The organism is Micromonospora sp. NPDC050397, from assembly GCF_044901685.1.
Taxonomy (GTDB): Bacteria; Actinomycetota; Actinomycetes; order Mycobacteriales; family Micromonosporaceae; genus Micromonospora_G.
In genome coordinates this window covers 230334-279319 of sequence record NZ_JBJDPS010000004.1, presented here as the reverse complement: position 1 = coordinate 279319, position 48986 = coordinate 230334, and the positions used below count along the sequence as shown (strand labels likewise).

45 protein-coding genes and 1 pseudogene (1 of these 46 only partly in view) are annotated in these 48986 nt (G+C 71.7%); 21 read left to right on the top strand and 25 right to left on the bottom strand.

Annotated elements, in window-relative coordinates; all coding sequences use genetic code 11:
• Window positions 1-319: 319 nt before the first annotated feature.
• Window positions 320-511 carry a hypothetical protein gene (locus tag ACI2K4_RS16985; RefSeq protein ID WP_404512307.1) on the bottom strand — a complete coding sequence of 64 codons (192 nt, stop codon included), beginning with the start codon at window positions 509-511 and terminating at the stop codon, window positions 320-322.
• A 309-nt stretch (window positions 512-820) separates the two neighbouring features.
• Between ACI2K4_RS16985 and ACI2K4_RS16980 the strand changes: the two genes are divergently transcribed.
• Window positions 821-4444 (top strand): ATP-binding protein, encoded by a 3624-nt coding sequence (locus ACI2K4_RS16980; RefSeq protein ID WP_404512962.1) that lies wholly within the window; start codon window positions 821-823, stop codon window positions 4442-4444.
• 50 nt (window positions 4445-4494) lie between these two features.
• On the opposite strand, the gene ACI2K4_RS16975 is transcribed toward ACI2K4_RS16980, so the two are convergent.
• A complete protein-coding gene (locus tag ACI2K4_RS16975; RefSeq protein ID WP_404512305.1) occupies window positions 4495-5223 on the bottom strand; it encodes a lysophospholipid acyltransferase family protein in 729 nt (242 codons plus the stop codon).
• A 212-nt stretch (window positions 5224-5435) separates the two neighbouring features.
• Here ACI2K4_RS16975 and ACI2K4_RS16970 point away from each other — a divergent pair, with 212 nt between their 5' ends.
• Entirely contained in the window at window positions 5436-6284 is an 849-nt protein-coding gene (locus tag ACI2K4_RS16970) for a DUF308 domain-containing protein (RefSeq protein WP_404512303.1), read from the top strand.
• A gap of 195 nt (window positions 6285-6479) precedes the next feature.
• Complete coding sequence (locus tag ACI2K4_RS16965; RefSeq protein ID WP_404512301.1) at window positions 6480-7895, top strand: trehalose-6-phosphate synthase; 1416 nt, start codon at window positions 6480-6482, stop codon at window positions 7893-7895.
• Between the two features lie 344 nt (window positions 7896-8239).
• On the opposite strand, the gene ACI2K4_RS16960 is transcribed toward ACI2K4_RS16965, so the two are convergent.
• The 6 genes from ACI2K4_RS16960 to ACI2K4_RS16935 form a co-directional block, all read right to left on the bottom strand.
• Window positions 8240-9055 (bottom strand): alpha/beta hydrolase, encoded by an 816-nt coding sequence (locus ACI2K4_RS16960; protein WP_404512299.1) that lies wholly within the window; start codon window positions 9053-9055, stop codon window positions 8240-8242.
• On the bottom strand, window positions 9052-10446 hold the full coding sequence (locus tag ACI2K4_RS16955) for a flavin-containing monooxygenase (protein WP_404512297.1): 1395 nt from the start codon (window positions 10444-10446) through the stop codon (window positions 9052-9054). The genes ACI2K4_RS16960 and ACI2K4_RS16955 overlap by 4 nt, the downstream gene beginning before the upstream one ends.
• Window positions 10447-10651: 205 nt before the next feature.
• Window positions 10652-11395: an endonuclease/exonuclease/phosphatase family protein gene (locus ACI2K4_RS16950; protein WP_404512295.1), complete on the bottom strand. Its 744-nt coding sequence runs from the start codon at window positions 11393-11395 to the stop codon at window positions 10652-10654.
• 9 nt (window positions 11396-11404) lie between these two features.
• Window positions 11405-12352, bottom strand: coding sequence for an ROK family glucokinase (locus ACI2K4_RS16945; protein ID WP_404512293.1), 948 nt, complete (start codon window positions 12350-12352; stop codon window positions 11405-11407).
• 137 nt (window positions 12353-12489) lie between these two features.
• On the bottom strand, window positions 12490-13374 hold the full coding sequence (locus ACI2K4_RS16940) for a hypothetical protein (RefSeq protein WP_404512291.1): 885 nt from the start codon (window positions 13372-13374) through the stop codon (window positions 12490-12492).
• A 40-nt stretch (window positions 13375-13414) separates the two neighbouring features.
• Entirely contained in the window at window positions 13415-13870 is a 456-nt protein-coding gene (locus ACI2K4_RS16935; RefSeq protein WP_404512289.1) for an SRPBCC family protein, read from the bottom strand.
• A 260-nt stretch (window positions 13871-14130) separates the two neighbouring features.
• Between ACI2K4_RS16935 and ACI2K4_RS16930 the strand changes: the two genes are divergently transcribed.
• The 3 genes from ACI2K4_RS16930 to ACI2K4_RS16920 are packed head-to-tail and all read left to right on the top strand — an operon-like array spanning window position 14131 to window position 18339.
• Window positions 14131-15957 carry an AMP-dependent synthetase/ligase gene (locus ACI2K4_RS16930; protein ID WP_404512287.1) on the top strand — a complete coding sequence of 609 codons (1827 nt, stop codon included), beginning with the start codon at window positions 14131-14133 and terminating at the stop codon, window positions 15955-15957.
• A gap of 5 nt (window positions 15958-15962) precedes the next feature.
• Window positions 15963-17663 (top strand): GAF domain-containing sensor histidine kinase, encoded by a 1701-nt coding sequence (locus tag ACI2K4_RS16925; protein WP_404512961.1) that lies wholly within the window; start codon window positions 15963-15965, stop codon window positions 17661-17663.
• Window positions 17664-17670: 7 nt separating this feature from the next.
• On the top strand, window positions 17671-18339 hold the full coding sequence (locus tag ACI2K4_RS16920) for a response regulator transcription factor (RefSeq protein ID WP_121155899.1): 669 nt from the start codon (window positions 17671-17673) through the stop codon (window positions 18337-18339).
• Between the two features lie 112 nt (window positions 18340-18451).
• Here ACI2K4_RS16920 and ACI2K4_RS16915 read toward each other — a convergent pair whose 3' ends face one another.
• On the bottom strand, window positions 18452-18892 hold the full coding sequence (locus ACI2K4_RS16915; RefSeq protein WP_404512284.1) for a DUF4395 domain-containing protein: 441 nt from the start codon (window positions 18890-18892) through the stop codon (window positions 18452-18454).
• 136 nt (window positions 18893-19028) lie between these two features.
• A complete protein-coding gene (locus tag ACI2K4_RS16910; protein WP_404512282.1) occupies window positions 19029-19667 on the bottom strand; it encodes a TlpA family protein disulfide reductase in 639 nt (212 codons plus the stop codon).
• Between the two features lie 358 nt (window positions 19668-20025).
• On the opposite strand from ACI2K4_RS16910, the gene ACI2K4_RS16905 reads away from it, so the two are divergent.
• The gene (locus ACI2K4_RS16905) at window positions 20026-20835 is read left to right on the top strand and encodes an SAM-dependent methyltransferase (RefSeq protein WP_404512280.1); all 810 of its coding nucleotides are present in this window, start codon (window positions 20026-20028) and stop codon (window positions 20833-20835) included.
• A complete protein-coding gene (locus ACI2K4_RS16900) occupies window positions 20810-22612 on the top strand; it encodes a putative bifunctional diguanylate cyclase/phosphodiesterase (protein WP_404512278.1) in 1803 nt (600 codons plus the stop codon). Before ACI2K4_RS16905 ends, ACI2K4_RS16900 begins: the two co-directional genes overlap by 26 nt.
• A 125-nt stretch (window positions 22613-22737) precedes the next feature.
• On the opposite strand, the gene ACI2K4_RS16895 is transcribed toward ACI2K4_RS16900, so the two are convergent.
• The 4 genes from ACI2K4_RS16895 to ACI2K4_RS16880 all read right to left on the bottom strand — a co-directional run bounded on the left by ACI2K4_RS16895 (window position 22738) and on the right by ACI2K4_RS16880 (window position 27064).
• Entirely contained in the window at window positions 22738-23883 is a 1146-nt protein-coding gene (locus ACI2K4_RS16895; protein WP_404512277.1) for a glycosyltransferase family 4 protein, read from the bottom strand.
• Complete coding sequence (locus ACI2K4_RS16890; RefSeq protein WP_404512275.1) at window positions 23880-25139, bottom strand: M48 family metallopeptidase; 1260 nt, start codon at window positions 25137-25139, stop codon at window positions 23880-23882. Before ACI2K4_RS16890 ends, ACI2K4_RS16895 begins: the two co-directional genes overlap by 4 nt.
• A gap of 56 nt (window positions 25140-25195) precedes the next feature.
• On the bottom strand, window positions 25196-25516 hold the full coding sequence (locus ACI2K4_RS16885) for a hypothetical protein (protein WP_404512992.1): 321 nt from the start codon (window positions 25514-25516) through the stop codon (window positions 25196-25198).
• A 147-nt stretch (window positions 25517-25663) separates the two neighbouring features.
• Window positions 25664-27064 carry an NYN domain-containing protein gene (locus ACI2K4_RS16880; protein WP_404512273.1) on the bottom strand — a complete coding sequence of 467 codons (1401 nt, stop codon included), beginning with the start codon at window positions 27062-27064 and terminating at the stop codon, window positions 25664-25666.
• 126 nt (window positions 27065-27190) lie between these two features.
• Here ACI2K4_RS16880 and ACI2K4_RS16875 point away from each other — a divergent pair, with 126 nt between their 5' ends.
• The 5 genes from ACI2K4_RS16875 to ACI2K4_RS16855 all read left to right on the top strand — a co-directional run bounded on the left by ACI2K4_RS16875 (window position 27191) and on the right by ACI2K4_RS16855 (window position 32916).
• The gene (locus ACI2K4_RS16875; RefSeq protein WP_404512271.1) at window positions 27191-29035 is read left to right on the top strand and encodes a DEDD exonuclease domain-containing protein; all 1845 of its coding nucleotides are present in this window, start codon (window positions 27191-27193) and stop codon (window positions 29033-29035) included.
• A gap of 129 nt (window positions 29036-29164) precedes the next feature.
• Window positions 29165-30958: a RelA/SpoT family protein gene (locus ACI2K4_RS16870; protein WP_404512269.1), complete on the top strand. Its 1794-nt coding sequence runs from the start codon at window positions 29165-29167 to the stop codon at window positions 30956-30958.
• 53 nt (window positions 30959-31011) lie between these two features.
• On the top strand, window positions 31012-31569 hold the full coding sequence (locus ACI2K4_RS16865; protein ID WP_404512267.1) for an NUDIX hydrolase: 558 nt from the start codon (window positions 31012-31014) through the stop codon (window positions 31567-31569).
• On the top strand, window positions 31566-32600 hold the full coding sequence (locus ACI2K4_RS16860) for an NDP-sugar synthase (protein WP_404512265.1): 1035 nt from the start codon (window positions 31566-31568) through the stop codon (window positions 32598-32600). Before ACI2K4_RS16865 ends, ACI2K4_RS16860 begins: the two co-directional genes overlap by 4 nt.
• Window positions 32601-32628: 28 nt before the next feature.
• Window positions 32629-32916, top strand: coding sequence for an Lrp/AsnC ligand binding domain-containing protein (locus tag ACI2K4_RS16855; protein WP_329102623.1), 288 nt, complete (start codon window positions 32629-32631; stop codon window positions 32914-32916).
• 89 nt (window positions 32917-33005) lie between these two features.
• Here the strand turns inward: ACI2K4_RS16855 and ACI2K4_RS16850 are convergent, their stop codons facing one another.
• The 5 genes from ACI2K4_RS16850 to ACI2K4_RS16830 all read right to left on the bottom strand — a co-directional run bounded on the left by ACI2K4_RS16850 (window position 33006) and on the right by ACI2K4_RS16830 (window position 38290).
• Window positions 33006-33689 (bottom strand): DUF4142 domain-containing protein, encoded by a 684-nt coding sequence (locus ACI2K4_RS16850; protein ID WP_404512262.1) that lies wholly within the window; start codon window positions 33687-33689, stop codon window positions 33006-33008.
• 264 nt (window positions 33690-33953) lie between these two features.
• Window positions 33954-35579, bottom strand: a complete 1626-nt coding sequence (locus ACI2K4_RS16845; RefSeq protein WP_404512260.1) for a cytochrome bc complex cytochrome b subunit — start codon at window positions 35577-35579, stop codon at window positions 33954-33956.
• Window positions 35576-36661, bottom strand: coding sequence for a ubiquinol-cytochrome c reductase iron-sulfur subunit (locus tag ACI2K4_RS16840; RefSeq protein WP_404512258.1), 1086 nt, complete (start codon window positions 36659-36661; stop codon window positions 35576-35578). The genes ACI2K4_RS16845 and ACI2K4_RS16840 overlap by 4 nt, the downstream gene beginning before the upstream one ends.
• A gap of 70 nt (window positions 36662-36731) precedes the next feature.
• Window positions 36732-37616, bottom strand: a complete 885-nt coding sequence (locus ACI2K4_RS16835; RefSeq protein WP_404512256.1) for a cytochrome c — start codon at window positions 37614-37616, stop codon at window positions 36732-36734.
• Between the two features lie 74 nt (window positions 37617-37690).
• The gene (locus ACI2K4_RS16830) at window positions 37691-38290 is read right to left on the bottom strand and encodes a heme-copper oxidase subunit III (protein ID WP_404512254.1); all 600 of its coding nucleotides are present in this window, start codon (window positions 38288-38290) and stop codon (window positions 37691-37693) included.
• Window positions 38291-38399: 109 nt separating this feature from the next.
• Between ACI2K4_RS16830 and ACI2K4_RS16825 the strand changes: the two are divergent.
• From ACI2K4_RS16825 to trpD, 3 genes and pseudogenes are all read left to right on the top strand, one after another.
• Window positions 38400-39350 (top strand): annotated as a pseudogene (locus tag ACI2K4_RS16825) (cytochrome c oxidase assembly protein); the annotation flags it as partial.
• Window positions 39351-39645: 295 nt separating this feature from the next.
• Window positions 39646-40056, top strand: a complete 411-nt coding sequence (locus ACI2K4_RS16820; RefSeq protein WP_404512252.1) for a hypothetical protein — start codon at window positions 39646-39648, stop codon at window positions 40054-40056.
• A gap of 97 nt (window positions 40057-40153) precedes the next feature.
• Window positions 40154-41218 carry an anthranilate phosphoribosyltransferase gene (trpD, locus tag ACI2K4_RS16815; RefSeq protein ID WP_404512250.1) on the top strand — a complete coding sequence of 355 codons (1065 nt, stop codon included), beginning with the start codon at window positions 40154-40156 and terminating at the stop codon, window positions 41216-41218.
• Between the two features lie 193 nt (window positions 41219-41411).
• Here the strand turns inward: trpD and ACI2K4_RS16810 are convergent, their stop codons facing one another.
• Together ACI2K4_RS16810 and coxB are read right to left on the bottom strand one after the other, a co-directional pair.
• A complete protein-coding gene (locus tag ACI2K4_RS16810) occupies window positions 41412-41837 on the bottom strand; it encodes a cytochrome c oxidase subunit 4 (RefSeq protein WP_404512248.1) in 426 nt (141 codons plus the stop codon).
• Window positions 41838-41845: 8 nt separating this feature from the next.
• A complete protein-coding gene (gene coxB, locus ACI2K4_RS16805; protein WP_404512246.1) occupies window positions 41846-42790 on the bottom strand; it encodes a cytochrome c oxidase subunit II in 945 nt (314 codons plus the stop codon).
• Window positions 42791-42956: 166 nt separating this feature from the next.
• On the opposite strand from coxB, the gene ACI2K4_RS16800 reads away from it, so the two are divergent.
• Together ACI2K4_RS16800 and ACI2K4_RS16795 are read left to right on the top strand one after the other, a co-directional pair.
• A complete protein-coding gene (locus ACI2K4_RS16800) occupies window positions 42957-44129 on the top strand; it encodes a cysteine desulfurase family protein (RefSeq protein WP_404512244.1) in 1173 nt (390 codons plus the stop codon).
• A 71-nt stretch (window positions 44130-44200) separates the two neighbouring features.
• Complete coding sequence (locus ACI2K4_RS16795) at window positions 44201-44440, top strand: sulfurtransferase TusA family protein (protein ID WP_404512960.1); 240 nt, start codon at window positions 44201-44203, stop codon at window positions 44438-44440.
• On the opposite strand, the gene ACI2K4_RS16790 is transcribed toward ACI2K4_RS16795, so the two are convergent.
• Window positions 44416-44796: a hypothetical protein gene (locus tag ACI2K4_RS16790; protein ID WP_404512242.1), complete on the bottom strand. Its 381-nt coding sequence runs from the start codon at window positions 44794-44796 to the stop codon at window positions 44416-44418. The genes ACI2K4_RS16795 and ACI2K4_RS16790 overlap by 25 nt on opposite strands.
• A 111-nt stretch (window positions 44797-44907) precedes the next feature.
• On the opposite strand from ACI2K4_RS16790, the gene ACI2K4_RS16785 reads away from it, so the two are divergent.
• On the top strand, window positions 44908-45756 hold the full coding sequence (locus ACI2K4_RS16785) for a helix-turn-helix domain-containing protein (RefSeq protein WP_404512240.1): 849 nt from the start codon (window positions 44908-44910) through the stop codon (window positions 45754-45756).
• Window positions 45757-45774: 18 nt separating this feature from the next.
• Entirely contained in the window at window positions 45775-45987 is a 213-nt protein-coding gene (locus tag ACI2K4_RS16780) for a DUF397 domain-containing protein (protein WP_404512238.1), read from the top strand.
• A 58-nt stretch (window positions 45988-46045) separates the two neighbouring features.
• On the opposite strand, the gene ACI2K4_RS16775 is transcribed toward ACI2K4_RS16780, so the two are convergent.
• The 3 genes from ACI2K4_RS16775 to ACI2K4_RS16765 form a co-directional block, all read right to left on the bottom strand.
• The gene (locus tag ACI2K4_RS16775) at window positions 46046-47020 is read right to left on the bottom strand and encodes a carbohydrate kinase family protein (protein WP_404512236.1); all 975 of its coding nucleotides are present in this window, start codon (window positions 47018-47020) and stop codon (window positions 46046-46048) included.
• A gap of 245 nt (window positions 47021-47265) precedes the next feature.
• On the bottom strand, window positions 47266-47643 hold the full coding sequence (gene erpA / locus ACI2K4_RS16770; protein WP_404512234.1) for an iron-sulfur cluster insertion protein ErpA: 378 nt from the start codon (window positions 47641-47643) through the stop codon (window positions 47266-47268).
• 111 nt (window positions 47644-47754) lie between these two features.
• Window positions 47755-48150 (bottom strand): MarR family winged helix-turn-helix transcriptional regulator, encoded by a 396-nt coding sequence (locus tag ACI2K4_RS16765; RefSeq protein WP_404512232.1) that lies wholly within the window; start codon window positions 48148-48150, stop codon window positions 47755-47757.
• An 88-nt stretch (window positions 48151-48238) separates the two neighbouring features.
• Here ACI2K4_RS16765 and ACI2K4_RS16760 point away from each other — a divergent pair, with 88 nt between their 5' ends.
• Window positions 48239-48986: the 5' end (the start) of an MFS transporter gene (locus tag ACI2K4_RS16760; RefSeq protein WP_404512231.1), read on the top strand. It continues 818 nt past the right edge of the window; the window shows 748 of its 1566 coding nt (coding positions 1-748); its start codon is at window positions 48239-48241; its stop codon lies beyond the right edge, outside the window.

The following is a 48986-nucleotide window of genomic DNA, read 5'->3' as shown; positions in this document are numbered from 1 at the left end:
TGGGGCGGCCCCGGGGGGTTTTGGGGGGGGGGGGGGGGGGGGGGGGGGGGGGGCCCCCGCGGGGGGGGGGGGGGGGGCCCCCCGCCGCGCCCCCCCCCCCCCCCCCACGGCTCGGTGGGCGGGCTCGCGGGTCGGGCACGGTGGAGCTGGTGGCGCTTTCTGTGGGCCCGACCACTTGAGTCGAGTTGGGCTCGGTGCGTCCAGGACTTCTGGCTGAGCGCTCAGGTGGTGGTGGGCCGGACGCGACGCGGGGTCCACGGTCACCGTCGGCGACCTGTGGACCCCACGTTCACTCGTTGCTCAGGGGCGGACCGGATGGTCAGGGGTTGGTGCTGGTCGGGCCGACCCACTCCTTGCCGTCGCCACCCCCGGCGCCGCCGCCGGACTCGCCGACGATCCCCTCGGCCTGCAGTTGCGCCAGGGTGACGGCGTCCACATCGACCATCTCGCCCGCGGCGTGGTTGACGCCCGCGCCGTCGGTCCATCCCTGTACGAGCTGTACCAGCACCATCGAGAAATCTCCCTAATATCGCTGATCACTTGGCTGACCGACTGTAGCCGGCTGATGCTTGCCTCAGCCGGCCGAACGAGTGTCTGCTAGCCAACAGCCCGGTTCCCGACATTGGCGCAGACCCGCGATACTCGGCGTTGGCGACCAACACGGCCAGCACCGCGCAACACGGCCAGCTTGCCGCAACCCGGCCAGCACACCGCAGACCGGGCAGCGGCAGGATGGGTTTACGCGTACCGGGGTGCTCGGCCGAGGCCGACAGCCGGCGGCAGCCCGACCATCCAGACCCGACTGCGCTAGGAGGACACGATCTCCGCTCCGTGCGCGAAGTGTGGCCGGATCGCCGCAGCCGAGGACCGCTTCTGTGGTGGCTGCGGCAACGAACTCGTACCCGCCTGCCCGCACTGCGACCGGCCGCTCGCGGCCAACGCGGCGTTCTGCACCTCGTGCGGCAAGCCCCGGCCGGGTGGCAGCGTGCCCCGGGCCGCCGTGCCGTTGCAGGAGGACCGGCGGCGGGTGAGTGTCCTCTTTGTCGACCTGATCGATTTCACCCCGTACGTGGAGCGGGCCGACCCGGAGTTGGTCCGGGGCATGCAGACCAGCTTTTTCTCCGCCGCCCGTCGGGTGGTCGGCCAGTACGGCGGCGTGGTGGAGAAGTACATCGGCGACGCGGTGATGGCGTTGTTCGGGGCGCCGGTGGCGACCGAGACCGACCCGCTGCGCTGTGTCCGGGCCGGACTGGAGTTGCAGCGGGTGCTGGCCCGGTTCGCCCCGGCGGATGCCGGCGGGCTGCGGTTCCGGGTCGGGGTGGCGACGGGTGAGGCGCTGGTCGACGTGGCGGCGGCGCGGGACGGGGGTCAGGCGATCGTCGCCGGTGACGTGGTGAACACCGCGTCCCGGATGCAGTCGGTGGCGCCCCCGGGCGGGGTGCTGGTTTGTGGCAACACGTACGCGCTGACCAAGGACTCGATCCGGTACGAGGAACAGCCACCGGTGACGCTGCGCGGGCGGTCGTCACCGACCGAGGTGTGGCTGGCGCTCGCCCCGGTACGCCGGCAGCACCCGGACCGGGAACTCGACTCGACCCCGCTGATCGACCGGGAACACGAGCTGGGTCTGCTGGTCAACGCGCTGCACCGGTCGGCCCGGGAACAGGTGCCGCAGGTGGTCACGGTCTTCGGCCGGGCCGGGATCGGCAAGAGCCGGCTGGTCCGGGAGTTGTTCCGGCACGCGGACCGGCTGATCGACGAGCCGGTCACCTGGCGGACCGGGCGGTGCCCGCCGTTCGGCGAGAACGTCACGTTCGCCGCGCTGGCCGACATCGTCAAGTCGGAGGCCGGCATCCTCGACACCGACCCGGCCACCATCGCCGCGCAGCGGTTGGAGGCGGCGATCGGCGAGTTGGTCCCGGCCGGTGGTGAGACCGCCCGGCTGGTGGACGCGCTGCGCCCGCTGGTGGGGTTGCCCGGTCCGGCGCTGCCGGTGGAGGAGACCGAGTCGGCGTGGCGGCGGATGCTGGTCGCGCTCGCCGCCCGCCGGCCGACGGTGCTGGTCTTCGAGGACCTGCACTGGGCCGACGAGGCGATGCTGCGTTTCGTGGAGTTGCTCGGCGCCTCGGCCCGGGACGTACCGTTGCTGCTGCTCTGCACCGCCCGGCCGGAGTTGGTGGACCGGGAGCCGAGTTGGGCGGCGAGCATCACCTCGTCGCTGACGATCAACCTGCCGCCGTTGCGCAACACCGGCATCGCCTCGCTCTACGCGCACATGTTCGGCCAGGCGGCGTTCTCGGCGGACATGCTCAGCCCGCTGGTCGAGGTCGCCGACGGCAACCCGCTCTACGCGTACGAGTACGTGCGGATGCTGATCGAGCAGGGCGCGTTGCGGCAGTCGGGGCGGGGCTGGTCGCTGGAGAAGCAGGACGACCTGCCGATGCCGGACAGCGTGCACGCGGTGATCGCCAACCGGGTGGACCTGCTCGACGTGGCCGACCGTACGGTGCTGCTGGCGGCGTCGGTGGTCGGGATGCAGTTCTGGCCCGGCGCGGTGGCCTCGGCGCTCGGCCAGCCGGTCGAGTCGGTCGAGCGGGCGTTGCGCCGGTTGGAGCAGCGGGACTTCGTGCACGAGCAGGCCGGTTCCACCATGGCCGGTCAGCCGGAGTTCCGGTTCCGGCACGTGCTGGTCCGGGACGTCTGTTACCAGCGGCTGCCGCGTACCGAGCGGGTGGCCCGGCACGAGCGGACCGCGGACTGGCTGGACGCGCTGTCGCGCAGCCGGGACACCGACCTGGCCGAGGTCCTCGCCCACCACCGCTGGGCCGCGCACGAGATCGCCGGCACGCTCGGGGTGGACACCGAGCGGTACGCGCCGGCGGCCCGGGACGCGCTGCACCGGGCGGCGCGGCGCGCGTACGCCCTGCACGCCCTCGACGCGGCGGCGAACCACGCGGGCCGCGCCCTGTTGCTGGCCGGTGCCGACGACAAGCTCGACCGGCTGCAACTGGAGTTGCTGAGCACCGAGATCTCGTTCTTCCGGGACGGTCGGGCGTTCCTCTCCGGTGGCGGCACCGAGCAGTTGACCGCCCTGGCCGACCGGCTGTACGCGATCAACGACCAGGGTTCGGCCGCGCGGGCGTGGACGCTGCTGGGTCACGCCGCCTGGGGACGGGCCGACCGGGCGGCGGCACTGGCCTGCCTGGACCGGGCGGTCGAGCTGTTCGACGCGCTGCCGGACTCGGAGCAGAAGGCGGAGGCGTACGCCGAACTCGGCCGGCTGCACATGCTCAACCTGGAGCGGGACCCGGCGCTGGCGGCGGCCGGCGCGGCGGCCGACATCGCCGAACGGCTCGGGCTGGTCGAGGCACAGGTCAACGCGCGGATCACGATGGCGACCACCCGCTACCAGGCGGGCGACCGCAGTGGCCTGGACGAGTTGCACGCCGCCCTTCAGTTCTGCCGGACGAACAAGCTCCAGGCGCTGCCCCGGGCGATCCAGAACCTGGCCTACGCGATGGTGGAGGAGGGCGACTGGGTCCAGTCGAACGCCCTGCTCACCGCGGCGGCGGCCGAGGAGGCGGACGGGCAGCCGCTGACCACGGGTTACTCCGGCGAGGCGATGCGGGCGTACTTCAACGGCGAGTTCAGCAAGCTGCTCGCCGCCGCCGACGCCTTCGTCGACACCGAGAACGGCCGGTGGGACATGCAGGTACGCGGCCTGCGGGCCTGCCTGCGCGTGCTCCGGGGTGAACCGGTGCCGGGTGCCCGGGACGGTGTGGCCGGCCGGGCGACGCCGGCCACCGCGCCACCGACGACCCCGCCGCCCGCGCCGACCCCGCCCGCCCGGCCGGTGCCGCTGGCCGACGACATCGCCGAGGCGTTGGAGACCGCCCGGCGCAGCGGGTTCCACCGGTTGCACTGGACCGTGCTCGGGCCGGCGTCGCTCTGCCGGGCGTTACAGGGGCGCAGTTCGGACGCGGCCGACCTGATCGAGGAGCTGGCCGAGGCGTGGTCGACCGTGCCGGCGCTGGCCAGTGGCGAGTGGATCACCGCAGCCGCGTACGCCGCCGCGTTGACCGGCCGGGACCAGGCGGTTCGGGTGCGCGGCATGCTGGACCAGGTCACCCACCGCACCCCGTGGGCGGAGGCGGCGCTGCGGGTGGTCACCGCCGCGGTCGCCGCCGCCGACGGCGACCACGCCCGTGCCGCCCAGTTGTACGCCGCCTCGGCGGAGATCTACGCGCAGATACCGGACGTGACCGATCGGATGTTCGCGCTGGCGCTCGCCGGTGCCGAACTGAGCCGTTCCGGGGAGCGGGCGACCGCCCAGGTCATGCTCGCCGAGGTACGCGCCTTCGCGCTGCGTAACCAGGCGCCCGGCCTGCTCCGGTTGGGTGGCAGCCCCGGCGGGGCGGGTTACTCGCCGGTGCTGGCCTCCTGAGGAGTCGGACGCCGTTCCCCCGGTCCGGAAGTCGTCCGGGCGGGTTCGGGTCAGGCGGCGACGCGGTCGGTCGGGTCGGCCACGGTGGGGCCACCGCCGGGGTTGGCGGCAGGCATCTTCGCCTTCTGGGCGTAGACGTCGACGTACTCCCGGCCGGAGAGCCGCATCAGCTCGTACATGATCTCGTCGGTGACGGCCCGTTCGACAAAACGGTCACCGGAGAGCCCGGCGTGGCGGGAGAAGTCCAACGGGTCGCCGAACCTGATCCGTACCCTTTTGATCTTGGGAACGAGCTTGCCCGGCGGCTGGATCTCGTCCGCGTTGAGCATCACCACCGGGATGACCGGGGCGCCGCTCTGCAGCGTCAGCCGGGCCACGCCGGTCTTGCCCCGGTAGAGCCGACCGTCCGGTGAGCGGGTCCCCTCGGGGTAGATCCCGGCGAGGTTTCCCGCCCGCAGGACCTGGAGTTGCGTGTCGAGCGCGCCCTGGGCGGCCCGCCCGCCGGCCCGGTCGACCGGGATGGTGCCGGTGCCGGTGAAGAAGGCCCGGATCAGCCAGCCCTTCAGGCCGCGACCGGTGAAGTATTCCGCCTTTGCCACGAAGGTCACTTTTCGCGTGACCATCAGCGGCAGGAAAATCGAATCCGAGAACGACAGGTGGTTGCTCGCGAGGATCGCCGGGCCGGTGCCGGGTACGTTCGCCCTCCCCTCGACCTGCGGCCGGAAGATCAGCCTGAGCCAGGGGCCGAGGACGACGTACTTCATCAGCCAGTACAGCACGGGCGTCCTTTCCGGGCGCTTCGCACCCCCGCGTACCTTCGCTCCGTGGGCGGATCTGTCGGGAATGAGCCTACGAACCAAGTACGGCACGCCACAACGCACTCCCGGAACCCGCGCCCGCCGTGTCACGATTCAATGCACGGCACGCGGTCGGCGCGGCCGGGGGGATTCTGGGTCGGGCGCGCGCACGCGCCGGTGAGGGAGGGTATCCAGTGTCACCGGGTGGTGCCCGCCGAGGGCGGCGGGACAACGGGCTCGACGCGACCGAATACGCCGTCGCTGGCGACGTGGATCCACGGGTGGGCGAACACCTGCTCGACGTCCTCGCCGCCGGCGGCATCGCCGCCTACCTGCAGCCCTCCGCCGACCTCAACCCGGTTACCCGGACCACCACGGTGCCGGCCCGACCGACCGACCGGCTGTACGTCGACCGGAGCCACCTCGCCACCGCCCGCGACTACCTGACCCAGCTCGCCGACGAGGGTGTGCCGGCGCAGCCGCCGACCCGTCCCGATCCGGACGTGGAGGCCGAATGGGCCCGGATCGTCGCGGGTTACCACGCCGACGTGGCCGAGGACGCCCGTTCCTGGCCGGCGGCCGAGGACGTGACCGCCGACGGGTCGACCGACCCGGGCGGCACGGCCACCGGCACCGCCACCCGTAGCGGCCAGGAGAGCGCCGGTCCGGCGACCGAGGTGCGCCCGCTCCAGTCCGCCACCGACATCTCCGGCATCTCGGTACGGGGACCCCGCACCGACGAGCCGTCACTGCTCGACGGGCTCGACACGTTCGGCGCGGACCTGCCGGACGACGACGAGGACCGCTACATCCCGCCACCGCCACCACCCCTGCCGCACGTCTCGAAGTACGCCGTGGCCGGCGTACTCGCCGTGGTCATCGGTTTCCTGCTCTTTGTCTTCCCCGACCTGCTCCCGATCGACCGTGGCCTGGTCACCCTCATCGGGTTCGCGGGCATCCTGTCCGGCTTCGTGACGCTGGTCTGGCGGCTGCGTTCCGGCGACGAGGAGGACGACGACCCGGACGACGGCGCCGTCGTCTGAGCACCGACCCACGGATAGTGAGATTGATCGCACAACGCGGCCGTGCGTAGCACTCGTGTAACTTGTTGTCAGTACGAATAGTCGTACGTCACCTCTCTGCCCCACCCTCCTGACTGCCCGATTTCCCTCACCCCTTCCGACTGCCCGATAGCGCATCATTCGCGGTGGTCGCCTCGCCCGGAACGAGGTGCCCGAATGCGACAGAGTCCGCTCGTGGTGGTGGCCAACCGCCTACCGGTTGACGACGGCGTGGCGCTCGATGGCGCCTGTGAGTGGCGTCGTAGCCCCGGTGGCCTGGTTGGCGCCCTTCACCCGATCTTGAAGAAGACCCCGGCTGTCTGGGTCGGCTGGGCCGGCGGGAGTGGACCCGCTCCCGCCGTTCCCGACATCGACGGCGTACGGATGCACGCGGTGCCGCTGAGCGACGAGGACATGCGGGACCACTACGAGGGTTTTGCCAACGCCACCCTCTGGCCGCTCTACCACGACGCGGTCGAACAGCCCGTCTACCACCGCCGCTGGTGGGAGGCGTACCAGCGGGTCAACCAGCGATTCGCCGAAGCCGCGGCGGCGGCCGCCGAGCCGGGGGCCGTGGTCTGGGTGCAGGACTACCACCTGCAACTCGTACCGGGCCTGCTCCGCGCGCTCCGACCGGACCTGCGGATCGGTTTTTTCCTGCACGTCCCCTTCCCGCCGCCCGAACTGTTCATGCAACTGCCCCGCCGCGCCGAACTGTTGCTCGGCATGCTCGGCGCCGACCTGGTCGGCTTCCAGCGGGCCCAGGCGGCGCACAACTTCGCCCAGCTCGCCGCGAAGGTGCTCAAACTGCCCGCCACCGACCGGCGGATCGCGGTGGACGACCGGATGGTCCGGATCGGCGCCTTCCCGGTCTCGATCGACATGGCCGAGATGGAGGCGCTCTCCCGACGGCCGGAGGTGGTGCAGCGGGCCCGCCGGCTCCGGGCCGACCTCGGCGACCCGCAGCACGTGATCCTCAGCATCGACCGGATGGACTACACCAAGGGCATCGAACAGCGGCTCAAGGCGTACAGCGAGCTGATCGCGAACGGCCACATCAAGGTTCGCGACACGGTCATGGTGCAGGTCGCGGTGCCGAGCCGGGAGCGAGTCGAGCAGTACCAGGTGCTACGGGAGCGGGTGGAGCGCGAGGTCGGCCGGATCAACGGGGAGTTCGGCCGGGTCGGCGAGCCGGCGATCCACTACCTGACCCAGCCGTTCGACCGGAACGAACTGGCGGCGCTCTACCGGATCGCGGACATCATGGCCGTCACGCCGCTGCGGGACGGGATGAACCTGGTCGCCAAGGAGTACGTCGCGGCCCGGGTCGACAACGCGGGCGCGCTGCTGCTGAGCGAGTTCGCCGGGGCGGCGGCGGAGTTCACCCAGGCGTACCTGGTCAACCCGCACGACCTGGAGGGGTTGAAGTTGACCCTGATGCACGCGTTGCAGGCGACCCCGGCGGACGTCACCGACCGGATGCGGTCGATGCGCGATCACCTCCGGACGTACGACATCCGGGCTTGGGCTCGGGCTTATCTGACGGCGTTGGATCAGACGGGGGCGCTGGCTGATCGGTTGGCGCCGGCTTGATCTTTGTGGTGGGAAGCTTCGGGGGCCGGGGGGGGGGGCCCCCCGGGGGGGGGGGGGGGCGGGCCGGGGGGGGCGGGGCCCCCCCCCCCCCCCGCCCCGGGGGGGGGGGTGAGGACCCCCCGGGGGGGAGACCCCACGGGGGGTTGGGTGTGCCCCCCGGGTTTTTTCTTTGGGGGGGGGGGGGGGGGGGGGCCGCCGCCGCCGTGGGGGGGGGGGGGGGGGGGGGGGGGGGGGCCCCCCCCCCGCCCCCCGAAGCTGACCTGGTCATTCTTGGGAATCAGCCGCCGGGTTAGGTCAACCGCAGTGGTTCTTCGGATGGCTGGGTTGCCGCCACCGGGCGTGGGTTACGGGGTGGTGGGGGCATCTTTGTCGAGCCAGTCGAGGATGGCGTCGATGGGCTCGCGCCAGCGGGCGTCGAGCATCAGGTCGTGGCCCATCCCCGGGAAGAGCAGCGGGGCGGCGCCGTACCGGGCGGCGGCGCGGGTGAGCGCCCCGGCGGGGACCACCCGGTCGTCGGGGCTGCCGAGGACCAGCAGCGGCGGGTTGCCGACCGGCGGCTCCGGGTCGCGGTGCAGCAGCAGTTGCCACTGGGCGCGGGCGGTGGCCCGACCGAGCCGCGAGGTGTAGTCGGCGGCCGTGGCGGCGGGCAGTTCGCGGCTGAAAAGCTGTCGCCGGCTCAGTCGCAGCGGGCCGCCGAAGACGGCCGGCAGGGTGCCACCGGGGTTGCGGCGCAGGGCCGCACCGAACGTCCCCCAGCCGCCGAGGACCGGTGCGACCAGCACCGCGGCACGGGCCGGGTAGCGGGCCAGCGCATGGGTCACCACCAGGGCACCGGCGCCGTGTCCCACCAGCACCGTCTGCCGGGGCAGGCTGGCCGCCACCTGGACCACGTCGTGGACGTACGCCCGCAGCGTCGCCCCCGGCGCGGTGCCACTGCGTCCGTGCCCCCGCAGGCTCACCGCGTGGGCGGGGAACCCTCGCGACGCGCTGTGTTCGAGCCAGTGCTCGGCGAACGTCCAGGCGCCGTGCCCGAAGCCGGGTACGAAGAGCACCGGCGGCTTGCCCTCGTCGGTCTCGGGGGTGGCGCTGCGCACCTCCCGGCGTACCGGCGGGACGGGATGTGCCCGGTCCCGGCTCCGGAGGATCCGGGTCCCGCTCATTTTGTCGTCTCCAGGTCGTCGAGTGCGGTCTGCAGTTCGCGCAGGTACTCGTGGTGGCTGACTTCGAACCAGTGCCGGGTGCTCTCCTTGACCTTCGCCGAATTCCACCGGCGGCCGGCCCCCGCGTCGACCCGGCCGGCGAACGCGGCGGCCCGGTCCGGGGCGGTCTCCCGCAGCCGCAGCCGCCGGGCGATCGCGACGGTCTGCCAGTGCACGAGCGGGAGGATGCCCGAGTCGGCCTGGAGCAGGCCGGCGACGGCGAGCGTCGGGTAGCGGCGCGGGAACGCGTTGAGGTAGAGCGTGGGGCGGCCGGCGGCGTCGTTGCCGAGCAGGGCCGGGTCGAGGAACTCGAACCGGGGCAGGTAGCCGGTGGCGAGCACGACCAGGTCGGGGTCGATCTCCTGGCCGTCGGAGAGTTCGACCTTGTGGCCACGGAACCGGGCCACGTCCGGCACCGGCGTGATCCCGCCGTGCCCGACGTAGTAGACGAGCTGGCTGTTCGCGATCGGGTGGGTCTCGTAGATCCGGTGGTCGGGGCGACGCAGGCCGAACCGGGTCAGGTCGCCGACGGTGAGCCGGAGCGCGCGGGCGCCGAACCACTGGCGGGTCCGCAGCGGCAGCCGGTGCAGGGCCGCGTTGACCTGGTCGGTGGGGCGCCCGAGCAGATACTTGGGGACGTACCAGTAGCCGCGCCGGGTGGAGTGCCAGCACTTGGTGGCCTGCTGGGCGGCCTCGACCGCGATGTCGCAACCGGTGTTGCCGGCGCCGACGACCAGCACCCGCTTGCCCCGCAACTGGGTGGTGTCCTTGTACGCGGAGGCGTGCATGACCTGCCCCCGGAACTCGTCGAGCCCCTCGTAGACCGGGAGCTTCGGCGACCAGTTGTGCCCGTTGGCGATTACCACGGCGGCGTACCGCTGGATCCGCTCGGCGCCGTAACCGCCGGTGCTGCGGGTGGTCACGTCCCACCGGTTGCCGTCGGCCGGTTCGACCCGGACCACCTCGGTGCCGAACCAGACGTACTGGAGCAGGTCGAAGTGGGCGGCGTAGCGCTCCAGGTAGCCCAGGAGCTGGCTGTGGTGCGGGTAGTCCGGCCAGGAGTCGGGCATCGGGAAGTCGGGGAACTCGGTGGACGGCTTCGACGAGACCAGGTGGGTGCTGGCGTAGACCGGGCTGCGGTCGTGCCGCCAGTTCCACGCGCCGCCGACGCTGGTCTCGCGTTCGTAGCAGTCGACGCCGAAGCCGTGCTCCCGGAGGTTCTTGATCGCGGCCAGGCCGCTGGCCCCGGCGCCGATGACGCACACGGTGCCGCCCCGGTCGTAGACCGCGCGCCCGTCCGGGCGCAGGGTGGCGCTTGTCTCGGAGCTGTCAAGACCGATGGAGGTGGACACCGGGGAATCTCCTTTTGTCCGGCACGAATGCCGAGTGCTGCCGAATCCTCTCGACTCTCGTCACCCTTTGTCCAGCCCACCGCCCAACGTTTGGTCATTCCTCCGGCGACGACACCCGCCGCTCGGCGTACGCCCCGGCCCGGACGATTCGTTGGCCGTTCGCCTCGGGGGTGAGGTGGACCAGGTTGGCCATCGGAGCGGGCCGCTAGCGGGTGGTGGGGTGGGACGGGGTGGCCTCCGCCGGGGGTAGCAGCAGGTCGGCCAGGACCGGTAGGTGGTCGCTGGCCCGGCGGGTCTGCGGGGTGTCGATCACGTCGTAGTCGGTGACCACGATCCGGGGGTCGACAAAGAGCGCGTCGATCCGGTCCCGGGGGTGGGCGCAGGGGAAGGTGCAGCGGTCGTCCCGACCGGTGGCCACGGCGGCGTCGACCAGTCCGTCGGCGATGGTCCGCCACGCCGCCCCGCCGGAGTTCTCGTTGAGGTCGGCGCCGAGCACCACCGGCAGCCGCAGTTCGGCGAGGTCCCGCTTGAGCAGGGCGGCCTGGCCGGGGCGCTCGGTCGGGTCGGTGCCGAGGTGCGAGCCGACCACCACGAACGGGGCGGTGGTGGCGGAGCCGACGGCGCACTCGGCGAAGACAACTCCGCGCATGTGCCGGCCCGGGGTGAGTGGGAACTGGCGGTGCCAGGTCCGGCGTACCCGGACCCGCAGGCTGGTCAGCACCAGGTTGCCCAGGGACGGCAGCCCGCCCCCGCCGACCACCAGCCCGAGCGAGTCGGCGAGCGCGGCGGTCTTGTGCCGCCAGCGGAAGCGCCGGGGGCCCTCCTGCACGATCACCACGTCCGGCTCGGCCTCGCGTACGGCCGTGGCCAGCGCGGCGACGTCGTCGCGCTGGCCGTGCACGTTGTACGACAGCACCCGCAGGCGTACGCCCGCCACCTCAGCGTCCACGAACCACCCCTAACGGCGTCGGGCCAGGTCCGCCGCGCCGATCATGCCCGCCGTGTTGCCCAGCTCGGCCGGTCGGATCTCGGCCACCGGCAGCCTGCCCCGCTGCGCCAGGGCCTCGGTGAAGGTCCGCCGGGTCGGGCCCATCAGCAGGTCGCCGGCCTCGACCACGCCGCCACCGACGACCAGCACCTGCGGGTCCAGGATCTGTACCAGGTCGGCCAGCCCGAGACCGAGCCAGTGACCGATCTGGGCGAACGCCGCACCGGAGATCGGGTCGCCGTCCTGGGCCGCGCTGGTCACCATCGGACCGGTGATCGAGTCCACCTCGCCCGAGGCGAGTTCGAGCAGGCGGCCGGCGCGGTCCGGTGCCTGGCGCGCCCCGGCGCGGGCGAACCGGACCAGTGCGTTGCCGCTGGCGTACTGCTCGATACAGCCGAGCCGGCCGCACCCGCAGAGGTGTCCCTCCGGTACGGAGAGGAAGTGGCCCAGTTCGGCGGCGATGCCGTGCGCGCCACGGAGCAGGTGGCCGCCGAGGATGATGCCGCCGCCGACGCCGGTCCCGATGGTCAACATGACCATGGACTCGTCGGCGTGCCGGCCGGCGCCGTGCTGGAACTCCGCCCAGGCGGCCACGTTGCCGTCGTTCTCGACGATCACCGGGAGGCCCACGGCGGAGCTGACGTAGTCCCGGATGGGTTCGTCGCGCCAGGCGATGTTCGGGGCGAAGAGCACCACCGACCGGTCGGCGTTGATCCAGCCCGCCGCGCCGATCCCCACGGCCTCGATGTCCCGATTGGCGGCCAGTTCCGTGACGACCTCGACGATGACGTCGCGGGTCTTGGCCACGTCGTCGGCGGGGGTGTCCCGCCGGGTCCGGACCAGTACCTCGCCGTCGGCGTCAACCACGCCCGCGGCCACCTTGGTACCACCGACGTCGACTCCGATGGTCAGCGTCACCGCCGCCGCTCCCCTCTGTGCTCTGCTCGGCCGGCACCACACCGGTCTGTGCTCTGCTCCGCCGGCACCAGCCGGCCGATCACGTCCCGTCGCCGGGCCGGACCGTCGGGTCCGTCGCCCGGGTTCGACCGGACCCGTCAGGTCCCGTCGCCCGGGTCGGCCTCGACCGGCACGGGTCGCCCGGGTACGCGGGCTCCGGGCACGACCGCGGGTGCACCCGTGGCGTCGGCGACCGGGGCCGCTCCGCCGGGGCCGGTCGGTCCCGGGTGCCCGGGAGCACCGGTGGGTCCGTCCGTCTCGGCCAGCGGGTCGGCCCGGTCGACGGGGGCGTCGGAGGCCGCGCGGGTCGCGGCCGACCAAACGTCCCGCTCCGGTGCCGGCCACGAATCATGCCCGGTCCGGGTGGCCTCGCGCCACACTTCGTCGCCAGGGTCCCGCCGGGAAGACCGTACGCCCTGGTCGGCGGCGGTTCGTGGGTGCGGTGCCTGGGGCGGCTCGGCGGCGGGCGTTTCCGGGCCGGTGCTGGGCGATGCCGTGGGCGGTTCAGGGCGGGTGGGGGGCGGTTCAGGGCGGGCGGTGGGGCCGGCACCGGGTGCGGCCGGGTCACCGGCGGGGTCCGTGGCGGTGGGACCGTTCGCGCTGGACAGCGCCCGGAGCAGGCTGGCCAGGCCGGCGGCGAAGTCACCGGCGCCGGTGGCGAGCCGCTCGGCGAACTCCGGGCTCGGGTCGCGCAGGGCGGTGATGGCCCGGCAGATCGGGCAGACGCAGCATTCGGCCGATCCGGTGGCGAATCCGGCGCCGGTGGCCGTACCGGACGGGGTGGGTTCCGGCGGTGCCCGGTGGGGGGTCGTCGGGCCGGAGGACGAGGTGGTGCCGCTGTGACCGAGCACACCGGTGATCAGGTCACCCAACGGGCCGAACCCACCGGCCCGGCCGGACGTGCCCAGGCGCACCGCGGCCAGCGCGGTGGCGACCAGGCGCTCGGCCTCCGTACGCGCGGACGCCGGATCGGTCGCCGCCATGCTGCCTCCTCTCACCGTGACGCCACTGTCGGCGGCTGGCTCAGTTCGTCGCCCCGAGGGACTCGACCCGCCGCTTGAGCTGCTTCAACGCTGTGTCCATGATCATTTTTTCGGCCTTGCGGCGGAACATTCCCAGCATCCCGACCGACAACTCGACCTCGAGCCGGTAGGTGACGGTGGAGGTGCCGTCGCCGTTGTCGTCGATGTCGTACGACCCGTTCTGGGTCTGCTGCATCCGTGACGGCCCGGCCAGGTGCCACTCGACCCGGGAGATGTCCTCGGCGTACTCGTAGACCAGCGTGTAGTCGTCGGCCAGCACACCGGCGTCCAGGACGAACCGGACCTGGCTGGCGTAACCGTCCTCGTACTCCTCCAGCACCTCCACGCTACGCAGCGCTTCGGTCCACTCGGGGTAACGCGCGAAGTCGCAGATCACCTCGGCCACCCGGGACACCGGCGCGGCGATCACGATCGACTGGATGGAGGACTCCGCCATGGGGGGCAGGCTACCCGGTTGACCGGCCCGACCGGCCGTCCGGCTCGACCCCGCCTCGTCCGACTCGAACAGCCCGCCCGTCCGACTCCACCGGCCCGCCTGGTCCGACTCGACCGGCCTGGCTGGTCCGACTCGACCGGCCTGGCCGGACTGGCGAGCGGGACGGCCGGGTAGGTTTCCCGTATCCGGTTCCGTCCCGCGACCGCCCCTCCGGTGCCGGGGACGACCCGAAGGCTGGGTACGAGCACGAAGGAGTGCAGGTGCGCGAGTTCTCCGTCCCACCCGTGGTCAGCATCGGCGACACGGCCAACCTGACCGACCCGGTCTGGGACAACGCCGAGGTGGCTCCGGACGCGGTGCAGTTCTCCCGGCGTACCCGGGGAACCGGCGACATCCCGACGGCGGGCGAACGGCCGGGCTGGACCGACGTCACCTGCCGGCAGTTCCGGGACGAGGTGGTGGCCCTCGCGCGCGGCCTGGTGGCGGCCGGCATCAAGCCCGGCGACCGGGTCGGCCTGATGAGCAAGACCCGGTACGAGTGGACCCTGCTCGACTACTCGTTCTGGGCGGCGGGGGCGGTGACCGTACCCGTCTACGAGACCTCCAGCGCCGAACAGGTGGCCTGGATCCTCGCCGACTCGGGCGCGGTGGCGTGCGTGGTGGAGACCACCGCGCACGCACTGCTGCTGAGCGGGGTGCGGGACCAGTTGCCCGCGCTGGAGCAGGTCTGGCAGATCGACACCGACGACCTGGACGGGCTGGTCGCCAGCGGCGCCGGGGTCGACCCGGCGGAGGTCGAGACCCGTCGGCGCGAGGTGCACGCCGACCACCTGGCCACGATCATCTACACCAGCGGCACCACCGGACGCCCGAAGGGTTGCGTGCTGACCCACCGCAACCTGTACGCCGACGCCGCCAACGCCGTACCGGTGCTGCCGCACCTGTTCAACGAGGGCGCCTCCACCCTGCTCTTCCTGCCGCTGGCGCACTCGTTCGCCCGACTGATCCAGGTCGGCGTGATCTACGCGCGCGCCACCCTGGCCCACAGTTCCGACCCGAAGAACCTGGTCAACGAGCTGAAGGCGTTCCGCCCGACCTTCGTGCTCTCGGTGCCCCGGGTCTTCGAGAAGGTCTACAACGGGGCCGCCCAGAAGGCCGCCGCCGAGGGCAAGAGCGCGATCTTCGCCCGCGCCGAGCGGGTGGCGGTGGCGTACAGCGAGGCACTGGACTCCCCCGGCGGACCGAGCCTGCCGCTGCGGATGCAGCACCGGGTCTTCGACCGGCTGGTCTACCGCAAGCTCCGGGCCGCGCTCGGCGGGCGCTGCCGGGACGCCATCTCCGGCGGCGCCCCGCTCGGCACCCGGCTCGGCCACTTCTTCCGGGGCGTCGGGGTCACCGTGCTGGAGGGGTACGGGCTGACCGAGACCTCCCCCGCGGCGGCGGTCAACCTGGCCACCGCCATCCGGATCGGCACCGTCGGTCGGCCGCTGCCCGGCGTCTCGGTCCGGATCGCCGACGACGGCGAAATCATGATCAAGGGCGACATCGTGTTCCAGGGTTACTGGAACAACCCGGAGGCGACGGCGGAGGCGCTCGACGACGGCTGGTTCGCCAGCGGCGACCTGGGCGCGCTGGACGGTGACGGCTTCGTCAGCATCACCGGCCGGAAGAAGGAGATCATCGTCACCGCCGGTGGCAAGAACGTCGCTCCGGCCGTGATCGAGGACCGGGTCCGGGCGCACCCGCTGATCAGCCAGTGCGTGGTGGTCGGCGACCGGCGGCCGTTCGTCGGCGCCCTGGTCAGCATCGACGAGGAGTCCTGGCCGAAGTGGCTGGCCGAGCACGGCCATCCGGGCGACACGCCCGTCGCCGACCTGCGCGACGACCCGGCCCTGCGGGCCGAGGTGCAGTCCGCGATCGAGGACGCCAACCGGGCGGTCTCCTCCGCCGAAGCGGTCAAGCGGTTCAGGATCCTGCCCCGCGACCTGACCGAGTCGACCGGTGAGCTGACCCCGTCGATGAAGGTCAAGCGGGCCGTCGTACACCAGACATACGCCTCGGAAATCGCCGCGATCTACGGGGACTGACTACGATCCGTCAGGTGCCCGCCTCGACATCCGCCCTCCCCCGCCCGCATCCACTCGCGGCGGCGGCACGCGTCGTCATGCTCGCGCTGGTCGCGATCCTCACCCTGATCACCACCGGGGACCTCGATCAGCTCATCTGGATCGCCCTGCTCGCGGTCGCCGGCATCCCGGCGGTGCTCGCCCCGCACCACCGGGTCCTCGCGCCGCTCGGCCGGTTCGCCGAGGTGGTGATCGTCGGGTTCGCGGCCAGCCAGGTGGCGGACGAGGCGTCCCTCGGCGGGATGGGCGCGGCGGCGATCCTGCCGTACCTGTCGGTGCCGTTGACCGTGGCGGCGTTGCAGCGCCGGTCGCACGAGGGCGTGGCGTTGCTCGCGGTGACCACGGCCAGCCTCGCCGTCGGCGGCTTCCTCAACGGCAACACCGCCGACGAGCCGCTCGGACACCTCGGCGAACTCGGCTACCTGGCCGTCTCGGTCCAGTGGCTGGTGCTGGCCGCGCTCGGTCTCTACGCGGCGGGCACGCTGCAACGGATCTGGCAGGCCCGGGGCGAGAGCAGGCCCCAGCCGTACGCCGAGGCGACCCGCCTGCTCACTCAACTACGCAGCGTCGCACGTCAACTACCTGGAGCGACTCTCGATCCGGGCAGCATCTCCGAACACCTGCTCGAGGAGTTGCGGGTGGTGGCCCGCGCCGATCGGGCGGCGGTGCTCTCGGTCAGCGGCGGCGGCCGACTGGTGGTACTCGCCCAGGTGGGCGTGGACCGGGTGGACTGGGAGACGACGCTCGACGCCGACTCCGCCATCGCCGACGCGTGGGCCAGCCAGCAGCCACAGACCGCGCCCCGCTCGCAGTCCCGGTCACACTCCGGTGGGGAGGTGTCCGCGCTGGTGGTGCCGCTGGTCGCGGGCGTACGCACGGTGGGCCTGGTCACCCTGGAGGCGGACGCCACGAACGCGTACCCGGCGCCGGTGGTGACCCGGGTGACCGCCCTGACCCGACCGGCCGCACTCCGGTTGGAGGCGGCGCTCCTCTTCGACGAGGTCCGCTCGCTCGCCACCAACGAGGAGCGCCAGCGGCTGGCCCGGGAGATCCACGACGGGGTGGCCCAGGAACTGGTCATGGTCGGCTACGGCATCGACAACGCGATGGCCACCCTGCCGGACGACGCGGAGGAGACGGCCGGCGAACTCCGTACGCTGCGCGGTGAGGTCACCCGGGTGATCACCGAACTGCGACTGAGCCTGTTCGAGCTGCGCAGCGAGGTCGACCGGCACGGTGGGCTGGCCGCCGCGATGGCCGAGTACGCCCGTACCGTCGGCGCCTCCGGTGGGCTCCGGGTGCATTTGTCCCTGGACGAGTCGACCGCCCGACTTCCCGCCGCGACCGAGGCCGAGTTGTTACGGATCGCCCAGGAGGCGATAACCAATGCGCGCAAGCACGCCGGGGCGTCCAATTTGTGGGTAACGTGCGCCGTGGACCCACCGTTCGCGCAAATAGAAGTGTCGGATGATGGTCAGGGCATCGCTGACCAGCGCCCCGACGGGCGGTATGGTCTTGCGATCATGGCCGAGAGAGCGGAACGTATCCGGGGCCGACTGGAGATCCGTCCGCGACATCCCAGTGGCACGACGGTGGCGGTGGTGGTCGGAACCACCCCCCGACGCGATAACGTGCGCGATAGCGTCACCGCATCAGAAGGGGAGTAACCCGAGCATGACCACGAGCCCCACACCGGCCGGCCGCACCAAGGTCCTTCTTGTCGACGATCACGACCTGATCCGCAAGGGCCTGCGCCACGCGTTCGAGCGGGACCGGCAGTTCGAGGTCGTCGGCGAGGCCGCGACGGCCGCTGAGGGGGTCCGCCAGGCGGGTGCCCTCCAGCCGGACGTAGTGATCATGGACCTCCGCCTCCCCGACGGCAGCGGCCTGGAGGCCACCCGCGCCCTGCGCAAGTCCAGCGCCACCATGGGCATCGTCGTCCTGACCATGTACGCCGGCGACGACCAGCTCTTCGGCGCGCTGGAGGCGGGCGCGAGCGCCTTCGTGCCGAAGACCGCCCCGGCCGACGAGGTGGTCGCCGCCGCGCGCCACGCCGCCTCCTCGCCGAGCGCGTTCACCGCCGCCGACCTCGCCGAGGCGATGAAGCGTCGACTGGCCCCATCCGGCCCGCAGCTCTCCCCCCGCGAGGGCCAGGTGCTGCGGCTGCTCGCCGACGGCATGAGCGTGGCCGGCATCGCCAAGCAGCTCTTTGTCAGCGAGTCGACGGCCAAGACGCACATCTCCAAGCTCTACGAGAAGCTCGGCGCGGCCAACCGGGCCCAGGCCCTGATGACCGCGCTGCGGCTGGGTCTGCTCGAAGCTCCGGACGCGCCCAAGTTCTGATCCCGACCGGCCGGACCAGCCCGTGACGTGACCGCCACGGCTGGCCGGACGGTGGGTGGCGGGTGCCCCGGCGCCGGGCCCGTACCCGGGACCCGACCCCGCGCCAGCCGGCTCAGGAGGCGTCGACCGGCACCCGGGCCGGGATCGCCCGGCCACCGAGCCGGCGGAACGCCAGGTATGCCTCGCAGCCGAGGCAGAGCCCGAACACCGCGTTGAGGAACGCCGCGGCCAGCGCGAACGCGGTCGCGACCAGCCCCAGGCCGGTCACCCCGGCCAGGTAGCCGACCGCCGCGACAACCGTGAAGACCAGCCCGACGAGTTGGGCGAAGCGCACCGGCGCGACCGGTTCCAGCTCCGTCGGCGGGCGCAGCGAAGGACTGACGAACGCCCGGAAGAGCAGCCCGTACGGCCCCCGGCGCGGACTCGCCGCGGTCACGCCGAAGACCACGGCCTGGGCCAGCGCGAGCCAGCCCGAGCCGGTGAGCAGTACGACGATCAGGACGACGGTGGTGACGGCCGCGGCGAACCGGGGTCCACGGGGATCGATCAACATGGTCAACCTCTGTCGGGAGGGGCGACGACGACGGCCGCCGGTGGGAGCCGGGACGGAAGGAACCTGGTTCAGCGACAGAGGCTGGTGCAGAGTCGGCCGTGGTCGATGATCCGACGCCGGGTGAACCACCGGGCGGTCATCGGTCGGCACCGGTGAGCAGCGGCGCCAACGCCGCGATGACCTGCGCCTTCGCCGGCACCCCGGCGGCCCGCGCGACGATCCTGCCGTCGGCGTCGACGACCAGCGTGGTGGGCGTACGCCAGATGTCCAGTGTCCGCACCGCGGCGAGCTGACTCTCCGCGTCGACCTCGACGTGCCGTACGCCGTCGAGCAGCCCGGCGACCTCACCGAGCACCCGGCGGGTGGCCCGGCAGGGCTGGCAGAACGCCGACGAGAACTGCAACAGGGTGGCCGGTGTGCCGAGCCGGACGCCGAGTGCGGTCAGCAGCTCGGGGTCGACCCGGCTGGCCGGCTCGGCGGCCGGGACCGCGCCCGGTTCCGCCGCCGATCCACCCGATCGGGCGGCGCCGGGACGGCCGGTGTCGAGGGGTTCGGGCGTACCGCCGGGGGTGGCAGGTGGTGGTGTGGCCCGGACCGGCTCCGCGACCCGGCGCTGGACGGCCCCGGGTGCCGTGGTCCGGTGGGCGGTTCGCGTCGGATGGGCGAGCACCGGGCGCAGCCGGCCGTCCCGGCGTCGCCGCCACAGTCCGAAGGCGGTCGCGGCGACCAGTACGGTCGTCACCACCAGCGGGCCGGTCAGCGCGGAATCCAACACGATTTCCAGACTGCCACGGGCGATTCCCGTTGGCCACGGTGTCTCGTCCCCGGGTGGCCAACCTCCCACCCGAATCCCCGGCAATTCGCCTTCCGCCGGGCATTTGACTACTACCGCGCTCGGGTCGACCCCGTGTCCATCTCGGATCGTGCGGCGTGCGATGGTGTTCGCCGTCGACCGTGTCCGCCGTCGATGCTTTCCGCCGTCAATGGCGTACGTCGTCGGCCATCCCGGTCACCAATGGTCCCGGCGGATGATCGTCGGACGGTCTGGATAGCTGGGCAGGGGACGGGCAGAATAGCCGAGGAACAACCGCGGGGCAGTAATTCGTGCGTTCTCAGCGTAGGGGCAGGTAGGCATGCAACGGCCGGACTGGGCACCGCAGAGCATCGACATCGAGAGACCCAGCGTGGCCCGGATGTACGACTACTACCTGGGCGGATCGCACAATTTCGCGGCGGACCGGCGGGCGGCGCAGGCGATGATCGCCTCCGTACCCGAGGCTCCGCTGATGGCCCAGGCCAACCGCGCCTTCCTCCGCCGGGCGGTGCAGTACCTGATCGACGCGGGGATCAGGCAGTTCCTCGACATCGGTTCGGGCATCCCGACGGTCGGCAACGTGCACGAGATCGCCCAGCGGGGGGCGGCCGAAACCCGGGTGGTCTACGTCGACGTCGACCCGGTCGCGGTGGCGCACAGCCGGGAGATCCTCAGCGGCAACGACCGGGCCACCGCACTCTGGGGCGACCTGCGCCAGCCGGCCGAGATCCTGGCCCACCCCGACGTCCGCAAGCTGCTGGACTTCGACGAGCCGGTGGCCGTGATGGTGGTCGCGGTCCTGCACTTCATCCCCGACTCCGACAACCCGGGCGAGTTGCTGGCGACGATCCGACGCAGCCTCGCCCCCGGCAGTCACCTGGTGCTCTCCCAGGCCAGCGACGACGGCCGGACCGCCGACGAGCGCGAGGAGGCGGAGCGGGTCTACCAACGTACGGACAACCCGCTCACGGTCCGCAGCCGGGCCGAACTCACCCGGCTCTTCGACGGCTTCGACCTGGTCGACCCGGGCGTGGTCTGGGTCCCGCAGTGGCGGCCCGACTCGTTCGACAGCCTGGACGACGCCGAGCGCGCGGTCTTCATGGGTGGCGTGGGACGGCACGGTGGATGACGACTACCCCGGCCGTACGGTGCTGACCGCCGACCGGCCCGGTCTGGCCACCTTCGCCCGCGCCTGGGCCAAGGCGGTCGCCGGCACCAGCTACCTGCCGATGACCCAGGCCCAGCTCGAACACCTGCTCCAGGAGCTGACCGGGCAACTCGCCGACGCGCTCCAGTCGGAGCCGTTCGACCTGCGCACCGGGCACCGGGTCGGCGCCGCCCTGGTCGCCGCCCACGTGGCGTCGGCCGAGGGGCTGGGGCGGACGATCGAGGTGATCCAGTTGCGCCTGCTGCGCGACCTCGGTCTCGCCCAGGAGGACGCCCAGGACCGGATGGCCCGGCTGCTCGCCACCGTCGCGACCGGCTACAGCCGGGCGATGCACGACCGCACCCTGGACGAGCAGGAGTCGATCCGGCGGGCCGGGATGGTCGCCCGGGAGCAGGCCGAACGGGCGCTGCGCGAGAGCGAGGCGCGGTTCCGGCACCAGGCCACCCACGACCCGTTGACCGACCTGCCCAACCGGGCCCTGTTCACCGAACGCCTCGCCGCGGCCATACGCCGACCCGGCGGTGACGGCACTCGGGTGGGCGTCTGCTTCATCGACCTCGACCGGTTCAAGGTGGTCAACGACACCCTCGGCCACCCGATCGGGGACAAGCTCCTCGTCGCGGTCGCCGACCGGCTCCGCCGTGAGGTGGGCGAGCACCTGGTGGCCCGGCTCGGCGGCGACGAGTTCGTGATCCTGGTGGAGGAGACCACCTGCACCGACGACGCGATCAAGGTCGCCGACGCGGCGCTCGCCGCGATCAGCGAGCCGTCGGTCGTCGACGGCCACGAGCTGACCGTCTCGGCGAGCGTCGGCGTGGTCGAGCGACCGGTCGCCGGCACCACCCCGGACGACGTGATGCGGGCCGCCGACGTCACCCTGCACTGGGCGAAGTCGTCGGGCCGGGGACGGTGGGCGCTCTTCGACGCCGAGCGCAACGAGCAGGAGCTGACCCGGCACGCGTTGTCGGCGGCGATGCCCGGCGCGTTGGACCGGGGTGAGTTCTACCTGGACTACCAGCCGCTGGTGTCGCTGACCTACGGCGGGGTGCTCGGGGTGGAGGCGCTGGTCCGCTGGCGTCACCCGGAGCTGGGCGTGCTGCGGCCGGACAGTTTCATCGGGCTGGCCGAGGAGACCGGGCTGATCGTCCGGCTCGGCGACTGGGTGCTGCGCGAGGCGTGCCGGGAGGCCCGACGCTGGTTGACGCTGAGCCCGGACGCCCCCTTCGTCAGCGTCAACCTCGCGGTCCGGCAGGTGCACGGCGCCGGGCTCGCGGACGAGGTCAGGGCCCTGCTCGACGAGACCGGGCTGCCGCCGCACCGGCTGCAACTGGAGATCACCGAAAGCGCCCTGATGACCACCACGGGCGAGCCGGTGGAGGCGCTGCGGGCACTCGCCGAGATCGGGGTCCGGATCGCCATCGACGACTTCGGCACCGGCTACTCGAACCTGGCGTACCTGCGTTCGCTGCCGGTCTGCGAGCTGAAGGTGGCCGGTTCGTTCGTGGCCGGGCTCCAGACGGCGGGCAACGACCCGGCGAGCCGTACCGACGAACGGATCCTGGCCACGCTGGTCGCGCTCGCGCACGCGCTCAACCTGACCGTGACCGCCGAGGGGGTCGAGACGGAAGGGCAGGCGGAGCGGTTGCGTGAGCTGGGCTGCGACGCCGCACAGGGCTGGCACTTCGGTCGCCCCGAGCCGGCCGTACGGATCCACGACCGGCTGGGTCAGCGGGTCTGACGAGCCCCGGCACCGCCGGGGCCAGCCGGTGGTGTAACCGGATTAGCCCGGCGGTGTGCCGGGGTCAGTCGGTGGTGTAACGGGATTAGTCGGTGGTGTGTCAGGCCAGCCGGTGGTGTGCCGGGTCAGTCGGTGGTGTCCGGGATGGTCGGGCGCAGCAGCTCGGCCAGCCGCTCGGCCTGGAGCTCCCAACGCCACTCGCTCTCGACCCAGGCACGACCGGCGGCGCCCATCCGGCGCGCCCGCTCCGGGTCCTCAAGCAGGGTGGCGATCCGGTCCGCGAGCTGGGCCAGGTTCCGCCCGTCGACCAGGTAGCCGGTCTCACCGTCGCGTACCGCGTCGGGTGCGCCGCCGGAGTCGCCGACGACAACCGGTAGACCGGTCGCGGAGGCTTCGAGGAAGACCATGCCGAGCCCCTCCACGTCGAGGCCCCGGTTGCGGGTCCGGCAGGGCATGGCAAAAACGTCACCGGCGGCGTAGTGCACCGGCAGTTCCGCCCACTCCACCCCACCGGTGAAGATCACGTGCCCGCCGAGGTCGTGCTCACGTACCAGTTTCTCCAGCGTCGGCCGGTACGGCCCGCCGCCGACGACGAGCAGCGCGGCGTCCGGCACCCGGCGCCGGATCAGCGGCATCGCCCGGATCAGCGCGTCCTGCCCCTTGCGCGGCACCAGCCGGGACACGCAGACCACCACCGGCCGCCCGGTCAGGCCGTGGCGGGCGCGCACCCCGGACGCGTCGATGCCGGGGTGGTGCAGGTCGACGTCCACCCCGGGCGCCAGCCGGCGCAGTGCGGTGACGTCACGCAGCACCCGGTCGAGCCGGATCCGGGTGTACTCGCCGAGATAGGTGGTCACGTCCTGTCCCCGCCCGATCCGGCGCAGCAGGGTACGGGCACCGGGCAACGCGGCCCAGCCGATCTCGTGGCCGTGGGTGAGCGCCACCGACCGGCGGATCCCGGCCCGTCGGCGCAGGCCGGTGGCGAGCAGCCCGAGCGGGGCCGCGGCACCGAACCAGAGCGTGTCGCACTCGTGCTCGCGGACCAGCCGGGCGGCCCGCCGGGCGATGGCGGGGGTGGGCAGCAGCATCCCGGTCGGTTCCCGGACCACCTCGAAGGGCTGCTCGGCGTCGAACTTCTCCGCGCCGGGCGAGGTCGAGGCGTAGACCACGATCGAGCCGGTCGGCTGCCGTACGGCCAGGTTGTGCACGAACGACTGGATGCCGCCGGCCCGGGGCGGGAAGTCGTTCGTGATCACCAGGGTCCGGCTCACCGCCCCTCCCCCCGGCCGTACGCGCGGGCGGCCGCCATCCGCTCGACCGTGGACGGGTGGGAGGCGGAGTAGAGGTACTCCCAGCGGGGCGGGTCGGGATCGGCCAGGTTCACCGTGGCCAGCCGCCGCTGCATCGCCTCGAAGGTGACCGGGTCGTCGGTCAGGGCGAGCGCGTGCGCGTCGGCCCGCGCCTCCACCCGGCGGGAGAGCAGCGCCTGGGCCGGGGTGCTCAGCAACCCGGCCACCGCGACCACGGCGAAGACCAACGCGAAGGCGCGCGGTTGGGCGATCGAGTCGACCCCGGCCGCCCGCAGCAGCCCACCCCAGGAGCCGAGCAGGTAGAGCACGGTCACCCCGGCGGCGGCGCCGAGTGCGCCGGTCAGCGTGCCGGCGACGACGTCACGGTCCTTGGCGTGGCCCAACTCGTGCGCCACCACGCTGGTCACCTCGCCCGGGGACGCCTCGCGCAGCAGGGTGTCGTAGACGACGATGCGCCGGGTCGGACCGAACCCCGAGACGTACGCGTTGACCGCCCGGGTACGGCGGGAGGCGTCGGCGACCAGCACGTCGCGTACGGGCACCTGGTCCCGCTCGGCCAACGCCATCAACTCGGTGCGCAGCGTCCCCTGCTCCATCGGGGTGAACCGGTTGAAGACCGGCTCGACCAGCACCGGCAGGACGAACGACAGGAGCACCACGAGTACGGCGGCACCGGCCGCGCCGATCGCCCACCACCAGCGCGGGGCGAACCGGGTCACGGTGTAGAAGCCGAGCAGCGCGACGGCACCGATCACGGCGCTCACCGCGTACGACTTGAGCAGGTCCACGGTCCAGCCGCCCCAGCCCTGGGTGGAGAGGCCGTACCGGTCCACCACGGCGTGCCGCCAGGCTGAGAACGGGAGCGTGACCAGGTCGGCGACGAGCACCACCGCCAGCCCACCGAGCACCGCCTGGGCGATCCAGTGGTCACCGAACGGGCGGCTGACCAGGCCGATCAGCCGGCTGCCCAGCGGGGAGAGCCCGAGCAGCAGCGCGACCAGCAGGCCGATGGCGAGCGCGCCGTACGAACCGGGGCGCAGCGCGGCCCGGAAGGCCCGGGCGCGGGCCACGTCCTGCGGTGCCAGCTCACCCAGGGCGGCGAGTTGGTCGGACCGGGGGGCCGGCGGGCGGCTCCACGGCATCAGCAGGGCCGTGCTGGCGACCAGCAGGACCACCAGCCCGACGAGCGTCACGACCGCCCACCCCCGAGGCGTCATCCGTGTCGCTCCTCCCGTTGTCCGTGCGCGCCGGCCCATCCTAAGACGGGCAGCGGTCAGGCGACCCGGCGGCGGCGGGACCCACGGGCCGAACCGAGCGGCACGGCCGCCGACGACAGCCCCGGAAGCGGCACGGCCGCCGACGACGGCCCAGAAAGCGGCAGAGCCGCCGACGACGGCCCCGGAAGCGGCACGGCCGCCGACGACGGCCCGGAGAGCACCGTGACCTCGAACCCCGCTCGGGTGAGAACCTCGATCGCCCGGTGTTCGTCCGAGGTCAGGCCCGCCTCGGCAGGTGGCCGGTCGATCAGGGCGCTGACCAGGCAACCGTCGCAGGCCGGTCCGCGTACCGCGCAACTGTCGCAGTCGATGAGCATCGCTCCTCCTCAGCGGTGCGGCCGAACCGTTGTCGCGCTCCGGCCACCGTCAGTTACATCGACGCTAAGTGAGGGGTACGACAAATCGTCCCAGCGTTAGGAAGGGCCCCTTGTTATACAAAAAGCGATAACAAGGGGCCCTTCCTTTCACGAGCGGGCGAGGCGGCGGAGGAGGGAGTCGGCGCCGAGGGGGTAGGCGCCGTGCCGGCGTACGCCGTCGGCGACCTCGCGGTCGGAGGAGACCACCACCACCGGGCGGCCGGCCGGTTCGGCCCGGACCAGCCGGCGGATCAGGTCGTCGGCGGTCTCCCCCTTGCGGGAGAAGAGCACCCGTACGCCGCGCGGGGCAGGCGGGAGTCCGTGCATCCGCTCGGCGCCGTCGAAGACCACGGTCACCTCGGCACCGGTCTGGGCGGCCAGCCCGCCGAGGCCGGTGATCAGGCGTTTGCGCTGCTGCTCCAGCGACATCTCGCCGAAGCCCCGCTTGGTGACGTTGTACCCGTCCGCCACCAGGTGCACCCGGGGCATGGTGAGCAGTTCGTCGAGCCGGGCCGGGTCGTCGGTGTCCAGGGCGCGGGCCGACGTCGCCGCCGCCGGGCGCTCGGCGAACGCGTCGGCCACGTAGTCGGCGGGCATCCGGTCGGCCGGGTCGAGTGCCAGTTCCCGGCGCAGGCCGACGGCGGCCTGCCCGATCGTCTCCAGCAGCAACCAGAGTCGGGCGTCGTCGACCGAGCGCGCCTCCTTGGCGGTCTGCCGGGTGGCGCCGGCCACCGCCTCGGCCTCGGCCAACCGGGCCCGGACGCGGCGCAGTTCGGCATCGTGGTCGGCGTGCAGCCGGGCCGCCCGCCCCTTCTCGGTGGCCAGCATCTCGGTCGCCTTGCGCTCGCGGGCCTGGGTCTCGCGCAGGGAGCGGGCCAGCACCCTCGCCTCCTCGCGCAACTGCCCGAGTTCCTCGCGTACCCGGGCCACCTCGTCGCGGAGCTTCTCCGCCTCGACCCGGGCGACCGCGCGGTCGTGCTCGGCCCGGGTGGCACGCTGCTCGGCCTCGCGGACCAGCTCGGCGACGACCGCGCTGTCCGCCTCGGCGCGGACCGCGACCCCGGCCGTCTCGACCAGGTCACGCCAGCCGCGCGGCCGGACCAGGTACGCCAGCGCGGCGACCTCGACCGGGTCGGCGGCGGCCGGCGCGGTCCCGGAGACCACGGCCGCGCCCAGGTCTCCCGCGTCGGCGAGCACCCGGTGGGTGACCCGTTGCCGGAACAGCGGGTCGGCGGCGAGCTGGGCTGCGATCATCGGTGCGCCGAGCCGGGCCCGCCGGTTGGGGGCGAACTTGGCCACCCGGCGCAGCGGCACCGGCACCTCTTCGGCGGGCAGGCCGGGCAGGGCCACGGCGGTCAGCGCGACGATCCGCTGCCGGACCGGCTCGGGCAGCACCGGCTCCGGTTCGAGGTCCAGGTGCTCGTCCTGGCCACCATCCCCGTCCACGGCCGGCACGGCCGCCTCCCCGGGTTCGGGGAGGTGGTCGTCGGTCGGATCGGTAAGGGGCATGTGGCAAGTCTCCCACCGCCGACGGTCGGTGCGCCCGATGACTCAGATGATCTCTTCTGCCGGTACGGGTGTGACCAGCGGTACGTATGGGGTCACCGTGTCGTACCCAGGTCCTAACCTGCCCGAATGGCACAACCCGAATCGACGGTGGGCTGGGCCGGGCCGCCGCTTCCCCGCACCGGCGGCCAGGACACCACCCGGCCCGGCTACGTCCAGGGCACCACCCGGCCCGGCTACGTCCAGGGCACCCTGGACGGGCTGCTCACCGACTCCGACACCTCGGACGAGCTGCCGCTGTTCCAGACCACCTTCGTGGTGGTGGACCTGGAGACCACCGGCGGAGCACCGGACGGCGGCGGGATCACCGAGATCGGCGCGGTCAGGGTGCGCGGCGGCGCCGAGTTGGGCACGCTCGCCACGCTGGTCAACCCGGACCAGCCGATCCCGCCGTTCATCACCGTGCTGACCGGGATCACCCAGGCGATGCTCCTGCCGGCCCCCCGGATCGCCGAGGTGCTGCCGAGCTTCCTGGAGTTCATCCGGGGCGCGGTGCTGGTCGCCCACAACGCGCCGTACGACGTCGGCTTCCTCAAGGCCGCCTGCGCCCAGCTCGGACACCCCTGGCCCAACCCCCGGGTGCTCGACACCGCCGCGCTGGCCCGCCGGGTGCTCACCCGGGACGAGGTGCCGAACCGCAAGCTGGGCACGCTGGCGGCGTACTTCCGTACCCCGCGCCAGCCGAGCCACCGGGCGCTGGACGACGCCCAGGCCACCGTCGACGTACTGCACGGGCTGATCGCCCGGCTCGGCGGGCACGGCGTGCACACCCTGGGCGACACGATCGAGTTCGCCCGGGCCGTCACCCCGACCCAGCGGCGCAAGCGTTACCTGGCCGACGGGCTGCCGAAGTCCCCCGGGGTCTACATCTTCCGGGCCGCCGACGACCGGCCGCTCTACGTCGGCACCTCCGGCGACATCGCGACCCGGGTGCGCAGCTACTTCACCGCCTCGGAGAAGCGGGCCCGGATGTCGGAGATGCTCGCCTCGGCCGAGCGGGTCGAGGCGGTCGAGTGCGCGCACGCGCTGGAGGCCGAGGTGAGGGAGCTGCGCCTGATCGCCGCGCACGCGCCGCCGTACAACCGGCGGTCGAAGTTCCCGGAACGGAAGGTGTGGCTGAAGCTGACCACGGAGGCGTACCCCCGGTTGTCCGTGGTCCGGCAGCTCGCGCCGACCGACGACGCCTACCTGGGGCCGTTCAGCTCGACCCGTGGCGCGGAGCTGGCGGCGGCCGGGCTACACGACGCGGTGCCACTGCGCCAGTGCACGCACCGCCTCTCCACCAGGACCACCACGCCGGCCTGCGCCCTGGCCGAGCTGGGCAGATGCGACGCGCCCTGCGAGCACCGGATCTCCCCGGAGGAGTACGAGCGCCGCGCGACCATCCCGCTGCGGGTGGCGACCATGGAGGATCCGCAGGTGGTGGTCGACGCGTTGCTCGGCCGGATCGACACGCTGGCGGCCGAGCAGCGGTACGAGGAGGCGGCCACCGCTCGCGGCCGACTGGTCGCGGTGCTCCGGGCCGCCCTGCGGATGCAGCGGCTGGCCGGGCTGACCCGGATCGGCGAGCTGGCGGCGGCCCGGCGCACCGAGGCCGGGGGTTGGGAGCTGGCGCTGGTCCGGCACGGCCGGCTGGCCGGTGCGGCGACCGCACCACCGGGTGTGCACCCGCGTCCGGTGCTCGACCTGGTCCGGTCCACCGCCGAGACGGTCCTGCCCGGACACGGTCCGGTGCCGAGTGCCTCGGCCGAGGAGACCGAACGGATCCTGGCCTGGTTAGAGCGACCGGAGACCCGACTGGTCGAGGCGTCCGCCGGATGGGCCTCGCCGGTACGCGGCGCGGCGCGCTTCCGGGACCTGCTCGCCAAGGCCGAGGCGGCGTCGTCGACCCAACTCTCGACCGAACGCCTATGAGCAACTGACCGATAGGACTACGTCAACCCAACTAGGCTGTTAAGGAAGTGCAGTCCTGCCCGTTTCGACGGGCTGCTCCCGTACGGCTGGACGAGGCCGTACGGCAGCTTGGTGAGGAGGTGTCTCCGCGTGGACGTCGACGCCGGACACGGCGCCGCTCTCGGAGGCGCCCCGACGACCCGACCGGCCGAGTTACCGCTGACCAGACGCCTGCGGTCACTGCTGTCCTGGTCACCCGCCGAGGACGACCCGGTGACCCATCTGGTTCGCAGCCACCGGGGCATCCACCCGAGCGCCGACACGACGGTGCTGCGCCGGGGCTACACCATCGCCGAGAACATGCACCGGGGGCAGTTCCGCAAGAGCGGCGAGCCGTACATCACCCATCCGCTGGCGGTCGCGGAGATCTGCGCCGACCTGGGCATGGACACCACCACCCTGGTCGCGGCGCTGCTGCACGACACAGTGGAGGACACCCGCTACACCCTCCAGGCACTGACCGACGACTTCGGACCCGAGGTGGCGCACCTGGTCGACGGGGTGACCAAGTTCGACAAGGCGTTCTACGGCAAGGCCGCCGAGGCGGAGACCATCCGCAAGATGATCATCGCGGCCGGCAAGGACGTCCGAGTGCTGATCATCAAGCTGGCCGACCGGCTGCACAACATGCGTACCCTCGGGGTCCGCTCCCCCGCCTCCCGGGCCCGGATCGCCCGCGCCACCCTGGATGTGCTGGTCCCGCTCTGTGACCGGCTCGGCATCCAGGCGCTCAAGCGCGAGCTCGACGACGTGGTGCTGATGCACCTCGAACCGGAGCAGTACGCCCGGATCGAGGAGCACGTCACCAACCGTCCACGGTGGTCGAGTTACCTCCAGGACGTGGTCGGCCGGGCCAAGGTGGTGCTCCGCCGCGACCGGGTGGTCAGCATGGTCGAGGCCCGCCCCCGGCACTACTACTCGATCTGGAAGGACACCGTGGCCGGGGAACACTCGGTCCCGTTCGACCTGCCCCGGATCGCGATAGTGGTGGACGGCCCGGACACCGACTGTTACGCCGCGCTGGGCGCGATCCACGGCGAGTGGCGCCCGGTCGCCGGCCGGTTCAAGGACTTCATCGCCTCGCCCAAGAACAACCTCTACCGCTCGTTGCACACCACGGTGATCGGCCCGGAGGAGCAGACCGTCGAGGTGCTGATCCGGACCAAGGCGATGCACCAGTCGGCGGAGTACGGCATCGCCGCCGAGTTCAGGTTCCCCCAGTCCGCCGCCAGCACCGGCAGCAACACCGACCAGCTCGACTGGCTGCGCCGGGTGCTCGACTGGGAACAGGAGATGTCGGACTCGGCGCAGTTCCTCCAGTCGCTGCGCGGGGACCTGGCGGAGAGCCAGATCCAGGTCTTCGCCGAGGGGCGGCAGATCGTGCTTCCGGCCGGCTCCACCCCGGTCGACCTGGCGTACGAGCTGAGTATCCACAAGGGCGACCACTGCCTCGCGGCGAAGATCAACGGCCGGCTGGTGCCGCTCGCCTCCCCGCTCGACGAGGGCGACGTGGTGGAGATCTTCACCGAGGCGGACGGGCAGAACGAGGTCGACGCGGCGACCGAGCCCGCGTCCGGGCCGCGTCGGGAGTGGCTGGAGTTCGTCAAGTCGCCGCACGCCCAGATGCAGATCAACCGGTACTTCGCCGAGCACCAGGAGCCGGGCATCTCGATCGCGGACAAGGTCCGCCTCGGCCGCGCCACGATCGGACTGACCCTGCGCAAGCACGACCGTGGCCTGGCCAACGACCTGCCGCTGCGCCGGCTCTCCGAGGAGTTGGGTTATCCCGACCTGGAAACCATGCTGGTGGCGGTGGTCGACCGGGCGATCGAGCCGGACATGGTGGTCAACCGTCTGATCGCTCTGGTCGACCAGCCCGAATAGGTCATCGTGCCCCGGCTGACCCCGACCGTCCCCGCGACCTCTAGCCTGGTGGCGTGATCACCCGTCGATCGACCCGGGCCCTGTTCTACCGTGCCTTCTACCGGCTCCCCCACCCGGTACGGCGGAAACTGGTCCGCATGGCCGTGCCCAAGTACATCGTGGGCGCGGTGACGCTGGTCTACGACAGCGAGGCTCCGGAGCCTGGTCGACTGCTGTTGCTGCGCCAGCCGCCGGGCAACGGCTGGAGCCTGCCGGCCGGGCTGCTCCAGCGGCACGAGGAGCCGATCGTCGGCGCGGCCCGGGAGCTGCACGAGGAGTCCGGCATCCGGTTGAGCCCGGACCAGCTCACCCCGGCCACGCCGAACGCGGTGATCCACCTCAAGGGCTGGGTCGACTGTGTCTTCGAGGCGCGGGTGCCGGCGGCCAGCACACCGCTGCGGGTGGACGGTGGCGAGGTCTACGAGGCCGCCTGGCACCCGCTGGACGACCTGCCCCGGCTGACCACCGCCACGGCGCGCCTGCTCGGCCGGTACGGCATCGGCCCGCTGGCCGGCGTACCGGCACCGGACGAGGCGGACCCCGGCACCGCGTCCCGCACCGGTACGGCATGAGCGGCGGCTCACCGCGCGGCGGGGCACCGGAGAGCGGGGCGGCGCGCGGGCCAGCGGGCGGGGCACCGGAGAGCGGGCCAGCGGGCGGGGCGGCGGTAAGCGGCTCACCGGGCCGTGGGCCTGCGGGCGGGGCGGCGGGAAGCGGCTACCCGGGCGGCGGGCCAGCGGGCGGTACGGCACCGGACGGCGTCTGCGCGATCATCCTCGCCGCCGGTGAGGGCACCCGGCTGCGCCCGCTGACCGAGCGGGTGCCGAAGGCGCTCTGTCCGATCGGGAACGTACCGCTGCTCGACCGGGCGCTGGAGCGGGTGGCCGCACTGGGCTTCACCGGCCCCGAACGGGTCGCGGTCAACGCCTGCTACCTCGGCGACCAGGTGGTCCGGCAGGTCGGCGACCGGGCACACCTGTCGGTGGAGCCGGGCGCGCCGCTGGGCACCTCCGGTGGGGTGGCCAACCTGCGCGACTGGATCGACGGTCGCGGCGTGCTGGTGGGCAACGCCGACAGTTACCTGGCCGACCCGCAGGCGCCACCGGGGCCGGACATCGCCGCGCTGCTCGCCGGCTGGGACGGCCGGACCGTACGCCTGCTCGGCCAGCCGATCACCGACCCGACCGAGCCGTACGGCTTCGACGGCCACCGGTTCGCCGGCTTCTCGCTGCTGCCCTGGCACTACGTGCGGGACCTGCCGGTGGAGCCGGCCGAACTGGTCAAGACGGTCTGGCGACCGGCCGAGGCGGTCGGCGAACTGACCGTGGTGCCGTTCGCCGGCACGTACCTGGACACCGGGACCCCGGCCGACTACCTCGCCGCCAACCTGCACGCCGCCGGTGGTGGCAACCTGGTCGACCCCGGCGCGACGGTCGACGGGCGCTGCCGACGGGCGGTGATCGGTGCCGGCGCCGAGGTCCACGGGACCGTACGCGACGCGGTGGTCTGGCCCGGCGGCACGGTGGCCGAGGACGAGCGGCTCGAACGGGCGATCCGGGTCGGCCGCGACCTGACCGTGACCGTCGGTGACCCTCTAGCATGAGCGACAGGCCCACGAAAGGAGCCCGACGGTGATCACCGCGATCGTCCTCATCGACTGCGCGACCGACTCGATTCCCGAGGTGGCCGAGGCACTCGCCGCCCAGCCGGGGGTCAGCGAGGTCTACTCGGTCGCCGGCAACGTCGACCTGATCGCCGTCGTACGCGTACGCGAGTTCGACCAGATCGCCGAGGTGATCGCCGGTCGGATCTCGAAGGTGCCGGGCGTGATGAACACCGAGTCACACATCGCCTTCCGCGCCTACTCGCAACACGACCTGGAGGAGGCGTTCGCGATCGGCCTCGCCGACGCGGACTGACTCCCACCCCTCCCCCCGCACGCATGCAAGGAAGGGCCCCTTGTTAACGCTATGCGTTAACAAGGGGCCCTTCCTTCAACAGCTCGCGGTCAGCTGATGCCCGGGTTGGGCGAGAGTGTCGCCCCGGGACCGGACTGGGTGCTGCTACCGCGCGGGCTCGGCGACCCCGAGGAGCGTCCCGGGCTCGGCGCGCTCGGGTTCGGGGTCGGTCCGACCGACGGGTTGGCCGGCACCGGCACACCCAACTTCCGGGCCAGTTGCAGCAGCTCGTCGAAGTGCATCTGTAGCTTCGGCAGGGCCGCCTGGGCCACCTTCTTGACCGCCGGGTCCGAGCCCTGTGCCAGCTCGGTCTGGGTCGCCTGGATGTTCTTCAGGTGCGCGGTCAACTCCGCCGAGATCCATTGGGTGTCGAACGCGGCGCCGCTGGTCCCCTGCAACTGGCTCAGCACCGCCTGCTGGTCCGGCGTCGGCGAGTCGGGCAGGGTCACGCCGGTGGACGAGGCGGTGCTCTGCACCTGCTTGTCCAACTGGGCGTGGTCCATCACAAACTGTGACCCCAGGTCTTGTACCTGCTTGTTCGTACCGTTCTGCCGGGCCAGGTTCCCGGTGGCGATCTCGGCCAGGTTGGCCTGGTGAATCGCCTGTAGGTACTGCGAATCCTGCTGGGACGGCGCGGCCGCGCCATGTGCGGCGGTGGCCGGCGCGAGGCCCACCAGTGCCAGTCCGAGCATCGCCAGACCAGCGCCTATCCCCAAGCGTTTGACAGCCAACATGTGCTTCCCCCCTCGCATCGTTGGACAGCAGGGGCTTACCCCGTTGCCGGGCACACACGCAACCAATCCCAGCCATCCCGCTGGCCCGAAACGCGTTGATCATGAGGTTGTCGCGGTCCACGCGCGTCCGGAGCGCGGCAACCTCATGATCAATCGCGCTTTCAGGTCGGACGCGCCCAGCGGGGGGTGGGGCGGCGGAGCGAGAAAGGGCGTGGCGCCCGCCGGGTGTCCGGCGGGCGCCACGTGTGGGTGTTTCGGGGGCTGTTAGTGCTTGTTGCCCGTGCTGCCGATCTCCTCGCGGTCGGGGCGCGGTTCGACCGGCGGGTGGCCGGGCGAGACCGGGGCTTCGACCGGCTTCTCGATCGGGTAGAAGAACCCCTTGACGGCCGGGCCGAGCGCGCCGAGCCGGTTCATCTTCTTCGGCACCACCCAGCCGACGTACTCGAGCTCGCCGTGGCCGTGCTCGTCGGTGTCGGCCAGCGGCTGGTGCACCTCGATGAAGCGACCGTCCGGCAGCCGGCGGATGATGCCGGTTTCGACGCCGTGTGCCAACACCTCACGGTCGTGCTGCTGGAGACCCAGGCAGAGCCGGTACGTGACGTAGTAGGCCAGCGGCGGCACGATGATCAGACCGATCCGGCCGGCCCAGGTCATCGCGTTCAGGCTGATGAAGAACTTGTCCGCGATCACGTCGTTCGCCCCGGACAGGGTCAGCACCAGGTAGAACGAGACCGCCATGGCGCCGAGCGCGGTACGGCTCGGGTTGTCCCGGGGGCGCTGGAGCAGGTTGTGGATCTTGTTGTCCTTGTTCAACCGCGCTTCGATGAACGGGTAGAAGATCGGCAACATGGTCAGGATGCCCGGTAGCACCACCGTCGGCCAGAAGAGCGGCGGGATGACGTACCCGTCACCGATCGGGATGTTGATCTGCCAGGCCGGCATCAACCGGGTCGACCCGTCGAGGAACATGACGTACCAGTCGGGCTGGCTGGCCGAGGAGACCACCCACGCCTCGTACGGGCCGAAGAGCCAGATCGGGTTGATCTGGAACAGACCGCCGAGCAGCGCGATCACGCCGAAGACGATCATGAAGAAGCCGCCCTGCTTCAACGCGTACCGGGGGAACATCCGCTCCCCGACCACGTTGGTGTTGGTCCGGCCGGGGCCGGGCCACTGGGTGTGCTTCTGCTTGAAGACCAGACCCAGGTGAGCGCTGATCAGCGCCAGCAGCAGACCCGGGATCAGCAGCACGTGGGCGATGTAGAACCGGCTGATGATGATGTCGCCGGGGAACTCGCCACCGAAGATGGACGAGGTGACCCAGGAGCCGATCACCGGGATGGAGAGCATGATCGCCGAGGCGATCCGCAGACCGGTGCCGGAGAGGCCGTCGTCCGGGATCGAGTAGCCGCTGAAGCCGGCCAGGAAGCCGATCCAGAACAGCAGCGTACCGATGATCCAGTTCAGCTCACGCGGCTTGCGGAACGCGCCGGTGAAGAAGATCCGGAGCATGTGCACCACGATCGACGCCATGAACAACAGCGCGGCCCAGTGGTGCATCTGCCGCATGATCAGGCCACCGCGGACGTCGAACGAGATGTCCAGGGTGGAGGCGTACGCGGCCGACATGTGCGCTCCACGCAGTGGCGCGTAGCTGCCGTTGTAGGTGACCTCCGTCATCGCGGGCTCGAAGAAGAAGGTCAGGAAGACACCGGTCAGCAGGAGCACGATGAACGAGAAGAGTGCGATCTCGCCCAGCAGGAACGACCAGTGGTCCGGGAAGACCTTGTTCAGCAGCGCGCGCAGCGGGGTGGCCACCTGGAGCCGGTCGTCGACCTCACCGGCCGCCTTGCCCGGGACCGCTGCTACGTCGATTTTCCGGCGCTTCATGGCCGCTCCCAGAAGTCTGGCCCGACGGTCTCGGTGAAGTCGGACGTCGCCACGAAGAAGCCTTCCTCGTCTACCTCGATCGGCAGCTGGGGCAGACGGCGGCTGGCGGGCCCGAAGACTGGCCGGGCGTTGTTGGTGATCAGGAACTGCGACTGGTGGCACGGGCAGAGCAGACGGTTGGTCTGCTGCTCGTACAGGCTCGCCGGGCAGCCGGCGTGGGTGCAGATCTTCGAGAACGCGATGTAGTTGCCCCACATGAAGTTCGGGTGGTCCGCGCCCTCGTTGGCGGCGCGCGCGGTGCGCGCGTCGTCGTCACGCAGGTGGATCAGGAGCGTCGGGGAGTCGGCGTGCTTGTTGCTGACCCCGTCCTCGATGCCCGGGAAGACCGTGAGCTGGCCGCCCGCGCTGACGTCCTCGGGACGCAGCGGCGTGCCGTCCTCCCGGGTCAGCCGGACCTTGTGCCCGTCCTTCGGCGCCCAGCCGGTGGTGAACATCTGGTTGTTCTCGTGCGGCTGCTTGATCAGACCGCCGATCAGCGGCGCGGCCGCGACCAGACCCACCGGCGCGAGGCCGGCCAGGGCGGCGAACCCGAGCAGCGGGCGACGCTTGAAGCCCAGTTCCTCGGCCATGTAGACGATCGTGCTGCCGGCGATCTTGCGCGACTCCGGATCGGAGCCGCCGTCGTGCCGACCCTGGATCGACACCTCCTTCGGCAGCAGCTTCTTGCCCCAGGCGAGGATGCCGAAGCCGATGCCGAGCAGGGCCAGCCCCAGGGTCAGGCCGAGCAGCGGGGTGAAGACCTTGTCGTCACCGCTGCCCGGCTCGTACTCCCACGGCCACCAGATGTAGATCGCCAGGAAGGCGAGCGAGGCCAGCCCGGTGAGGAGGAAGAACAACGAGATGGTACGGGTGAGCCGGCGCTCCGCCTTGGTGCCCACGATCGGGAACGGCGGCTCGTAGTGGACGATCTCGATGCCGTCCCGCCGCGCCCCCTCGCGCATGATCTCGAAGTGCGACAACCGGGGGTCGTTCAGATCGAGCTCCTCCGGCTCGGCCCCGTGTGTCGACGTACCCGCGCTCATGCCATCCCCTCGCAACGCTCGGCGCCGACGCGGGTGGCGGCAGCGCCCATGATTCGCTCGCTACGCTCGCTCACGACTTCCCCGCAATCCACAAACTGGTGAAGACCAGAGCCACGATGCCCACCAGGAAGATGGCCAGCCCCTCGGTGGAGGGACCGAACCGGCCGAGGTTGAAGAAACCACCCGGGTCCTGCTCGTGCTTCAGCGTCTCCTGGACGAACGCGATGATGTCGGCCTTCTGGTCGGGGCGGATCTGGTTGTCCCCGAAGACCGGCATGTTCTGCGGGCCGGTGAGCATCGCCGCGTAGAGCTGCCGGTCGGTGGCCGGCTTCAGGTTCGGGGCGAACTTGCCCGACGAGAGCGCGCCGCCGCCACCACCGAAGCCGTGGCAGGCCGCGCAGTTGATCCGGTAAAGCTCGCCACCCTCGGCGACGTTGCCGCCGGCCCGCAGGTCGTGCTCCGGGATCTCCGGTCCGCCGCCGAGCTCCTGGACGTACGCGCCGAGCTGCTCGGTCTGGGTCTCGTCGAAGACCGGGGGCTTCCGCTCGGCCTGAGCCTCCTGGCGACCCAGCGGCATCCGGCCGGAACTCACCTGGAACTCGACCGAGGCGGAGCCGACGCCGACCAGGCTCGGGCCCCGGCCCTCGATGCCCTGGGCGTTACGGCCGTGGCAGGAGACGCAACTGACGTCGAAGAGCGCCTTGCCCTCCTGCGCCGCACTGGACAACTGCGGGGTGTCCTGCGCCTGCAGACCCGGCGCGAACACGGTGTAGGCACCGCCGGCCAGGATCAGGGCGGCTACCAGGCGCACCGCCGCGCCGAGCCGCCGACGGCCACGGCTGCGCGGCGCGGACCGGCTGGCGCGCATTCGCGCGAGGATGCCGCGTTGGCGATCGCCCCGGCTGGCGCGCGTTCCGGGGCCGCCGGACCGCGCGCTGGGGGTGTCAGAAGTCATGGCCTGTGTCCTTAACGGTTTCTCGACCTTTTCTCAGGGACGGGGCGTCGGCGCGCAAGGTGACGGCGCCATGATCACTGAAGCCAGTAGATCATGCCGTACAGCGCGATCCACACGACGTCGACGAAGTGCCAGTAGTACGACACGACGATCGCCGAGGTGGCCTGAGCCGGGGTGAACCGACCCATGGTGGTGCGCATCATGAAGATGATGAACGCGATCAGACCGCCGGTGACGTGTAGGCCGTGGAAGCCGGTGGTCAGATAGAACATCGACCCGTAGCCATCCGCGTTGATCTTCACGCCCTCGTGCACCAGGTGCTGGTACTCGTTGAGCTGACCAAGAACGAAGACCACACCCATCACGAAGGTGAGCGTGAACCAGCGCCGCAGCGCGTGCACGTCACCCCGCTCCGCGGCAAAGACGCCGAGCTGGCAGGTGACCGAGGACAACACCAGGATCACCGTGAACGTCGTCGCGTACGGAACCTTGAGCACCTCGGTGTGCTTCTCCCACTGCTCCGGCGCAGCCGCGCGGATGGAGAAGTACATCGCGAAGAGCGCCGCGAAGAACATCAGTTCGCTGGAGAGCCACACGATCGTCCCGACGCTGACCATGTTGGGACGCGTCAGAGAGTGGATCCGGCTCTTGTCAATGGCTGGGGCCGCTGTCACGCGGTCATTATTGCCCCCGATCAGCACCCGCGATCCTCGGGGTGGCAAAACCGGCGCGAGTTCCGGGGTAGTTGTCCTCGCCCGGTTCGACTGGCCTAGCCTGAAAAACGTGCTGCGCGTCGATCCGATCCCCACCCTCACCTCGACCTTGACGCCGACCCTGGCGTCGGCCGAGGCCACCAATCCGCCCCCGTTCACCGTCTCCACCCTGTTCACCGAGACAAGGTTGGACGGCTGGCTGGCGGTCGGACTGGTGCTCGCCGCCGGGCTCTACCTGTACGGCGTACACCGGTTGCGGCTGCGCGGGGACCACTGGCCGGTCTCCCGGACGGTGCTGTTCATCGGCCCCGGGCTCGGCTCGATCGCGGCGGTCACGGTGAGCGGGCTGCACGCGTACGACACGACGTTGCTCTCCGTACACATGATCCAACACATGGTGCTCTCCATGGTCGCGCCGATCTTCCTCGCGCTCGGCGCGCCGATCACCCTGGCCCTGCGTACGCTCACCGGCGCGCCACGGCGCCGGCTGCTCGCGGTGCTGCACAGCCGGGTGGCCCGGGTGTTCTCCTTCCCGCTGTTCGCGTTCGGCCTGTTCGTGGTCAACCCGTTCGTGCTCTATTTCACCGGGCTCTACCGGGTGACCCTGGAGAGCCCGCTCGCGCACGAGTTGGTGCACGCCCACTTCATCATCACCGGCTGCCTGTTCTTCTGGCCGCTGGTCGGGCACGACCCGCTGCCGGGGCGCTGGCCGTACCCGGCGCGGGCGCTGCTGATGGTGCTCTCGGTGCCGTTCCACACCGTGTTGGGGCTCACGGTGATGCAGAGTTCCACCCTGTTCGGCGGTGACTGGTACCCGTCGCTGGCGCTCGGCTGGGCCGACCCGTGGGCCGACCAGAAGGTCGCCGGGGGTGTGCTCTGGGCGGGTGGCGAATTTGTCAGCGTGACGATGATCGCGGTTCTGGTGCTCCAGTGGGTCCGGCAGTCCGAACGGGAGGCCCGCCGGATCGACCGCGAACTCGACCGCCAGGAGGCCCGCGAACGCGCCGCCGCCACCCGGTCGGCCGGCACGGCCGACGGTGACACTCAGACCGACGTCACCACCCCGGCGGGCGTGCCGGTCGGGACACGCGACGCGGCCGGACCGGACAACGCGCCGGCGGTCCCGCCCGGCGGCGCCACCGCCGGCTCCGCCACCGGCTCCGCCACCGCCTGATCCCGGCGCCCCCTCCGTCCGCCTGGCGACCCATCGGTCCCGCCATCCGGGCACTCCCGGCCCCGGGCACGGGTGGAACCGGTCCGGCCGGCGGCGACCGGTACGATCAGCGGGCAGCTACGACCTGGGAGCCCTGGGACCGATGACCGAACGCCTTTACACCGTCCTGCTCTACAGCGACGACCCGCAGGTTCGGGACCGGATGCGCCTCGCCGTGGGCACCCGTCCGGCCGCCGACCTCGCGGTCGAGTTCGTGGACGCCTCCAGCTACGACGAGTGCGTGCGGCTGGTCGACGACTACGAGATCGACCTGATGCTGCTCGACGGTGAGGCCAGCCCGGCCGGCGGCCTCGGCATCGCCCGGCAGATCAAGGACGACCGCGCGGACGCACCGCCGACCTGTCTGGTGATCGCCCGCGCGGCGGACCGCTGGCTGGCCGCGTACGCCCAGGTCGACGCGACCCTGGTGCACCCGCTCGACCCGGTGACCACCGGCCAGACCATCGCCGACCTCCTGCGCGTACGCGCCAGCGGGGCGAGCAGCGCGGCCTGACGCCGACCCGGCCGAGTCCGCACCGTCCGGCGCGGACCGGCGCACCTGGGACGTCCTGACACAGCCCGTATCCAAACCCCCGCTCGGGAGGCCCACCATGGGCGAACGGACCTGGTCGAACCTGCTCGCCGCGCTGCTGCGCGCCGAGGAACTGTCCACCGCCGATACCGCGTGGGCCATGGGCGAGATCATGTCCGGCTCGGCGACGCCGGTGCAGATCGCCGGGTTCGCGATGGCGCTGCGGGCCAAGGGCGAGACCTCCGCCGAGCTGGCCGGTCTGGTCGAGGCCATGCTGAGCAACGCGGTCCTGGTGGACCTGTCGGACGAGGTGCGCGCCAACGCGGTCGACGTGGTTGGCACCGGCGGGGACCGGGCGCACACGGTGAACATCTCCACCATGACCGCGATGGTGGTCGCCGGTGCCGGCGTACAGGTCGTCAAGCACGGCAACCGGGCCGCCTCGTCCTCCTGTGGCGCCGCCGACCTGCTGGAGTTCCTCGGCATCCCGCTCGACCTCAGCCCGGCCGGCGTGGCGCGCTGCGTGGAGGAGGCCGGCATTGGTTTCTGCTTCGCCGCCCGGTTCCACCCCGGCATGCGACACGCCTCGGTCCCGCGTCGGGAGCTCGGCGTGCCGACCGCGTTCAACTTCCTCGGCCCGCTGACCAACCCGGGCCGACCCCGGGCCGCCGCGGTCGGCTGCTTCGACACCCGGATGGCACCGGTGATGGCCGGGGTGTTCGCCGGCCGGGGCGACTCGGTGCTGGTGTTGCGTGGTGAGGACGGCCTGGACGAGTTCAGCACCGCCGCGCCGACCCGGGTCTGGACCGCCCATCGCGGGCGGGTGACCGAGAGCGTGCTCGACTCGGTCGACCTCGGCCTGCCCCGCTCCGCCCCGGGCGACCTGCGCGGCGGTGACGCGACCTTCAACGCCGACGCGGCCCGCCGCCTGCTGGCCGGAGAGCGAGGCCCGGTACGCGACGCGGTGCTGGTCAACACCGCGGCGGCGTTGGCCGCGCAGCGGGGCCTGGACGGCGACCTGGTCGACACGCTGCGCGAGGGCATCCGGATCGCCGAGGAGTCGATCGACTCGGGCGCGGCGGCCAGGACCCTCGACCGCTGGATCGAGGTCGCCACCGCGGCCAAGGCCGCCGAGGAGAACTGACCCTCCCCCGGCCCCGGTCTGCTGCTCGGGCCTGCCCCTGCCCGGCACCCGGGTACGCCTCGTGCGGCGATCCGCCGCGCCTCGTCCGCCGGACGGGAGACGCAAAAGCCGTCGACCGGGGACCCGTTGCGGGTCTCCGGTCGACGGCTTTACGAGGTGCGTACCGGCTGCGGTGTGTCGCCGGCCGGGTGGTTCAGTGCTCGGCGGTGCGCCGGGTGCCGGTGTAGTACTCGAAGAGCAGCCCGCAGGCGGAGAAGATCACCGCGACCAGGCCGAGACCGATCAGCCACCAGAGCCAGAACACCAGGCCGAGACCGGCGATGCTGGCCGCCACGGCGAGACCGAACGGCCAGTAGCTGCCCGGGCTGAAGAAGCCGACCTCACCGGCGCCTTCCGCGATCTCCGCGTCCGGGCGGTCCTCCGGGCGGGGCTCGATCCGGCGCGAGACGAACCAGAAGAATCCGCCGCACATCACCAGCAGCAGGGTGGAGAGAGCGAGCGCGGTGGTGCCGATCCAGTCCACGTGGCCCATCTGGCCGTCGGTCCAGCCGGCGTAGACGAAGGTGGCGATGAACAGGAAGACCGCGATGATGCCGAAGAGGCGCGACTCAGACTTCATGCCCGTCCTCAGCTTCCCACGCCGGCGGCGCTGGTCTTGTTGAAGTTGTTCTCGTCACGCCGGGTCTTGAACGGCTCCGTCGTCGTGGCGAACGGGTCCTCGCCGATCGCCTTGAGCGCGTCCTGGGTCGACTGTCCGGCCTTCTTCGCGGCGAGGAACTGGTCGTATTCGGTCGGCGAGACCACCCGCAGCTCGAAGTTCATCATCGAGTGGTAGGTGCCGCAGAGTTCGGCGCACCGGCCGACGTACGCACCCTCGGCGGTCAGGCGGTCGACCTCGAAGACGTTACGCACGTTGCCCGGGAAGACGTCCCGCTTGAACAGCATCTCCGGCACCCAGAACGAGTGGATGACGTCCTTGCTGGTCTCCTCGAACCGGATGGTCCGGTCGGTCGGCAGCACCAGCACCGGAATCACCTCGGTGGTGCCGAGCGTCGACGCGACCGTGTTGGCGTCCGGGCCGATCCCGTCGCGGTAGTTGAACTGCCAGTTCCACTTGAACGCGACCACCTCGACGGTCACGTCCGGGTTCTTCGAGGTCCGGTCGACGTCGGTCTGGATGATCGCGGTGTAGTAGAAGAGCACGGCAACGATCAGCACCGGCGCGATGGTGTAAAGGAACTCCATCGGCATGTTGAACCGGGTCTGCACCGGCAACGAGTCACCGCGTTTGCGGTATCGGATGATGCACCAGAAGATCAGGCCCCAGACGAAGACACCAACCGCGAGTGCGGCGATCGCCGACGCGATCCAGAGGTCGTACATCCGGTGCGACTGCGGAGTGATTCCGCCCTGCGGCCAACCGAAGCCGTCAACCGCCTTTCCGACATCACAACCCGTGAGCAGGGTCAGCAGCGCCGCGCCACCGACACCGAGCCCGGCGAGCCGGACGGCATTACGCCGCTGGCTACGCCTTCCGGCCGTGGGCCGTACATCTGAACCCCTTGCGACCACCTGGTCCTGCCTCCCTAGCGCGCCGCTGGTGTCTGTTTTCCCAACCAACAGCAAAGGCGTCACCGACGGTCGCAGATTACTCGACCATTCCGGGTCGGACGGCTCTGGGGTCACTCTGTCCCCCAATGGGGATCTTGCTCGATCCGCCACGGGTTACCGTTCACCTGTGAACGACGCACCGTCGGCGGAGAGCGCGACGCCGGTCTACTTCGACACCGCCACCGCCGCGCCGCTGCATCCGGTGGCCCGCCAGGCGCTGCTCGCCGCGCTGACCGATGGCTGGGCCGACCCGGCCAAGCTCTACACCCAGGCCCGCCGGGCCCGCCAGCTCCTCGACGCCGCCCGGGCCGCGACCGCCGAGGTGCTGGGCGTACGTCCGGACGAGGTCTCCTTCACCGCCAGCGGTACGACCGCGGCGCACGCCGCCGTGCTCGGCGGCCTGGCCGGGCGCCGCCGCGCGGGCGCGACCCTGGTGCACTCGGCGATCGAACACTCGGCGGTGCTGCACGCCGCGCAGCGGCACGTGGCCGACGGCGGTCAGGCGGTCTCCGTACCGGTGGACCAGCTCGGGCGGCTCGACCCGGCGGCCTGGTCGGCGGCGGTGACCGCCCCCGGCGTGGCGCTCGCCGCACTGATCACGGCGAGTCACGAGGTGGGCACGATACAGCCACTGGCCACGGCGGCCGAGGTCTGCGCCGACGCCGGGGTGCCGCTCTACGTCGACGCGGCCCAGTCGGTCGGTCGGGTGCCGGTGCCCGAGGGCTGGTCGATGCTGTCGGCGAGCGCGCACAAGTGGGGCGGGCCGCCGGGGGTGGGCATCCTGGTGGTGCGCAAGGGCATCCGCTGGCTCTCCCCGTATCCGGCGGACGAGCGGGAGTCTGGCCGTACGCCCGGGGTGGCCAACCTGCCGGCGATCGTGGCTGCCGCCGCGGCGCTGCGGGCGGCGAACGCCGACGCCGCCACCGAGGCGGCCCGGCTCGCGCCGCTGGTCGACCGGATCCGGGCGACCGTCGCCGCGACCGTGCCGGACATCGAGGTGGTGGGCGACCCGAGCGACCGGCTGCCGCACCTGGTCACCTTCTCCTGCCTGTACGTCGACGGCGAGGCGCTGCTGCACGCGCTGGACCGGCGCGGCTTTGCCGTCTCCTCCGGCTCCTCCTGCACCTCTTCGACCCTGGAGCCGTCGCACGTGCTGGCGGCGATGGGCGTGCTGTCGCACGGCAACGTACGGGTCTCGCTGCACCGGGAGAGCACCGCCGCCGAGGTGGACCGCTTCCTCGCCGAGCTGCCGACCGTCGTCGCCGACCTACGGGCCGAGGCCGGGGTGGTGGGACTGTGAGTGACTCGTCCACTCCAATCGGGTCGTCCGAGCCGGTCGGGTCGTCGCAGCCGATCAGGTCGTCGCAGCCGATCGGGTCGTCCGAGCCCGTCGAGACCCTGGACTGCCGGGGTCAGCGGTGCCCACTGCCGGTGATCGCGGCGGCTCGTCGGATGCCGGAGCTGCCGGTCGGGTCGGTGCTCCGGGTGCTCGCCGACGACCCGGCCGCCGCGCTCGACTTTCCCGCCTGGTGCCGGCTGCGCGGCCAGGAGTTCCTCGCCGCCACCACGGTCGGCGACTCCCCCGCCTACGACATCCGCCGCCTCCAGTGACCCTCGTTCCGGGGCGGCCGATCCGGCTCCTCGGTCACGTACGCGGTTGAGGGCCGGTCGATCCAGATCAGCCGCAACCGTCGACCGGTACGGCCGAGCATCCGTGCCGCGCTGGGCGCGTTGGCGAACCGCCCGGTGAAGCTGTCGTCGTCGGTTTGCAGCCAGGCGTGCTCCTCGAACGCCACACCCCAGGCGTAGACCCGCCCGTCGACGCGGTCGCCGTACTCCTCGCAGATGGCGAACCGCCGGGGCGCGTAGTCGGCGGCAAGCTCGGTCATGAGCTGGTGGAACTCCTCGGGGGTGCCGAGCGGCTCGTCGTGCGGTGAAGCGGGTGGCCGGGGCAGAACGTCGTCCATCTCAACCTCCTACGCATCTCTCGTTGCTATACGTATAGTCGACTCCCTTGCGTAATGGAAGAGCTACCGGCAGGATGCTTCGTATCGACTTCGATGAAGGTGAGGCCGCCCGTGGTCGCTCGTACCGACCCTTCCGCGTTGCGCTGGCTGATCGGCGCCGAGCTGAGTCGCTACCGACGTGACGTACCGATGTCGTTGAGCGAGTTGGCCACCGCGAGCGGCATCGGCAAGCCGAAGCTCGGCCACATGGAGAGCGGCCGCTACCAGCAGTTCCCGGACGACATCGGGACCGTGCTGCGGGCCTGCGGCGCCGCCGAACCGGCGATCGACCGGCTCACCTCACTGGCCACCCGCTCCGACGCCAAGACCTGGTGGGCGCCGTGGGCGAACGTGATGCCGGACTGGTTCAAGACGTACGTCGGGCTCGAAGGGCTGGCCGAGGGAGCGTTTGTCTTCGAGTCGATGGTGATCCCCGGGCTGTTGCAGACGGAGGAGTACGCCCAGGCGCTCACCATCGGCACCGGCTTCGTCCGACCGGACCACGCCGAACGTTTTGTCTCGTTCCGGCAGACCCGGGCCCGCCGGTTGACCGAGGACGAGCCGCTGACCCTGCACGCGGTGATCGGTGAGGCGGCGCTACGACTACGGGTGAACGGCGACCAGACCCGCCGCGACCAGCTCGCCCACCTGGTCACCATGTCCGAGCTGCCGAACGTCACGGTCCAGGTGGTCCGCCCCGAGGACGGCCCGCACGCGGCAGGCGCGATCGGCAAGTTCGTGGTGCTGGAATTCGGCAAGGTCCGGCCGATCGCCTACACCGAACTGCTCGACGGGGCGATGTACGTGCAGGACCCGGACAGCGTGCGGACTTATAGCATGGTGGCAGAGAACCTGCGCCAGGTCGCCCTCTCCCCCGCCGATTCACGAGCGATGATCAGGGAGCTGGCCGGTCTGGCCTGACCACCCCGGAGGCCCCTCGTGTCCACCCCCGACCTGAGCCACGCCCACTGGGTCAAGAGCAGCCGCAGCACCAACAACGGTGACTGCGTCGAGTGTGCCGTCCTACCCGCCTCGGCCGCCGCCCCCGCCGGGTCGGTCGCCGTACGCGACAGCAAGGACCCGACCGGCCCCGTACTTCTTTTCAGCCGCTCCGCCTGGAGCGCCTTCCTTTTCGACCCCGTCTGCCGGTGACTGGGGGAGCGTCCTGCCGGGTGGGCTGTGCCGCCCGGCAGGACCGTCAACCGGGAAACTAGTTCAGGTGCGGCTGGACGTCCTCGGCGGCCTGGTCGCCGTACGACTCGGCGAGGCGCTTGACGAAGAGATCGCGGCGGACCTCGTACTCCTGGGTCCCGACGGTTTCCAGCACCAGGGTGGCGAGCAGCGAGCCGACCTGGGCGGCCCGCTCCAGGCCGAGACCCCAGGAGAGCGCGGCGAAGAAGCCGGCCCGGAAGCCGTCGCCGACACCTGTCGGGTCGGACGCCTCGATCTCGCGGGCGATCGGCACCCGGAAGGTGGCGAAGTCGCGGCCGGCGATCTCCACGCCGTCCTTGCCCAGCGTGGTGACCCGGACCTTGACCCGCTCCAGGAGCTGCTCGTCGGTCAGCCCGGCCTTGCTCTGCAACAGCGACTTCTCGTAGTCGTTGGTCATCAGGTACTCGGCGCCGTCGATCAGTGAGACCACGTCGGAGCCGTCCATCCGGGCGAGCTGCTGCGACGGGTCGGCGGCGAACCGGTAGCCGCGCTCCCGGCACTCGGCGGAGTGGCGGATCATCGCCTCCGGGTCGTTCGCGCTGACCAGGACCAGGTCGAGGCCGCCGATCCGGTCCGCGACCGGGGCCAACTCGATGTTGCGGGCCTCGCTCATCGCCCCGGCGTAGAACGAGGCGATCTGGCACATGTCCAGGTCGGTGGTGCAGACGAAGCGCGCGGTGTGGGCGATCTCGCTGACGTGCACCGACTCGCAGTCGACGCCGTGCCGTTCCAGCCAGGACCGGTAGTCGGCGAAGTCGGCACCGACCGCGCCGAGCAGGATCGGCTTCAGGCCGAGCTGGGCCATGCCGAAGGCGATGTTGGCCGCTACGCCGCCGCGACGGAGCACGAGATCGTCGACGAGGAAGGAGAGTGACACCTTGTGCAACTGGTCGGCGATGAGCTGGTCGGCAAATCGACCCGGGAAGTGCATGAGGTGATCGGTGGCGATCGAGCCGGTAACGGCGATCTTCATATCGGCGCCCTCGCGTCGGTGTTGGTTGTACAGCCGAGTCAGCCTACCGGCCCGGTCATCGTCACGTCGTCGCTCCGTCGGTTAACGGCCACGGCGTCGTAACGGGAGGCTCCGTTGGGGCAAAAGCGGGGCCCCTCCGGCGCCCCGGGCGGCCCGGCGTATCGGATACGTCGGGTCGACCGGCGGCGGCGGAAGAGCCCCGCTGACGGTGCTGCGATGCGCGGTGGTCGCCCACCGCGTGCGTTTTAGTGGAACGAGTCGCCGCAGGCGCAGGAGTTCTGCGCGTTGGGGTTGTCGATGGTGAAGCCCTGGGCGTCGATCCGGTCGGCGAAGTCGATCGTCGCGCCGGTGAGGTACGGGGCGCTCATCCGGTCGACGACCACCTCGACACCGCCGAAGTCGTTGACGACGTCACCGTCGAGCGAACGCTCGTCGAAGAAGAGCTGGTAACGCAGGCCGGAGCAGCCACCGGGCTGTACGGCGACGCGCAGCCGCAGGTCGTCGCGGCCTTCCTGCTCGATCAGGGCCTTGACCTTCTGTGCCGCGATGTCGGTGAGGACGATGCTGCTTGGGGCCTTTGCCTCGGTCGACTCAGTCGACTCGGTCTGCACTGGCGTGGTCACGTGAAAGTCTCCCCTGCGACGGTGTCTTGGGTCCGTACTGGCCAACGCTAGCCCTCTGACCGGCCATTCCCAATGTGGTTCGGATCTAATTGTAGGTCGGTGAGGTGCGGGTCACCCGGCTGCCGGCACGGGTGCCGGACCGAGGCTCGCCTCGAGCACCGCCCGTTGGGTGGGCCGCGCCTCTTCCTGGCGCCGCCGGCCCGCGTCGGTGAGTGTGACGAAGACGCCACGCCGGTCCTGCTCGCAGAGTGCCCGGCAGACCAGTCCGTCCCGTTCCAGCCGGGCCACCGCCCGACTCAACGCGCTCTGACTCAGGTGTACCAGCTCGGCCAGCTCCTGCATCCGGAGTTTGGCCGCCGCGCTCGTGGCGAGCCGGTCGATCACCTCGAACTCGCTCATGCCGAGTCCGTGCCGATCCTGTAGCTCCCGCTCGAGCGCGCACGAGGCCGCCGCATACCGACTGGCGAGCTGGCGCCATTCGGTGACAAGCAGGTCGTCCTCGGACACGCCCCGGATGCTACCACATGCCCAAGCAAAATGTGTTCAAGCACTTATTGCTTGTGCATTAGATGCGCGTGCAAGTAAGTTCCTGGACATGGCACTTTCCAGCACGCCCGACAGCGGGCCACCATCCCGGCTGACCAGGCCGGACGCGACCACCTCCGGCAGGAGGGACACCGGCACCGGGCCGGTGGACACGGCCGCCGGTGGGCCGAAGATGACCGCCCGCCTCTACGGCACGCTGCTCGTACTCTGTGGCGCGCTCTTCCTCGACGGCCTCGACGTCTCGATGGTCGGGGTGGCGCTGCCCTCGATCCAGGCCGACCTGGGCCTGTCCAACTCCAGCCTGCAGTGGATCGTCAGCGGCTACGTGCTCGGCTACGGCGGCCTGCTGCTGCTCGGCGGCCGGGCCGCCGACCTGCTCGGCCGCCGCCAGGTGTTCCTCTGGGCGATCGGGGTGTTCGCCGTCGCCTCACTGCTCGGCGGCCTGGTCGACGACCCGAACCTGCTGATCGGCACCCGCTTCGTCAAGGGCGTCGCCGCCGCCTTCACCGCGCCGGCCGGGTTGTCGATCATCACCACCACGTTCCACGAGGGGCCGGCCCGCAACCGCGCGCTGAGCTTCTACACCGCCTGCGGCGCCAGCGGTTTCTCCATGGGCCTGATCCTCGGCGGCCTGCTCACCGAGGCCGGCTGGCGGCTGACCTTCCTGCTGCCGGCGCCGATCGCCCTGCTCGTCCTGATCGCCGGCATCCGGCTGATCCCGCGTCACCGCACCGAGCGTCCGGCGGGTGCCGGCTACGACCTCGGCGGCGCGGCCACCTCCACCGCGGCCCTACTGC

Bases quoted from the DNA above. Each gene is read 5' to 3' on its own strand.
- ACI2K4_RS16915 (WP_404512284.1), bottom strand. From the start codon at position 18,892: ATGTTGATCGATCCCCGTGGACCCCGGTTCGCCGCGGCCGTCACCACC.
- ACI2K4_RS16790 (WP_404512242.1), bottom strand. From the start codon at position 44,796: ATGGACGACGTTCTGCCCCGGCCACCCGCTTCACCGCACGACGAGCCG.
- ACI2K4_RS16885 (WP_404512992.1), bottom strand. From the start codon at position 25,516: ATGCTCATCGACTGCGACAGTTGCGCGGTACGCGGACCGGCCTGCGAC.
- ACI2K4_RS16810 (WP_404512248.1), bottom strand. From the start codon at position 41,837: ATGAAGTCTGAGTCGCGCCTCTTCGGCATCATCGCGGTCTTCCTGTTC.
- ACI2K4_RS16905 (WP_404512280.1), top strand. From the start codon at position 20,026: ATGCAACGGCCGGACTGGGCACCGCAGAGCATCGACATCGAGAGACCC.
- ACI2K4_RS16860 (WP_404512265.1), top strand. From the start codon at position 31,566: ATGAGCGGCGGCTCACCGCGCGGCGGGGCACCGGAGAGCGGGGCGGCG.
- ACI2K4_RS16985 (WP_404512307.1), bottom strand. From the start codon at position 511: ATGGTGCTGGTACAGCTCGTACAGGGATGGACCGACGGCGCGGGCGTC.
- ACI2K4_RS16965 (WP_404512301.1), top strand. From the start codon at position 6,480: ATGCGACAGAGTCCGCTCGTGGTGGTGGCCAACCGCCTACCGGTTGAC.
- ACI2K4_RS16775 (WP_404512236.1), bottom strand. From the start codon at position 47,020: ATGAAGATCGCCGTTACCGGCTCGATCGCCACCGATCACCTCATGCAC.
- ACI2K4_RS16920 (WP_121155899.1), top strand. From the start codon at position 17,671: ATGACCACGAGCCCCACACCGGCCGGCCGCACCAAGGTCCTTCTTGTC.
- ACI2K4_RS16890 (WP_404512275.1), bottom strand. From the start codon at position 25,139: ATGACGCCTCGGGGGTGGGCGGTCGTGACGCTCGTCGGGCTGGTGGTC.
- ACI2K4_RS16935 (WP_404512289.1), bottom strand. From the start codon at position 13,870: ATGGCGGAGTCCTCCATCCAGTCGATCGTGATCGCCGCGCCGGTGTCC.
- ACI2K4_RS16960 (WP_404512299.1), bottom strand. From the start codon at position 9,055: ATGAGCGGGACCCGGATCCTCCGGAGCCGGGACCGGGCACATCCCGTC.
- ACI2K4_RS16875 (WP_404512271.1), top strand. From the start codon at position 27,191: ATGGCACAACCCGAATCGACGGTGGGCTGGGCCGGGCCGCCGCTTCCC.
- ACI2K4_RS16820 (WP_404512252.1), top strand. From the start codon at position 39,646: ATGACCGAACGCCTTTACACCGTCCTGCTCTACAGCGACGACCCGCAG.
- ACI2K4_RS16940 (WP_404512291.1), bottom strand. From the start codon at position 13,374: ATGGCGGCGACCGATCCGGCGTCCGCGCGTACGGAGGCCGAGCGCCTG.
- ACI2K4_RS16835 (WP_404512256.1), bottom strand. From the start codon at position 37,616: ATGACTTCTGACACCCCCAGCGCGCGGTCCGGCGGCCCCGGAACGCGC.
- ACI2K4_RS16880 (WP_404512273.1), bottom strand. From the start codon at position 27,064: ATGCCCCTTACCGATCCGACCGACGACCACCTCCCCGAACCCGGGGAG.
- ACI2K4_RS16850 (WP_404512262.1), bottom strand. From the start codon at position 33,689: ATGTTGGCTGTCAAACGCTTGGGGATAGGCGCTGGTCTGGCGATGCTC.
- trpD (WP_404512250.1), top strand. From the start codon at position 40,154: ATGGGCGAACGGACCTGGTCGAACCTGCTCGCCGCGCTGCTGCGCGCC.
- ACI2K4_RS16845 (WP_404512260.1), bottom strand. From the start codon at position 35,579: ATGAAGCGCCGGAAAATCGACGTAGCAGCGGTCCCGGGCAAGGCGGCC.
- ACI2K4_RS16840 (WP_404512258.1), bottom strand. From the start codon at position 36,661: ATGAGCGCGGGTACGTCGACACACGGGGCCGAGCCGGAGGAGCTCGAT.